This is a genomic window from Micromonospora sp. URMC 107 (genome assembly GCF_051386315.1).
Lineage (GTDB): Bacteria > Actinomycetota > Actinomycetes > Mycobacteriales > Micromonosporaceae > Micromonospora.
In genome coordinates this window covers 1-47,006 of the sequence record NZ_JBPQTK010000035.1, presented here as the reverse complement: position 1 = coordinate 47,006, position 47,006 = coordinate 1, and the positions used below count along the sequence as shown (strand labels likewise).

At 74.7% G+C, this 47,006-nt stretch carries 37 protein-coding genes; 16 read left to right on the top strand and 21 right to left on the bottom strand.

Annotated elements, in window-relative coordinates:
• Positions 1-64: 64 nt before the first annotated feature.
• The 9 genes from ACSNN9_RS11255 to ACSNN9_RS11215 form a co-directional block, all read right to left on the bottom strand.
• Positions 65-1,228, bottom strand: coding sequence for an acyl-CoA dehydrogenase family protein (locus ACSNN9_RS11255; RefSeq protein ID WP_436672965.1), 1,164 nt, complete (start codon positions 1,226-1,228; stop codon positions 65-67).
• 15 nt (positions 1,229-1,243) lie between these two features.
• Entirely contained in the window at positions 1,244-3,301 is a 2,058-nt protein-coding gene (locus ACSNN9_RS11250; protein ID WP_436672964.1) for an acetyl/propionyl/methylcrotonyl-CoA carboxylase subunit alpha, read from the bottom strand.
• A gap of 102 nt (positions 3,302-3,403) precedes the next feature.
• Complete coding sequence (locus tag ACSNN9_RS11245; protein WP_436672963.1) at positions 3,404-5,005, bottom strand: acyl-CoA carboxylase subunit beta; 1,602 nt, start codon at positions 5,003-5,005, stop codon at positions 3,404-3,406.
• A 114-nt stretch (positions 5,006-5,119) separates the two neighbouring features.
• Positions 5,120-6,259, bottom strand: a complete 1,140-nt coding sequence (locus ACSNN9_RS11240; RefSeq protein WP_436672962.1) for an acyl-CoA dehydrogenase family protein — start codon at positions 6,257-6,259, stop codon at positions 5,120-5,122.
• Complete coding sequence (locus ACSNN9_RS11235; protein ID WP_436672961.1) at positions 6,256-7,983, bottom strand: acyclic terpene utilization AtuA family protein; 1,728 nt, start codon at positions 7,981-7,983, stop codon at positions 6,256-6,258. Before ACSNN9_RS11235 ends, ACSNN9_RS11240 begins: the two co-directional genes overlap by 4 nt.
• A complete protein-coding gene (locus ACSNN9_RS11230) occupies positions 7,980-8,792 on the bottom strand; it encodes a TIGR03084 family metal-binding protein (RefSeq protein WP_436672960.1) in 813 nt (270 codons plus the stop codon). The genes ACSNN9_RS11235 and ACSNN9_RS11230 overlap by 4 nt, the downstream gene beginning before the upstream one ends.
• A gap of 26 nt (positions 8,793-8,818) precedes the next feature.
• Positions 8,819-9,421 (bottom strand): TetR/AcrR family transcriptional regulator, encoded by a 603-nt coding sequence (locus ACSNN9_RS11225; protein ID WP_436672959.1) that lies wholly within the window; start codon positions 9,419-9,421, stop codon positions 8,819-8,821.
• Positions 9,422-9,825: 404 nt separating this feature from the next.
• Positions 9,826-10,569, bottom strand: a complete 744-nt coding sequence (locus ACSNN9_RS11220; RefSeq protein WP_436672958.1) for a metallophosphoesterase family protein — start codon at positions 10,567-10,569, stop codon at positions 9,826-9,828.
• 73 nt (positions 10,570-10,642) lie between these two features.
• The gene (locus ACSNN9_RS11215) at positions 10,643-11,320 is read right to left on the bottom strand and encodes a Crp/Fnr family transcriptional regulator (protein WP_089003062.1); all 678 of its coding nucleotides are present in this window, start codon (positions 11,318-11,320) and stop codon (positions 10,643-10,645) included.
• 217 nt (positions 11,321-11,537) lie between these two features.
• On the opposite strand from ACSNN9_RS11215, the gene ACSNN9_RS11210 reads away from it, so the two are divergent.
• The 6 genes from ACSNN9_RS11210 (at position 11,538) to ACSNN9_RS11185 (ending at position 16,966) form a co-directional block, all read left to right on the top strand.
• Positions 11,538-12,200 (top strand): adenosylcobinamide amidohydrolase, encoded by a 663-nt coding sequence (locus ACSNN9_RS11210; protein ID WP_436672957.1) that lies wholly within the window; start codon positions 11,538-11,540, stop codon positions 12,198-12,200.
• A gap of 56 nt (positions 12,201-12,256) precedes the next feature.
• Entirely contained in the window at positions 12,257-13,405 is a 1,149-nt protein-coding gene (locus tag ACSNN9_RS11205) for a CapA family protein (RefSeq protein WP_436672956.1), read from the top strand.
• A 60-nt stretch (positions 13,406-13,465) separates the two neighbouring features.
• Positions 13,466-14,254 (top strand): endonuclease III, encoded by a 789-nt coding sequence (gene nth / locus ACSNN9_RS11200; protein ID WP_436672955.1) that lies wholly within the window; start codon positions 13,466-13,468, stop codon positions 14,252-14,254.
• A 47-nt stretch (positions 14,255-14,301) separates the two neighbouring features.
• Positions 14,302-14,922, top strand: a complete 621-nt coding sequence (locus tag ACSNN9_RS11195) for a TlpA family protein disulfide reductase (RefSeq protein WP_358089548.1) — start codon at positions 14,302-14,304, stop codon at positions 14,920-14,922.
• Positions 14,923-15,031: 109 nt separating this feature from the next.
• Complete coding sequence (locus tag ACSNN9_RS11190) at positions 15,032-15,724, top strand: NUDIX hydrolase (RefSeq protein ID WP_436672954.1); 693 nt, start codon at positions 15,032-15,034, stop codon at positions 15,722-15,724.
• 63 nt (positions 15,725-15,787) lie between these two features.
• Entirely contained in the window at positions 15,788-16,966 is a 1,179-nt protein-coding gene (locus ACSNN9_RS11185) for a MarP family serine protease (RefSeq protein ID WP_436672953.1), read from the top strand.
• 4 nt (positions 16,967-16,970) lie between these two features.
• Here the strand turns inward: ACSNN9_RS11185 and ACSNN9_RS11180 are convergent, their stop codons facing one another.
• The 3 genes from ACSNN9_RS11180 to eccCa form a co-directional block, all read right to left on the bottom strand.
• Positions 16,971-17,741 (bottom strand): phosphatase PAP2 family protein, encoded by a 771-nt coding sequence (locus tag ACSNN9_RS11180; protein ID WP_436672952.1) that lies wholly within the window; start codon positions 17,739-17,741, stop codon positions 16,971-16,973.
• A gap of 131 nt (positions 17,742-17,872) precedes the next feature.
• Complete coding sequence (gene mycP, locus ACSNN9_RS11175) at positions 17,873-19,276, bottom strand: type VII secretion-associated serine protease mycosin (protein ID WP_436672951.1); 1,404 nt, start codon at positions 19,274-19,276, stop codon at positions 17,873-17,875.
• 74 nt (positions 19,277-19,350) lie between these two features.
• Positions 19,351-23,325 (bottom strand): type VII secretion protein EccCa, encoded by a 3,975-nt coding sequence (gene eccCa / locus ACSNN9_RS11170; RefSeq protein ID WP_436672950.1) that lies wholly within the window; start codon positions 23,323-23,325, stop codon positions 19,351-19,353.
• A gap of 101 nt (positions 23,326-23,426) precedes the next feature.
• Between eccCa and eccD the strand changes: the two genes are divergently transcribed.
• Positions 23,427-24,827, top strand: coding sequence for a type VII secretion integral membrane protein EccD (gene eccD, locus ACSNN9_RS11165; RefSeq protein ID WP_436672949.1), 1,401 nt, complete (start codon positions 23,427-23,429; stop codon positions 24,825-24,827).
• Between the two features lie 34 nt (positions 24,828-24,861).
• On the opposite strand, the gene ACSNN9_RS11160 is transcribed toward eccD, so the two are convergent.
• Positions 24,862-25,368 carry an inorganic diphosphatase gene (locus ACSNN9_RS11160; protein ID WP_436672948.1) on the bottom strand — a complete coding sequence of 169 codons (507 nt, stop codon included), beginning with the start codon at positions 25,366-25,368 and terminating at the stop codon, positions 24,862-24,864.
• A 248-nt stretch (positions 25,369-25,616) separates the two neighbouring features.
• On the opposite strand from ACSNN9_RS11160, the gene dacB reads away from it, so the two are divergent.
• From dacB to ACSNN9_RS11140, 4 genes are all read left to right on the top strand, one after another.
• Complete coding sequence (gene dacB / locus ACSNN9_RS11155; protein WP_436672947.1) at positions 25,617-27,311, top strand: D-alanyl-D-alanine carboxypeptidase/D-alanyl-D-alanine endopeptidase; 1,695 nt, start codon at positions 25,617-25,619, stop codon at positions 27,309-27,311.
• A 95-nt stretch (positions 27,312-27,406) separates the two neighbouring features.
• On the top strand, positions 27,407-28,477 hold the full coding sequence (locus ACSNN9_RS11150; RefSeq protein ID WP_436672946.1) for a zinc-dependent metalloprotease: 1,071 nt from the start codon (positions 27,407-27,409) through the stop codon (positions 28,475-28,477).
• A gap of 10 nt (positions 28,478-28,487) precedes the next feature.
• A complete protein-coding gene (gene tilS / locus ACSNN9_RS11145) occupies positions 28,488-29,480 on the top strand; it encodes a tRNA lysidine(34) synthetase TilS (protein ID WP_436672945.1) in 993 nt (330 codons plus the stop codon).
• 69 nt (positions 29,481-29,549) lie between these two features.
• The gene (locus ACSNN9_RS11140) at positions 29,550-31,190 is read left to right on the top strand and encodes a gamma-glutamyltransferase family protein (RefSeq protein ID WP_436672944.1); all 1,641 of its coding nucleotides are present in this window, start codon (positions 29,550-29,552) and stop codon (positions 31,188-31,190) included.
• Between the two features lie 66 nt (positions 31,191-31,256).
• Here ACSNN9_RS11140 and ACSNN9_RS11135 read toward each other — a convergent pair whose 3' ends face one another.
• Positions 31,257-32,216, bottom strand: coding sequence for a GlxA family transcriptional regulator (locus ACSNN9_RS11135; protein ID WP_436672943.1), 960 nt, complete (start codon positions 32,214-32,216; stop codon positions 31,257-31,259).
• A 42-nt stretch (positions 32,217-32,258) separates the two neighbouring features.
• Here ACSNN9_RS11135 and ACSNN9_RS11130 point away from each other — a divergent pair, with 42 nt between their 5' ends.
• From ACSNN9_RS11130 to folE, 4 genes are all read left to right on the top strand, one after another.
• Positions 32,259-32,504: a hypothetical protein gene (locus ACSNN9_RS11130; protein ID WP_436672966.1), complete on the top strand. Its 246-nt coding sequence runs from the start codon at positions 32,259-32,261 to the stop codon at positions 32,502-32,504.
• 101 nt (positions 32,505-32,605) lie between these two features.
• Positions 32,606-33,181, top strand: a complete 576-nt coding sequence (gene hpt / locus ACSNN9_RS11125) for a hypoxanthine phosphoribosyltransferase (RefSeq protein ID WP_089003078.1) — start codon at positions 32,606-32,608, stop codon at positions 33,179-33,181.
• A gap of 505 nt (positions 33,182-33,686) precedes the next feature.
• The gene (gene ftsH / locus ACSNN9_RS11120) at positions 33,687-35,717 is read left to right on the top strand and encodes an ATP-dependent zinc metalloprotease FtsH (protein ID WP_436672942.1); all 2,031 of its coding nucleotides are present in this window, start codon (positions 33,687-33,689) and stop codon (positions 35,715-35,717) included.
• 38 nt (positions 35,718-35,755) lie between these two features.
• A complete protein-coding gene (folE, locus tag ACSNN9_RS11115) occupies positions 35,756-36,421 on the top strand; it encodes a GTP cyclohydrolase I FolE (RefSeq protein ID WP_101413068.1) in 666 nt (221 codons plus the stop codon).
• 184 nt (positions 36,422-36,605) lie between these two features.
• Here folE and ACSNN9_RS11110 read toward each other — a convergent pair whose 3' ends face one another.
• Together ACSNN9_RS11110 and ACSNN9_RS11105 are read right to left on the bottom strand one after the other, a co-directional pair.
• Entirely contained in the window at positions 36,606-37,361 is a 756-nt protein-coding gene (locus tag ACSNN9_RS11110; protein ID WP_436672940.1) for a hypothetical protein, read from the bottom strand.
• Positions 37,358-39,907 (bottom strand): FtsK/SpoIIIE domain-containing protein, encoded by a 2,550-nt coding sequence (locus ACSNN9_RS11105; protein ID WP_436672939.1) that lies wholly within the window; start codon positions 39,905-39,907, stop codon positions 37,358-37,360. Before ACSNN9_RS11105 ends, ACSNN9_RS11110 begins: the two co-directional genes overlap by 4 nt.
• Before the next feature lie 186 nt (positions 39,908-40,093).
• Here ACSNN9_RS11105 and ACSNN9_RS11100 point away from each other — a divergent pair, with 186 nt between their 5' ends.
• The gene (locus ACSNN9_RS11100) at positions 40,094-40,657 is read left to right on the top strand and encodes a hypothetical protein (RefSeq protein WP_436672938.1); all 564 of its coding nucleotides are present in this window, start codon (positions 40,094-40,096) and stop codon (positions 40,655-40,657) included.
• A gap of 4 nt (positions 40,658-40,661) precedes the next feature.
• Here the strand turns inward: ACSNN9_RS11100 and ACSNN9_RS11095 are convergent, their stop codons facing one another.
• The 5 genes from ACSNN9_RS11095 to ACSNN9_RS11075 form a co-directional block, all read right to left on the bottom strand.
• Positions 40,662-41,264: a hypothetical protein gene (locus ACSNN9_RS11095; RefSeq protein WP_436672937.1), complete on the bottom strand. Its 603-nt coding sequence runs from the start codon at positions 41,262-41,264 to the stop codon at positions 40,662-40,664.
• A gap of 13 nt (positions 41,265-41,277) precedes the next feature.
• The gene (locus ACSNN9_RS11090; RefSeq protein ID WP_436672936.1) at positions 41,278-42,447 is read right to left on the bottom strand and encodes a M23 family metallopeptidase; all 1,170 of its coding nucleotides are present in this window, start codon (positions 42,445-42,447) and stop codon (positions 41,278-41,280) included.
• Positions 42,444-43,001: a hypothetical protein gene (locus ACSNN9_RS11085; protein ID WP_436672935.1), complete on the bottom strand. Its 558-nt coding sequence runs from the start codon at positions 42,999-43,001 to the stop codon at positions 42,444-42,446. The genes ACSNN9_RS11090 and ACSNN9_RS11085 overlap by 4 nt, the downstream gene beginning before the upstream one ends.
• Positions 42,998-44,962 (bottom strand): MFS transporter, encoded by a 1,965-nt coding sequence (locus ACSNN9_RS11080; RefSeq protein WP_436672934.1) that lies wholly within the window; start codon positions 44,960-44,962, stop codon positions 42,998-43,000. The genes ACSNN9_RS11085 and ACSNN9_RS11080 overlap by 4 nt, the downstream gene beginning before the upstream one ends.
• A gap of 1 nt (position 44,963) precedes the next feature.
• A partial coding sequence (locus ACSNN9_RS11075; RefSeq protein WP_436672933.1) for an ATP-binding protein occupies positions 44,964-47,006 on the bottom strand: 2,043 nt, incomplete at its 5' end.

Here is a 47,006-nt window from a genome sequence, read left to right as displayed (position 1 = left end):
CCCCGGTGCGCCCTCGACGGTCGGCGCGCCCTTCGCCGCCTCCGCCCGCCGCACCCCGGCCCGCTCAGTAGGACTTGTCCTGGCCGAGGACGTGCTGGGCGACGAAGTTCAGGATCATCTCGCGGCTGACCGGGGCGATCCGGCCGGCGCGCACCGCGCCGAGCAGCGTGGCCACGCCGTACTCGGTGGTCATGCCGGCCCCGCCGAGCACCTGGACGGCGGTGTCGACGGCCAGTGCGGCGGCCTCCCCGGCGGCGTACTTGGCCATGTTGCCGGAGACCCCGGCCTCCAGGTCCCGGCCCGCGTCGTAGAGGGTGGCCGCCTTCTGGATCATGAGGCGGGCCAGCTCGACCTGCACGGCCGCGTGCGCGAGCGGGTGGGACACGCCCTGGTGCGAGCCGATGCTCCGGCCGCCCCAGACCTTGCGGGTGGCGGTGTACTCGCTGGCCCGCTCGATGGCGTACCGGCCGGTGCCCGCGCCCATCGCGGCGACCGTGATCCGCTCCGGGTTGAGCCCGGCGAAGAGCGCCGGCAGGCCGGCGTCCAGCGACTCACCTACCAGCGCGTCGGCGGGCAGCCGCACGTCGTCGAGGTAGAGCAGGAACTGGTTCTCCGGGGAGACGATCTCCATGTCCAGCTTGGAGCGCGTCAGCCCGGGCGCGTCGGTCGGCACCACGAACAGCGCCGGCTTCAGCCTGCCGGAGACCGCGTCCTCGGTCCTCGCCACCACCAGCACGTACGACGCCTCGTCGACGCCCGAGATGTAGCACTTGCGGCCGGAGAGCAGCCAGTCGTCGCCGTCGCGGCGGGCCACCGTGCCGAGCCGGTGGAAGTTCGAGCCGGCCTCCGGTTCGGTGATCGCGAAGACCACCTTCAGCGAGCCGTCGGCGAAGCCGGGCAGGTAGCGCTTGCGCTGTTCCTCGGTGCCGTGCCGGGCGATCACCGTGGCCGCGATGGCCGGGGAGACCACCAGCAGCAGCAGCGGACAGCCGGCCGCTGCCAGCTCCTCGCAGACGATGGCCAGCTCGGTGATCCCGCCCCCGCCGCCGCCGTACTCGGTGGGGATGTTGACCCCGAGGTAGCCCAGCCGGCCGGCCTCGTCCCACAGCTCGGTGGTGTGCTCACCGGCCCTCGCCTTGGTGACGAAGTAGTCGTGGCCGTACCGGCGGCCCAGGGCGCGCACGGCGTCGCGGAGCTGGTCCTGCTCGGGGGTGAGGTCGAAGTTCATCGCGGGCCTCCAGGATCACTCGGGGTCGACCACGGCCAGCACGGCGCCCGTGTCGACCTGTCCGCCGGCCGCGACCGGCAGCTCGGCGACCACGCCGTCGGCCGGGGCGAGCACGGGATGTTCCAGCTTCATCGCTTCCAGGGTCAGCAGCAGGTCGCCGGCCGTCACCCGCTGCCCGACCTCGACGTGCACCCGGGTCACCGCGCCGGGCAGCGGCGCGACCAGCGACCCGGCCGCCAGCTCCACGGTGGGATCGGGGAAGCGCGGCAGCTCGGCCAGGCTCGCCGCCCCGTCCGGGCCGTCCACGAAGACCTCCGAGGACACCCGGTGTACGCGGTACGCGCGCCGCACCCCGTCCACGTCGAGCACCACCCGGTCCGGGGCGGCCCCGACCAGGCGCACCGCCGGCGAGGGTGCGTCCGCCGGGGGCGCCCCGTGCGACGTCGGCCCGTCTGCCGGGACCGCTCCGTCCGGGGCCGGCGCGTCGGCGAGGGCGGCGGAGCCGGCGCCCGGCGAGACCGACCACTCGGCGAGACCGCCCGAGCGGTCCAGCCGGTAGCGGACCTCGATGTCGCCGTCCGGCCCGGTGAAGCGGGTGACCTGCGGGAACGCCGGCACGTTGCGCCAGCCCGAGGGGAGCCCGGCCAGCGCCGTCGCCGAGGCGCGGCGGGCGGCCGCCGAGGCGAGGGCCGCCGCCAACGCGGCCAGGGGGAGCTGATCGTCCGGCAGCAGCGGGGCGAAGACCTCGGGATGCCGTTCGAGGAAGCCGGTGTCGAGGTCGACGGCGGCGAACTCCGGGCTGCGCAGGACGCGCACCAGCAGGTCCCGGTTGGTGGCGACGCCGTGCAGTTCGGCGCGGGCCAGCGCGCCGGCCAGGGCGCGGGCCGCCTCGGCGCGGGTGGACGCCCAGGCGATCACCTTGGCGAGCATCGAGTCGTAGTGGACGGCCACCACCGAGCCGTCGACCACGCCCGAGTCCAGCCGCAGGCCCGGCCCGGTCAGCGGGCCGAACTCGGCCGCCACCCCGGGCAGGGCGAACCGGTGCAGGGTGCCGGTCGCCGGCCGGTAGCCCTGTGCGGGGTCCTCGGCGCAGAGGCGTACCTCGATCGCGTGGCCCTGTGCCGGCGGGGTCGCCGCCACCGGCAGCGGCTCGCCCTCGGCGACGAGCAGTTGCAGCCGGACCAGATCCAGGCCGGTGGTCAGCTCGGTGACCGGGTGCTCGACCTGGAGCCGGGTGTTCATCTCCAGGAAGAAGATCTCCCCGTCGGGCGCGAGCAGGAACTCGACCGTGCCGGCGCCGACGTAGTCGACCGCCCGGCCGGCGGCCACCGCCGCCTCGTGCAGCGCCGCGCGCACCTCGTCCGGGAGGACGCCGGGCGCCTCCTCGACGAGCTTCTGGTGGCGGCGCTGGATCGAGCAGTCCCGCACCCCGAGGGCCGCCACCGTCCCGTGGGTGTCGCCGAAGATCTGCACCTCGACGTGCCGGCCCCGCTCGACGTACCGCTCGATGAAGACCGTGCCGTCGCCGAACGCGCCGGCCGCCTCGCGGCGCGCGGAGGCGACGGCCTCGGCCAGCCCGGCGGCGGCCCGGACGACGCGCATGCCGCGCCCGCCACCCCCGGCGGACGCCTTCACCAGCACCGGGAAGTCGGTGATCTCGTCGGCGTCGGTCCAGGTGGGGAGCATCGGCACGCCCGCCTCGGCGAGCAGCGCCTTGGCCGCCATCTTGTCGCCCATCGCGGCGATCGCCTTCGCGGGCGGGCCCACCCAGGTCAGCCCCGCGTCGCTCACCGCGGCGGCGAACTCGGCGTTCTCGGCGAGGAAGCCGTAGCCGGGGTGGACGGCGTCCGCCCCGGCCCGGCGGGCCGCGTCGAGGATCAGGTCGATCCGCAGGTACGTCTCGGCGGGCGTGTTCCCGGGCAGCCGGACGGCGTGGTCGGCCTCGGCGACGAACGGCGCGTCGGCGTCGGCGTCGGAGTGCACGGCCACCGTCTCGACGCCGAGCGCCCGGCAGGTGGCGAAGATCCGGCGGGCGATCTCGCCCCGGTTCGCCACGAGCAGTTTCCGGATCACTGGTCCCGCCTCTCGATCGCATTCATCGGGCGCATCGCCTCACACACTGAGCCTGCTTCTCGTTCGCGACTGCGGGACTCCGCCGCGCTGCGTTCCTCGCGCTCACATGCGGAAGACGCCGAAGCCGTCGGCGCCCCTGACCGGTGCGTTGTGGATCGCCGACAGGCAGAGCCCGAGGACGGTACGGGTGTCGCGGGGGTCGATCACGCCGTCGTCGTAGAGCCGGCCGGAGAGGAAGAGCGCGCCGGACTGCGACTCGATCTGCTGCTCGACCATCATCCGCATGGCGGCGTCGGAGTCCTCGTCGTAGTCCCGGCCCCGGGCGGCGGCGGCCTGCCGGGCCACGATGGACAGCACGCCCGCGAGCTGCGCCGGCCCCATCACCGCCGACTTGGCGTTCGGCCAGGTGAACAGGAACCTCGGCTCGTACGCCCGCCCGCACATGCCGTAGTTGCCCGCGCCGTAGGAGGCGCCGAGGTTGACCGTCAGGTGCGGCACGGTCGAGTTCGACACCGCGTTGATCATCAGGGCGCCGTGCTTGATGATGCCGCGCTGCTCGTACTCGGTGCCGACCATGTAGCCGGTCGTGTTCTGGAGGAAGACCAGCGGGGTGTCGGCAGCGTTGGCGAGCTGGATGAACTGGGTCGCCTTCTGCGCCTCCTCGCTGAACAGCACGCCCCGCGCGTTGGCCAGCACCCCGACCGGATAGCCGTGCAGCTCGCCCCAGCCGGTGACCAGGGCGGTGCCGTAGGCCGGCTTGAACTCGTCGAACTCGCTGCCGTCGAGCACCCGGGCCAGCACCTCGCGCGGGTCGAACGGCACCTTGAGGTCGGCGCTGGCGATGCCGAGCAGCTCCTCCGGGTCGTACTTCGGCGGGGCCGGGAACGGGTTGCGCGGCGGCGGGCCCTGCTTGCGCCAGTTCAGCCGGCGTACGCACTGCCGGGCCAGCCGGATGCCGTCCCGCTCGTCGGCCGCCAGAAAGTCGGCCAGGCCGGACGTCGTGGCGTGCATGGCGGCCCCGCCGAGGGACTCGTCGTCGGTGACCTCGCCCGTGGCCATCTTCACCAGCGGCGGCCCGGCCAGGTAGACCTGCGACCGGTCCCGGATCATGATCACGTGGTCGGACATGCCCGGCACGTACGCGCCCCCGGCGGTGGCGTTGCCGAAGACCACGCTGACCGTGGGGATCTTCGCGGCCGAGAGCCGGGTCAGGTCCCGGAACACCCGTCCGCCGGGGATGAAGATCTCCGCCTGGGTGGGCAGGTCGGCGCCGGCCGACTCGACCAGGTTCACCATCGGCAGCCGGTTGGCCAGGGCGATCTCGCCGGCCCGGCGGGTCTTGGCGAGCGACCACGGGTTCACCGCGCCCCCGCGTACGGTCGGGTCGTTCGCGACGACCAGGCACTCGACGCCCTCGACGACGCCGATGCCGGTCACCACGCTGGCGCCGACGGGGAAGTCGGTGCCGTACGCCGCCACCGGGGACAGCTCCAGGAACGGGCTGTCCGCATCGAGCAGCAGCTCGATCCGCTCCCGGGGGAGCAGCTTGCCCCGCCCGTGGTGCCGGGCCACGTACTTCTCACCGCCCCCGGCGCGGGCCCGGTCGAGGGCGGCGTCCAGCTCGGCGAGGCGCTCCAGCAGGGCCTCCCGGTTGGCGCGGTGCCCCGGCGAGGACGGGTCGATCGCGCTGCGCAGTGTGGTCACAGGCCCTCCTTCGTTCGTGACTGCGGGGCTCGCAGACCCGGCTCACTCCTCGCACTCACAGGCCCTCCTTCGTTCGTGACTGCGGGGCTCGCAGACCCGGCTCACTCCTCGCACTCACAGGCCCATGCCCTTCGCGATGATCTCGTTCATGATCTCCGTGGTGCCGCCGCCGATGCCGAGGATCCGGGCGTCGCGGTAGTGCCGCTCGACCTCGGCGTCGCGCAGGTAGCCGTAGCCGCCGTGCAGCTGGAGCGACTGGTCGACCACCTCGGCGCAGGCGGCCACCGCGACGTTCTTCGCCATCGCCACCTCGGTCACCACCGGCTCGCCCGCCGCCACCCGCGCCGCCACCTGGTGCACGTACGCCCGGGCCGCCTCGGCGCGGGTGTGCATCTCGGCCAGCCGGTGCCGGACGAGCTGCCGGCTCGCCAGGGGCCGGCCGAACGTGGACCGGTCCCGGCACCAGCGCACCGCCAGCTCCACGGACCGCTGCGCGATGGCGTACGCCTGGGTGGCGAGGGAGAGCCGCTCCGCGGCGAAGTTCTGCATGATCGCCAGGAAGGCGGTGTCCTCCGCGCCGACCCGGTTCGCCACCGGCACCCGGGCGTCGACGAAGGAGAGCTCGGCGGTGTCGGAGCAGTGCCAGCCGAGCTTCTCCAGCCGGCGCCCGACGGTGAAACCGGGCGTGCCCTTCTCGATCACCAGCAGCGTCAGGGCGCCGGTGCCCGGCGGCAGGGTGCAGACCGCGGTGGTCACGAAGTCGGCCCGGACGCCGCTGGTGATGTAGGTCTTCGACCCGTTGACCACGTAGTGGTCGCCGTCCCGTCGCGCGTGGGTGCGGATGCTCGCCACGTCCGAGCCGCCGTCGGGCTCGGTGATCGCCAGCGCGCCGATCGTGGTGCCGGCCAGCGTCGGCCGGACGTACCGGTCGATCAGCTCCGCGTCGCCGGAGGCGACGATGTGCGGCAGCGCGATGCCGTGGGTGAAGAGCGCCGCGACCAGGCCGGACGAGCCGCCGGAGCGGATGACCTCCTCGGTGACGATGATCGAGTCGAGCAGGTCCCCGCCGCTGCCGCCGACCGCCTCCGGGAAGCCGATGCCGAGCAGGCCGAGCTTGGCGGCGGTGGCGTGCAGCTCCCGGGGGACCTCGCCGGCCCGCTCCCAGTCGTCCAGGTGCGGCAGCACCTCCCGGGTGACGAAGGCCCGGGTCAGCTCCCGCAGTTGCCGGCGCTCCGGCGTGTCCACGATGGTCACCGACCCTCCCCGGGCGTCGTGCCGCCGGCCGCGGAGCCCGGGCCGGGCGCGAGCTCCGCCGGCAGGTCGACGACTCGGGAGCGGAGCAGCTCGCCGAGCGCCTTGGCCTGCGGATCGAACCGGGTGGAGGCGGCCACCCCCTGCCCGAGCAGGCCCCGGACGACGAAGTTGACCGCCCGCAGGTTCGGCAGCTCGTACCGCTCGACCGGCAGCGGCGCGGTCTCCGGCAGCAGCTCGCGCAGCCGGTCGATGGTCAGCCAGCCGCGCAGCCACGACCAGGTCGCGTCGGTGCGGGCCCAGACGCCCAGGTTGGCGTCGCCGCCCTTGTCGCCGGAGCGGGCCCCGACCAGCTCGCCGAGCGGCGCGCGCCGGGTGGGCCGGTCGGCCGGCGCGGCCCCCGGCGGGTCGACGGCGGGCGCCGGCGCGTCCGGCGGGCCGGAGGTGCGGGCCGGCGGCGCGACCGCCACCCGCTCGCCGGAGGGGAGCACCGCGACGTGCGGCACCGCGTCCTGCGGCACGGCGTCGGCGGTGAACACCCCGTAGGGCGCAGCGTCGCCGGGGAGCGTGGTCAGCGTGCAGCCGGGGTAGGAGGCCAGGGCCAGCTCCACCGCGGCGGCCGAGAAGGCCCGCCCGGCCCGCGTCTTGTCGCCGTCCCGCAGGTGTACGTGCAGCAGCGCGCTCGCCGCCTCGGTGTCGACCGCGTCGGCGTGGTCGGTGCGGGCCAGGGTGAACTCCAGCCCCTCCGTGCCGACCGCCGCCTCGACCTGGCTGCGGACCAGGGCCGCCTTCGCGGGGATGTCGAGCCCGCACAGGACGAAGGTCATCGAGTTGCGGAAGCCGCCGAGGTTGTTGACGCCCACCTTGAGGGTGCCCGGCGGGGGCGTGCCCCGGACGCCGCTCACCCGTACCCGGTCCGGCCCGTCGGCGTCCAGCTCGACCGTGTCCAGCCGGGTCACCACGTCGGGGCCGAGGTAGGCCGGGCCGTCGACCTCGTAGAGCAGCTGGGCGGTGACCGTCTCCACGGTGACCGCGCCGCCGGTGCCCGGGTGCTTGGTGACCACACAGGAGCCGTCGGGGTGCAGCTCGGCGACCGGGAAGCCGGGGCGTCGCCCGCCGTCGGGCAGCTCGGTGAAGAAGCTGAAGTTGCCCCCGGTGACCTGTGCCCCGCATTCGAGCAGGTGGCCGGCGACGGTCGCCCCGGCCAGCGCGTCCAGGTCGTCGCGGCCCCAGCCGAAGCGGGCGACCGCCGGCCCCACCACCAGGGACGCGTCGGTCACCCGGCCGGTGACCACCACGTCCGCCCCGGCGTCCAGGCAGGCGGCGATGCCGTACGCCCCCAGGTAGGCGTTCGCCGTCAGCGCGTCCGGCCGGGCGAGGGCGTCGCCCTCGACGTACCCGACCCGGACGGTCAGGCCGAGCCGGTCGGCGAGCGACCCGATCGCGGCGGCCAGGCCGGCCGGGTTCAGCCCGCCGGCGTTGGTCACGATCCGCACGCCCCGCTCCAGCGCGGTGCCGAGGCAGCCCTCCAGTTGGCGGAGGAAGGTCTTCGCGTAGCCGAGGGCGGGGTCGCGCAGCCGGTCGCGGCCGAGGATGAGCATGGTCAGCTCGGCCAGGTAGTCGCCGGTCAGCACGTCCAGCTCGCCGCCGTCGAGCATCTCCCGCCACGCCGTGGACCGGTCGCCGTAGAAGCCGGAGGCATTGCCCACGCGCAGCACGTCGCTCACGCCGCCACCCCGCCCGCGACGTCGGTTCCGGCGGCGCCCGGCGGGCGGCCGGGGCCGGGTGGGCCGGCGAAGGCCTGGGCGACGTCCAGCCACGCGTCGGCGACCGGCCCGGTCGCCGACAGCGCCAGGTCCGCGCGGTGCCTGCGCTGGGTGACCAGCAGGCAGAAGTCGAGGGCGGGGCCGGCGACCCGGTCGGCGGCGTCGGCCGGGCCGTACGTCCAGGTGTCGCCCTCCGGCGCCGCCAGCTCGACCCGCACCGGCGCCGTCGGCACCGGCCGGCCGTGGGCGGCGAAGCTGTGGCCGAGGGTACGGAAGCCGAGGTGCGCGACGTGCCGCAACCGGGCCGTGCCGGGGCGCGTCACCCCGAGCGCGTCGGCGACGTCCGTGCCGTGCGCCCAGGTCTCCATGATCCGGGCGGTGGCCATCGAGGCGGCCGACATCCGGGTGCCGAACCAGGGCAGCTTCCCGCCGGCCGGCACGCGCGCCAGCGCGTCGGCGAGCGCCGCCCGGCCGGCGCGCCAGCGGGGGAGCAGCTCGCCCGGCGGGGCGAGGAACTCCTCGGCGGCGGCGTCGACGAGCCGGGCGGGGTCGGGGGCGGCGACCACGGTGGCGAGGAACGCCTCGGCGTCGGTGGCGGCGAGCAGGGCCACGTGGTCGGTCCAGGAGAGGTGGGCGATCTGGTGCCCGACGCTCCAGCCCGGCGACGGCGTGGCGCGTCCCCAGTCGACCGGCGGCGGGCCGGCCACCAGGTCGTCGAGCTGCGCGGACTCGTCGGCCAGGTCCGCGAGCAGGTCCTTGAGGTCGACCATGGTGCCTCCGGGGCTGGGCGGGCCGGTCAGGGGGTGAGCAGGGTGGCGAGCTGGCGCTTCCAGGTGTGCAGCAGGGCGGCGCGGCGGGACGAGTCGTCGGTGAGCAGGTTGGCCACGCCCAGCCCGCGGAGCAGGTCGAGGGTCGCCTGCACCGCCTCGCGTACGCCCGGGCGGCGCTCGTCCACGTCGAGCAGCGCGACGGTGAGCCGGTGCATCTCGCGGCCGACCTGGGCCTCCAGCGGCACCAGGGCCTCGCGCAGCTCCCGGTCGGTGCGGGCGGCGACCCAGAGTTCGAGGGCGGCGACGAAGAGCGGGCCGGTGAAGGCCGCGCCGAGCAGGTCGATCACCCGGTCGAGCCGCTGGGGGCCGGGCGGCAGCGCCTCGGCCTCGCTGCGCAGCTCCGCCGCCCGCCGCTCGGCGAGGTGGGCGACGGCGGCCGTGACCAGCGCGGCCCTGGTGGGGTAGTGGTGCAGCTGGGCGCCGCGTGAGACGCCGGCCCGGGCCGCGACGACGGTGGTGGTGGTGCCGGACCAGCCGTGCTCGACCAGGCACTCGACGGTCGCCTCCAGCAGCCGGGCCTGGGTGGCGCGGCTGCGTTCCTGCTGAGGGACGCGGGTCGATGCGGGCACGGGGACAGCATGCCGCCGTTGAAACAAACAGTCAAGATTGACTTTTTCTGGCCGGCACCGGACCGTCGCGTGCTGACCGAGGTTGGTGACCATGTGGTCGGGCGCTGTCGAGCTGCCCCACGGATGGGGTAGAGGCCTGCGGGGCCACAGGCTCGCCCGGACAGCCCCGCCCGCTGCCGGACGGCGACGGGGCCTCCAGCCCGATCCGGGCTCAAGCGCAATCCAAGCTGGGCCCAGCCCTGGGCTGGGGTCTTGATCTCGAAGCTGGGCTCGGTCGCGGCTGGGCTCACGTTCGCCTGAGCTCGCGTCGGTATGGGAAGCCGGCCGGTCCTATGGACGGGGCAGCTCGACAGGGCGCGACGGGTGTCGTCCCACCCGGGCGGGAGTCATCCGTCGGTCACTGCTCAGCGGCCGTCGCGCGGGGCGAACACCGCGAGGGCGGTGGCGTCGCTGTGTCGGGAGCGCAGGTACTCGTCCGCCCACTCGGCGGCGTCGGGGAAACCCGACTCGGCGGCCACCCGGGCGCAGGCGGAGTCCACGTCGAAGGGGGTGCGCCGCAGGTGCACCCCGGGCCCGAGGAGCGCCCAGAAGGCGCCGGGGCCGCCGTAGGGCATCCCGACGCTGCCCGGGTTGACGATCAGCCGCCGGTCGGCCAGGCGGGTGAACGGCATGTGGGTGTGCCCGCAGACCACCGTCCCCACCTCGGCCGGGACGTCGGCGAGCACCTCCGCCCAGCGTTCCATCCGGGAGTCGACGAGCACGACCTCCTCGTCGTCGCGGGGGGTGGCGTGGCAGAACAGCACCGGACCGAGACCGGTGACCTCCAGGGTGACCGTCAGCGGCAGCGCCGCCAACCGGGCCACCTGGTCGTCGCGGAGCTGCCCCGCCGCCCAGTTGGAGACGTCGATCGGGGAAGGGCGGCCGGCCCGCGCCTCCACCAGCTCGCGGTCCGCGTTGCCCCGTACCCAGCAGACCCGGTCGCCGAGGCCGGCGAGCACGTCCAGCACCTCGACCGGCTGCGGGCCGGCCGCGATGTCGCCGGTGAGCACGATCAGGTCGGCGGCGGCGACGTCCGGCTCGGCCAGGACGGCCTCCAGCGCCGGCAGCGCGCCGTGGATGTCGGAGAGAACGGCGACCCGGTCCAGCATCGCTCCACCGTGCCCGCCGGACCGGCCGGTGTCCAGCGATTCTGCCCGGGGCAGATCCGGCGGGTCGGACGCGTCAGACGCGGGCGCGGCGGGCCAGGCGCTCCGGGTCGAGGATGATGATGCTCTTGCCGTCCAGGCGCAGCCACCCGCGGGAGGCGAAGTCGGCCAGCGCCTTGTTGACGGTCTCCCGGGAGGCGCCGACGAGCTGGGCGATCTCCTCCTGGGTGAGGTCGTGGGTCACCCGCAGCACGCCGCCGTCGCGGGTGCCGAAGCGGCCGGCCATCTGGAGCAGGTTCTTGGCGACGCGGCCGGGCACGTCGGTGAAGATCAGGTCGGCGAGCGAGTCGTTCGTCCGCCGCAGCCGGCGGGCGAGCACCCGGAGCAACTGCTCCGCGATCTCCGGCCGGTTGTTCAGCCACGGGCGCAGGGCCTGCTTGCGCAGCCGCACCAGCCGGGTGTCGGTGACCGCGGTGGCGGTCGCCGTGCGCGGGCCGGGGTCGAAGAGCGACAGCTCGCCCACCATGTCCGACGGGCCCATGACCGCGATCAGGTTCTGCCGGCCGTCGGCAGCCCGCCGACCGACCTTGATCTTGCCGGACAGCAGGATGTAGAGACTGTCGCCGGGCTCGCCCTCGTTGAAGACGATCTCGCCCTTGCGGACCTCCAGCGTCTCCATCTCCTTGGCGAGCGCCTCGGCAGCCTCCGGGTCGACGCCCTGGAAGATCCCGCTGCGAGCCAGTACCTCGTCCATCGCGCACCTCCGCCTGCGCGTGCCGTCCGTCGGCCGGGTCCGCCGTCCGCTGATCCCTCGCGCGTCGCCAGTCTAGGCGCACGTGAGCAGCAATCAGAGGTGCACCCCTGGAATCTTGATCGTTGGGCGTAACCTGCCGGCCCTGATCAAGCAGTAGGATCGCGCGCCCGCCCGGACGCTCCGACCGGCCCCGACACGCGGGCCGTAGGGTCACCACGTGCTGAGTGAACCCGTGCTGACCGCCCGCCAGGAGGACGGTCGGGACGTCCCGCTGCTGGTCTGGCGCGCCGACCGCCCGCTGCGCGCGGTCAGCTCCGCGCCGCTGGGCGGCGGGATCGGCGTCCGGCACTGGGTGGTCAACGCGACCGTACCCATGTCGTACGACCGGGACGACCCCGCCGACCACCTGACCGAACTCGCCGACCGGCTCGACCTCGACGGGCCCGGGATCGGCCTGCTGACCGGGGTGGACGTCGCGGAGGTGGTGGCCCGGACGGACACCGGCGTGCGGGTCTGGGCGACGGTCGGCCTGGGCACCCCGGTCCGGGCGGCGGAGCCCGCCCCGGCGGTGCTGGCCCAGCGGGTCGGCACCGTCAACATCGTGGCGTACGTCCCCGCCCGGCTCGGCGACGCCGCCCTGGTCAACGTCGTGGCCACGGCCACCGAGGCGAAGGCGCAGGCGATCGCGGAGCTGGGCGTGCCGGGCACCGGCACCCCGACGGACGCGGTCACCGTGCTCTGCCCGGTCGACGGCCCCGAGTCGGCGTACGGCGGCCCCCGCTCCACCTGGGGCGCCCCGCTGGCCCGGGCCGTGCACGCCGCCGTGACGGCCGGCGGGGCGGGCACCGTGGTCCCGTGGTCGGACCGACCGGCCGGCTGAGACTCCGTCCGATCGGCCCTCGTCTCGGCGTTGCACACCCGATAAGGTCGCGCTCGATGTACGCTGCCGCCTCTCCCCGCCGCCGGGCCGCACTCGCCCTCGGCGCGCTGCTCGCCGTCCTGCTCGCCGCCGGCTGCGGGGGGCCCGGTTCCGGGGCCGACCCGGTCTGGCGGTCCGGCGCGGGCGGTGGCACCCCTGCCCCGGCCCGCTCGGGCGCTCCCGCCCAGTCCGCGGAGCAGGCGATCTCGCTCTCGGCGACCGGCGACATCATCATGGGCAACGCGCCGAACCGGCTGCCCCCCGACGGCGGGAAGGGCTTCTTCGACTCCGTCGAGAAGGCGCTCGCCGCCGACCTGGTGATGGGCAACCTGGAGGAGCCGCTCACCGTCGACACCGGCACCGGCAAGTGCGGGCCGAACTCGACCCGCTGCTTCCAGTTCCGGGCCCCGCCCGAGTACGCCGCGCACCTGCGCGACGCCGGCTTCGACCTGCTCAACCAGGCCAACAACCACGGCTACGACTTCGGCCCGAAGGGCTACGAGAACACCCAGAAGGCGCTGGAGAAGTACGAGCTCGCGCACACCGGGGCGCCCGACCAGATCACCGTGGTCGACGTCAAGGGGGTCAAGGTCGCGGTCGCCGGCTTCTCGTCGTACGTCTGGTCCAACAGCCTCACCGACATCGCCGCGGCGAAGAAGGTGATCACCAAGGCGGCCGGCATGGCCGACGTGGTCGTGGTGCAGGTGCACATGGGCGGCGAGGGGGCCGACAAGACGCGGGTCCGGCCGGGCACCGAGATGTTCCTCGGCGAGAACCGGGGTGACCCGGTCAAGTTCTCCAAGGCGATGATCGACGCCGGGGCGGACCTGATCGTCGGGCACGGCCCGCACGTGCTGCGCGGCATGGAGTTCTACAAGGGCCGGCTGATCGCGTACAGCCTGGGCAACTTCGCCGGCGGGGGCAACTCGCTCAGCAACGTCGGCCGGCTCGGCTGGGGCGGGGTGCTCAAGGTGTCGCTGAAGCCGGACGGCAGCTGGGCCGGTGGTTCGTTCGTGTCGACGTACATGAACTCCATCGGCAAGCCGACCATGGACCGCGACGACCGCGGCCTGGGCCTGGTGCGGCAGCTGACCAAGAGCGACTTCCCGGAGACCGGCGCCCGGTTCGACGACGCCGGCGCGATCAGCGCGCCGCAGGGCGGCTGACCGGGCGGCGCGGCGCGTGGACCCGGCCGACCGTCGGCCGGGCGACGTAGGCTGGCCGGCGTGACCACGAGTTCCTCCGGCTTCACCGAGACCGACCTCGGGCGCACCCGTCGCGCCCGACGGATCGGCCGGGCGCTGACCGACACCCACCCCGACGCGCACTGTGAACTGGACCACTCCAATCCCCTGGAGCTGGCCGTCGCGACGATCCTCTCCGCGCAGTGCACGGACAAGAAGGTCAACGAGGTCACCCCGAAGCTCTTCGCCCGCTACCCGAGCGCCGCCGACTACGCGGGGGCCGATCGGGCGGAGCTGGAGGAGCTGATCCGGCCCACCGGCTTCTACCGCAACAAGACCGACTCGCTGATCAAGCTCGGCCAGGCCCTCGTGGAGCGGTACGACGGCCGGGTCCCCGGCAGGCTCGTCGACCTGGTGACGCTGCCCGGCATCGGCCGCAAGACCGCCAACGTCATTCTCGGCAACGCCTTCGACGTGCCCGGCATCACCGTCGACACCCACTTCCAGCGGCTGGTCCAGCGCTGGCGGCTCACCGCCGAGACCGACCCGGTCAAGATCGAGCACGCGATCGGGGCGCTCTTCCCCCGGCGCGACTGGACCATGCTGTCGCACCGCATCATCTTCCACGGCCGGCGGGTCTGCCACGCCCGCAAGCCGGCCTGCGGCGCGTGCACGCTGGCGAAGCTCTGCCCGTCCTACGGCACCGGCCCGACCGAGCCGGCGGCAGCCGCGAAGCTGCTCAAGGGCCCCCGGGCCCGTGACCTGGCCGTGGCGGCCGGCGTCGACCCGGAGCTGGTGCCGGTCCAGGCCGTCGTGGCGGAGGTGCCGTGAGCGCGAGGAGTGCGTCGGTGTCGCGGGCCCCGCAGTCGCGAACCACGATGAACCGCCGGCTCGCCGCCCTGCTCGTACCCGTGCTGCTCGCCGTCGCCGGGTGCACCGCCGGCACCGAGGAGAAGGATCCGGGCCCGTCCGACCGGCAGAAGGCCGCCGCGAACCGGCCGTCGCCCTTCCAGGACTGCTCCGCCCTCGGTACTCCGCCCGCGTCCGCCCCGGCGTCCCCGTCCGGGGGCGGGGGGCAGGCGCTGCCCGAGCTGACCCTGAACTGCTTCACCGGCGGCGCTCCGGTCGCCCTCCGGGACCTGCGCGGGCCGGCGGTGGTCAACGTCTGGGCCTCCTGGTGCCCGCCCTGCCGCCAGGAGCTGCCCGCCTTCCAGCGGCTCAGTGAGCGCGCCGCCGGCCAGCTCCAGGTGATCGGGGTCAACAACCAGGACGGCCGGGAGGCGGCCCAGGCCATCGGGGAGGACTTCGGCATCCGCTTCCCGGTGTTGGTCGACCAGGGCGAGCGGCTGAAGCGGGAGCTGAACCGCAAGGCCATCCCCCTGACCGTCTTCGTCGACGGGCAGGGCCGCGTCCGGCACGTCGACTCCACCGGCGCCCTCGACGACGCCCGCCTGGCCGAACTGGTCCGCCAGCACCTCGGCGTGACGGTGCCGGCATGAGCGGCCCGCGACCGGCGGGGTGGGACGGTGCCGGCGTGAGCTGCCGGGCGCGGGCGGCGGGGCTTGACGGTGCCGGCGTGAGCCGCCGGCGGGGCGCGGGGGTGCGGGCGTGAGCCGGCGGCCCCCGGACTGGTTCGAACCGTTGCTGACCCGGCTCGGCAGCGCCCGCAGCGAGGACTTCACCCGGCTGGTCACCCCGGAGAGCGGGGGACGGGAGAGCGCGGTGCTGGTGCTGCTCGGCGAGGAGCCCGGCGCCGGCCCGGACGTGCTGGTCCTCCAGCGGGCGGCCACCCTGCGCAACCACGCCGGCCAGCCCGCCTTCCCCGGCGGCGCGGCCGACCCGGAGGACGCCGACGCCCGGGCGACCGCGCTGCGCGAGGCGAACGAGGAGGTCGACCTCGATCCGGCCAGCGTCACCGTCCTGGCCGAGCTGCCGAAGCTCTGGATCCCGGTCAGCGACTTCGTGGTCACCCCCGTGCTCGCCTGGTGGCACGCCCCGCACCCGGTGCACCCACGGGAGCCGGCCGAGGTGGCGCACGTGGCCCGGCTGCCGATCACCGAGCTGGTCGACCCGGCGAACCGGATGCGGGTCCGCCACCCGAGCGGCTGGATCGGTCCGGCCTTCTCGGCGCGCGGGATGCTGGTCTGGGGCTTCACCGCCGGGGTGCTGTCCGCCCTGCTGGAGATGGGCGGCTGGGCCCGGCCGTGGCCCCGCGACCGGGTCGTGGACCTGCCGCCGACCGGGGCCACCCCGGCGCCCTCGGCCGGCACCGACGCGGTCGACGAGACCCCGGTGCGCTGACCGGACGGTCACCTTCCGCAAGCGATGGTCATCTCGCGGGCCCGGTGCCCGTACGCTTGACGCGTGTCCGCCGTGGATCTCGTACTGCTGCTGCTCATGCTCGTGTTCGCGATCAGCGGATACCGCCAGGGCTTCGTCATCGGGGTGCTGTCGTTCTCCGGCTTCTTCCTGGGCGCGCTGGTGGGCCTCCAGCTGGGGCCGCTGCTGGCCCAGCAGTTCGTCGACAGCGGCACCCGGGTGCTGATCTCCCTGGTGGCGATCTTCGGGCTGGCGGTGGTCGGCCAGGCGCTCGCCGGCTGGCTCGGCTCCCACCTGCGCAAGACGATCACCAGCGATGTCGCCAAGCGGGTCGACGACGTCGGCGGGGCGTTCGTCTCGCTCTTCGCCGTGCTGCTGGTCGCCTGGCTCGTCGCGGTGCCGCTCGGCTCGTCGTCCCTGCCCTGGCTGGCCTCCTCGGTGCGCAACAGCGCGCTGCTGACCGTGGTCGACCGGGTCCTGCCCGACCAGGCGCAGAAGCTCTCCACGGCGCTGCGGGACACCGTCGACACCAACGGCTTCCCCGACGTCTTCGGCGACCTGGCCCCCACCCGGGCCCGGCAGGTCTCCCCGCCCGACCCGGCGCTCGCCGGCTCCCAGGTGGTGGTCAACAGCCAGCGCTCGGTGGTCAAGGTGCTCGGCTCCGCCCCGAGCTGTTCGCGCCGGATCGAGGGCTCCGGCTTCGTCTACGCCGACGACCGGGTGATGACCAACGCCCACGTCGTCGCCGGCACCCGTTCCACCGTCGTCGAGCTCAACGGCGACCGGTACGACAGCAAGGTGGTCGTCTACGACCCCGACCGGGACCTGGCCGTGCTGCACGTGCCGGGGCTGCCCGGCCCGTCGATGCGGTTCGCCGCCGGCAACGCGGGCAGCGGTGCGGACGCGATCGTGCTGGGCTTCCCGCTCGACGGGCCGTACAACGCCCAGTCGGCGCGGATCCGGGACGTCGACCGGATCACCGGGCCGGACATCTACTCCGGCGGCAACGTGACCCGGGAGGTCTACACGATCCGGGCGCTCGTGCAGAGCGGCAACTCCGGCGGCCCGCTGGTCTCCTCGAACGGGCTGGTCCTCGGGGTGATCTTCGCGGCGGCGGCCGACGACCCGAACACCGGCTTCGCGGTGACCGCGGCCGAGGCCCGCCCGGTCGCCCTGGCCGGCGCCGAACGCACCCGCGCCGTCGGCACCGGCGACTGCACCTGACGGGTCAGCTTCCCGCACCCGCCGGTCCGTGGCCCGCCGGCGGCGTCGGCCGGCCGGGCGGGGCGGCCCGCCAGACGGTGAGGGCGGCGGCGGTCGCGGCCACCACGGCCACGCCGAGCAGCCAGCCGGCCAGCACGTCGCTGGTCCAGTGCACGCCGAGGGCCACCCGGCTGAACCCGGTCACCAGGGCGAGCAGCAGGGCGGCCGTCCACACCACCCGGCGCGCGACCGGCCGGGCGTGCGGGAGGAACACCACCAGCAGCACCCCGGCGGCGAGGGCGGCGTTGAGTGCGTGCCCGGACGGGAAGGCCAGGCCGGGCGCCTCGGCCACCGGCTCGGGCAGGTCCGGCCGGGGCCGACCGACGAGCAGCTTGAGCAGCGGGCTGAGCAGGCCGCCGACCGCCATGGTGACGGCCACCCACACCGCCAGCTGCCGGGCACCCCGGTGAACCAGCCAGAGGACCAGGAGCAGGGCCCCGACGCGCAGCGGCATCGGGGCGAACACGTCGGTCCAGAGGGTCATCAGGCGTACCCACGCCGGGTGGTCGGCGGCGTAGCCGACCAGCGCGTCGGTGACCGCCGTGTCCAGCCGGCGCAGCGGTGCCCACTCTCCCAGGACCAGGACCGCCAGCAGCGTGAACGGCACCGCCACCAGGAACGCGGCGGCCGCGGCGAGGGTCAGCCGCAGGCCCCGGGCGTGGTCCGGGTGCAGGCGGCGGCCACGCCACGAGGGGCGCGGCGGGGCGGCGAGGGTACGCGGGCCGGAGGAACTCATGACACCCGTTGTACCCGCCACGCGGCCCGGACAGACCCGGTCCGGGGTCTTCCGCCCGGTCCGGGCCGGCCGCCCGGGCCGGTCTCCCGTCGCGGGGCGGTGACGGTTCCCTCCGGGAGGGCGCCGGCGGCTCAGTGTGCCGGGGGGCGACGCCACGTTCCGGCGGCGCGCCGGGGCGAGGCCAGCGGGGTCCACCGGCGGAACCGGCGCACCATCAGCGCCGCCCCGGCCAGCAGGGCGACGAGGAACGCGGCCCCGGTCCAGAGCTGCTCCGGCGTGGTGTCCTCGTGCGCGCCCGCCGGCTGCGCCGCCCACCGGGACTGCTGGCGCGGCACGGTGAAGCCGCGCGGGTCGCCGCCGACCCCCGCGACGTCGGGCTGCGCCGACCCGGGCGCCGGGCCGAACCCGACCACGCCGGGCGAGGACTGGTCGTCCAGCGGGTTGCGGCCCACCGGGCCGACCTCGGCGTCCAGCGCGGCGACCGGGTCGACCATCCCGTAGCCGAAGCGGTCGTCCCGGCCGGTCGGACCGATGTCGCGGGCGGTGGTGAGCAGCCGGTTGACGACGTCGCCGGCGGACATCTCCGGGTAGCGGGCCCGCACCAGCGCGGCGGTGGCGGCGACCAGCGGCGCCGCGAAGCTGGTGCCCTGCACCCGCCAGTAGCCGCCCGGCCGGGCCCCGACCAGGCCGGTCGCGGGGGCGGTGAGCACGGTGGCCCGCCCGGTGATCGAACCGGACCAGAGGTTGTCGCTGTCGCGCTCCGACCCGGCGACCGCGATGACGCCCGGCTCACGGGCCGGGTACCAGACCTTCGTGTTGGACGAGTTGCCCACGTTGCCGGTGCAGGCGACCACGACGACGTCCCGGACGAAGGCGTAGTCGAGCGCCGCCGCCAGGGCGGGGCTGTCGCCGCTGCCGCCGAGGGACAGGTTGATCACGCGGGCGCCGTTGTCGACGGCCCAGCGCACACCCTTGGCGACGATCAGCGCGTCGTCGTAGCGGTTCTCGGCGTCGAGGACGCGGACCGGGAGGATCCGCGCGTCCGGCGCCAGGCCGACGGCCCCCCGCGCGTCGTCGTTGCGGCCGGCGATCAGCCCGGCGACGGTGGTGCCGTGGCCGACCGGATCGGGGTCGCCGGCCGCGCCCCGGGCAGCGACCAGGTCGAGGCCGGGCAGCACCTGGCCGGCCAGGTCGGGATGGGCGGCGTCCACACCGGAGTCGATCACCGCGACGGTGACCCCCCGCCCGGTCGAGCTGCGCCACGCGGTCTTCGCCCGCAACACGTCGAGCTGCCACTGCTCGTCGCGGACCTGGTCGGGGCGGTTCTTGCCGTCGGGTGCCGCGAGCGCCACCGGGACGACGGCGGCCGGCTGGTGGAGGGCCGGCCGGGCGGGCTGCCGGGGGGCGGCGTCGGCCGCCGTGACCGGTCCCGCGACCGACACGACGACGGCCGTCACACCGAGCAACGTACGTCCGGCGAGCCGCCGAGCCGCTGGCGGACAGCTGTGCCGCACGGTCGTCACTCCCTCAGACATTCATCGCGACGCAAACATGACGATCGGAGATTACCGGTTCCCCGCCGCCTTGCGGGGCGTTCCGGGGACACCGGTCACGGCGGGGGCAGATGGGCCAGCTGGACCAGGCGTACGCCCTCGCGGCGGGTGACCAGCCGGCCGCGTCCCGGGGGCAGCGGGCCGGGCCTGACCGGGCCGACCAGCGCCCCCTCCTCCGGGCTGCCCGCCATCACCAGCCCCGCCGTGGAGAGCTCGCGCAGGCGCTGCACGAGCGGCTCGTACTGGGCCCGGCCGGCTCCGCCCGAGCGGCGGGCGAGCACCAGGTGCAGCCCGACGTCCCGGGCGTGCGGCAGGTGCTCCTCCAGGGCGCGCAGCGGGTTGGACGGCCCGCTGGCCACCAGGTCGTAGTCGTCGACGAGCACGAACAGCTCCGGCCCGGACCACCACGTCCGCTGCCGCAGCTGCGCGGGCGTCACGTCGGGGCCGGGCACCCGGGCCGCCATGTAGCCGGCGGCGGACTCGATCAGGTCGGTGGTGTGCGCCGCGGCGGAGCCGTACCCGATCAGGTGCGGCGACGCCGACTCGGTCAGGTCCGCCAGGCTGCGGCGGTAGTCGACCAGGATCACCCGGGCCTGCTCGGGGGTGAACCGGGTCATGATCGAGGTGGCCAGCGCGCGCAGGAACGACGACTTGCCGCACTCGGCGTCGCCGAAGACCACGAAGTGCGGCTCGGTGGCGAAGTCCAGCACCACCGGGCGCAGGTCGGCCTCGGCGATCCCCACCGGGATCCGCAGGCCGGTGGTCGTGGCCAGGTCCAACTCGGCGTACGGGAGCACCGGCGGGAGCAGCCGCACCGGCGGCGCGACCGGGCCGGCCCAGCCCTCGGCGGCCTGCTTGATGAGGTCCGTCGTGTCCCCGCCGGCGGCGGCCAGCTGCGGCAGCGCGGTGAGGAAGTGCAGGCTCTCCGCCGTGACGCCCCGGCCGGGGGTCTTCTCCGGCACGTTCGCCGCCGCCCGGCGGGCCACCAACGAGTCGGCCGGGTCGCCCAGGCGCAGCTCCAGCCGGGAACCGAAGAGGTCCCGGATCGCCGGCCGGAAGTCCAGCCAACGCACCGCCGTCGCCACCACGTGCACCCCGTACGACAGGCCGCGGGTGGCCAGGTCGGTGATGAGCGGCTCCAGGTCGTCGTACTCGCCGCGCAGGGTGGCCCAGCCGTCCACCACCAGGAACACGTCGCCGAACGGGTCGGTCCCGGGCTGGCCGGTGTGCGCCAGCGCGGCCCGGCGCTGCCGCCAGGCGGCCATCGACTCCACGCCCAGCTCGGCGAAGCGCTGTTCCCGGTCGACCAGCAGGGTGGCGATCTCGCCGACCGTACGCCGGACGGCCGTCGGGTCGGCGCGGCCGGTGACCCCGCCGACGTGCGGCAGGTCGCGCAGCGCGGCCAGCCCGCCGCCGCCGAAGTCGAGGCAGTAGACCTGCACCTCGGCCGGAGTGTGGGTGAGCGCCAGGGCGCAGACCAGCGTGCGCAGCGCGGTCGACTTGCCGCTCTGCGGGCCGCCGACCACCGCGAGGTGGCCGGCGGCGCCGTCCAGCGCCAGCCAGAGCAGGTCGCGGCGCTGCTCGAAGGGCTTGTCGACCACCGCGACCGGCACCTGGAGCGCGCCGTGCAGCTCCGGGTTGCCGAAGGCGAGACCGCGCGCCGGGTCGACGCCGACCGGCCCGAGCAGCTCGTCCAGCGCCGGCGCCCGGCCGAGCGGGGGGAGCCAGACCTGGTGGGCGGGCGGCCCCTGCCCGGCCAGCCGGTCGACCATCAGCTCCAGCAGGCTCTCCGTGCCGCCCTCGTCGGCCGTGGCGGCCAGGGCGGGCGGCCCGACCGGCTCCGGCTTGGGCACGAGGTGGGTGGAGAAGGAGAGCAGGCGCGGGGCCCCGGCGCCGCCCGCGCCCGGGGCCGCACCGCGCCGGCGCAGCGCCCCCGAGACGTACGCGGCCTTGAACCGCACCAACGGCTCGGTGCCGAAGCGCAGGTAGCCGTGGCCCGGGGAGCGGGGCAGCTCGTGCGCGTCGGGCACCCCGAGCACCGTGCGGGACTCCAGCGCCGAGAAGGTCCGCAGCCCGATCCGGTACGACAGGTGGGTGTCCAGCCCGCGCAGCCGACCCTCCTCCAGCCGCTGCGAGGCCAGCAGCAGGTGTACGCCGAGTGACCGGCCCAGCCGGCCGATCTGCACGAACAGGTCGATGAAGTCGGGCTTGGCCGACAGCAGCTCGGAGAACTCGTCGCAGATCAGCAGCAGCGACGGCAGCGGGGCGAGCGGCGTGCCGGCGGCGCGGGCCCGCTCGTAGTCGCGCAGGCTGGCGAAGTTGCCGGCCCGGCGCAGCAGCTCCTGGCGGCGGACCAGCTCGCCGTTGATGGCGTCGACCATCCGGTCGACCAGCGGCAGCGCGTCGGCCAGGTTGGTGATCACCGCGGCGGTGTGCGGCAGCCGGTCGAAGGAGGCGAAGGTCGCGCCGCCCTTGAAGTCGATCAGCACGAAGTTGAGCTGCTCCGAGCTGTGCGTGGCGGCCAGCCCGAGCACCAGCGTGCGCAGCAGCTCGGACTTGCCGGAGCCGGTCGCGCCGATCAGCAGGCCGTGCGGCCCCATCCCGTCCTGCGCCGACTCCTTCAGGTCCAGTTCGATGGCGCCGCCGTCGGTGCCCACCCCGATCGGCACCCGCAGCCGCTCCCGGGCGGACCGGGGCGCCCACCCCTGCTCGGCGGTGAAGCTCTCCGGGTCGCCGAGACCGAGCAGCTCGGGCAGGCCCAGCTCGGCGCCCGGCGGGGCGTCCGGGCCGCGGGCCGCCGTGGCCAGCCGCAGCGGGGCCAGCCGCCGGGCGACGGCCTCCGCGTCGACGAGGTCCAGCCGGTCCGCCGTACCCACCTCGGCGTGCCCCTGAGCCGAGTGGGAGTGCAGCCGGCCGCCGCGTAGCTCGAGCAGCAGCGCGAACCGGTCCAGCAGGCGCGGTGGCGGGGTCTCCAGGTCGATGATCGTGACGGCGTCGATGCCGCCGTCGCCGGTCAGGTCGGTGGCCCCGGTCAGGTCACCCCCGTCGAGCACCACCACCACGTGCGGGCCGTCGGTGGCCGGGCCGGCGGGGCTGAATCGGGACCGGCTGGCGAGCACCTCGTCCAGCAGCCCCTCCAGCTCGGCCCCCGCGCTGGTGACCAGCCGGACCGGGCCGAGCGCGTCGGTGCGGGTGGGGTGGTGGGCGTGCGGGAGCCACTTGACCCACTCCCAGGCGGCCCGTCGTTCCGGCCCGGCGCAGACGGCGACGAGCAGCTCGTCCGGGGCGTGGAAGACCGCGAGCTGGGCGAGCATCGCCCGGGCCAACGCCTGGGCGGCGGGTCCGTCGCCGTCGTGGGCCGGGCCGGCGGTGGCGTCCCGCACGAAGACCCGGGCGAAGCTGCGCAGCGAGAGCGCCACCGGCAGGTCGGGCACCACGGAGTACGCGTCCAGGAAGCGGCGCAGCGCGCCGGCGGTCATCGGTTCCAGCTCCTCCAGCGGGCGGGTGACCGGGGGGACCAGCGGCGTGGCGAGGGTCTGCGGGCCGACGGCGACCCGGACCACCGCGAAGTCCGGGTCGGTGGGGCGGCGTTCCCAGACCCGGTGGCTGTCCACCGTCGACCAGAGCCGGCCGGGATCCGGGTGCCGGTAGTAGAGCCCGGCGCGCTGCTGTCCGGCGGTCTGCCGGACCCGGCGCCGCAGCACGGTCAGGTGTCGCAGGTAGTCCCGCCGCGCGGCCATCATCTCCGACTTCTTCGGGGTGCCGGAGGCGCTGCCCCACGAGGTCACCAGCATGGCCAGCGAGGAGAGCCCGAACATCCCGCCGACCACGTAGGAGTACGCGCCCCCGCCGCGGCCGAACATCATCGCCATCGCCACGGTGCCGCCGAGCATGGGCAGCACCATGAGCAGTTGCTGCCAGCGCCCGCCGGCGACGGCGGGGATCTCCGGTGGCGCGTCCACCGGCAGCTCACCCACCGGGATCTCCGGCGCCGGTCGGCGGGGTGGCCGCTTGATGACGACAGTGGACACTCGACCTCCTGACAGCGCTCGGTAACCCGAGCCTGGCTCATGGTAGGTAAAGTCCTGTCGTCCGCGCAGCCACCGACCCCGCCGGAGATGGAGATCAGTCGATGACGATCGGGCTGGCCCGGGTGACCATCAGCGCCCCCCAGCGGCGGGTGGACGTCGCACTGCCCGAGCAGGTGCCCCTGGCCGAGCTGCTGCCCGAGGTGCTGCGGCACGCCGGCGAGGGGCTCGCCGACGACGGCGAACGGCACGGCGGCTGGGTGCTGCGGCGCACCGACGGGGCGGTGCTGGCCACCGCCCAGGCGCTGCTGCCCCAGGGGGTCCGCGACGGCGAGGTGCTGCACCTCGTGCCGGCCCGCGCACAGTGGCCCGAGCTGGAGTACGACGACGTGGCCGAGGCGATCGCCGACGGCGCCCGGCGGCGCGGCGGGGCGTGGTCACCCGCCGCCACCCGGGCCGCCGCCCTGGCCGGGGCCGCCGTGCCGCTGGCCGTCGGGCTGCTCGCCGTGACGGCCGGTGGGCCGGCGCACGAGGCGGCCTGGCCGGCCGCCGCCGTGGTGGCGCTCCTGCTCACCCTCGCCGGAGTGGTGGCGTCCCGCGCCCACGCCGACGGGCCGGCCGGCGCGACCCTGGGCGGCTACGCCCTGCCGTACGCGGCGGCGGCGGGCGCGCTCGCGGTCAGCTCCGGCGACCCGGTCGGGCCGGTACCGGGGCTGCGCTGGATCGGCGCGCCCGAGCTGCTGGCCGGGTCGGTGGCGCTGCTGCTGGTGTCGGTGCTCGGGCTGGTCGGCGTCGCCACCCGGCTCCGGGTATTCGTGGCGGGCGCCACCGCCGGGTTCGCCGGCGCGCTGGCCGCCCTGGGCGGGCTGCTGCTCAGCCCGGCCGGCACGGCGGCGGTCCTGCTCTGCCTGCTGGTCTTCGCCGTGGGGGCGATCCCGCTGCTGGCCATCCGGCTCGGCAAGGTGCCGCTGCCCCCGATCACCCTGCCCACCGACGAACCGGGCGGCGCCGACCGGGCCCGCGACCTGCCCGACCGGGACCGGGTCTACGCGGCGGTGGCGCGTACCGAGGAGATGCTCACCGGGATGCTGCTCGGGCACGCCGTGCTGGCGGTCGCCGCCGCGGTGGTGCTGGGCCTCTCCGGCGGGACGGCCGGCCGGCTGCTGGTGGCGGTCGCGGCGGCGGTGCTGCTGCTCCGCTCCCGGCTGTTCGTGTCCCTGCGCCACCGGGTGCCGACCGTCGCCGCCGGCCTCGCCGGGTACGCCGTGCTCGGCGCGGTGCTCGTCGACCGGTCCGGCCCGACCGGCCGCCTCGCGCTGGTCGTCGGCGGGCTGGCGCTGGCCCTCGTGGCGGTCTCAGCCGGCACCACGTACGCCCGCCGGCCGGTCTCCCCGTACGTCGGCCGGATCGCGGACCTGACCGACACCGCCCTGGTGGTGTCGCTGGTGCCCGTCGCCTGCGCGGTGCTCGACCTGTACGAACGGGCCCGGGGGCTGCTCGGCTGAGCGGCCCCCGGGCCCGTCGGTGGTCTGTGCCGGGTCAGTGCGCGGACTCGCCGCGCGCCTCGGCCTCCTTGGCGCGCCGGTACGACGCCACGATCTCCGCCTCGGCCTCGATGCGCCCCACCCACGTGGCGCCCTCGACCGACTTGCCGGGCTCCAGGTCCTTGTAGACCTCGAAGAAGTGCTGGATCTCCAGCCGGTCGAACTCGCCGAGGTGGTGGATGTCGCGCAGGTGCTCCTGGCGCGGGTCCTCGTAGGGCACGCAGAGGACCTTGTCGTCGCCGCCCTTCTCGTCCGTCATCCGGAACATGCCGATGGTGCGGCACCGGATCAGGCAGCCCGGGAAGGTGGGCTCGGGGACCAGCACGAGCGCGTCCAGCGGGTCGCCGTCCTCGCCCAGCGTCCCCTCGATGAAGCCGTAGTCGGCCGGGTACTGCGTGGAGGTGAAGAGGGTGCGGTCCAGCCGGATCCGGCCGGTCGCGTGGTCGACCTCGTACTTGTTGCGGTGACCCTTGGGGATCTCAACCGTCACGTCGAAATCCATCTGCACGCTCCCTCGTTTGCCCACGCTGGCCAACGGAAACCAGCGGCACGCCGCTCCGCACGGGTGAATGCCCACCCGCGGGCTCCGGCCGCCGCATAGTGTTCGGACCGAAGTAGTGTCACCCAAGCAGATTTTCGCGGGGCGAGGAGGGGGCCGTGGGGAGGGAAGATTCACACTACCGCCCGGATGCCGGTGCTGGACGGGGTACCGGGGGATCTGCTTCCGGCGGGGCGACCGGGCGGTTCCCGGTGCCCGACGCCCACGTTCCGCGCCCGCCCGCGTCCCCGGGCGACCGTGACCTGACACCCGGCCCGCCCCCGGTCAGCGGCGTCCCGGCGGGCAGCGGCGTCCCGGCCGGTGCCGGCGTCCCGGCGGGCAGCGGCGGCCAGGTTGGTTCGGCCGGCCAGGACCCCCGGCTGCCGGCGACCGACCTCTGGGCCGCCGCCGCGACCCGGCCCGCCGGTGGGCCGGGCGCCCCGGGCCCCGTCGGGTCGCCCGCGCCGGCTCCCCGCCGCCGCCGGACCCTGCCCGTCGTGCTGGCTGCGGTGCTCGTGCTGGTGCTGGCGGCCGTCGGGATCGCCGTGGTCCGCCCGGGACCGGTGGCGGACTGGCTGGGCGACGAGCCCGCCGGCCGGGGGACCGCCGCGACGGCGGCGGAACCGGCGCCCGCGGCGGTCCTGGCCGGCGCGGACGCGAACGCGCCGATGCCCACCCCCGAGGGCGTACGCGCCGCGCTCGCCCCGCTCGTCGGCGTGCCCGCCCTCGGCGACCGGGTGCACGTGTCGGTGGCCGACGTGGCCACCGGCCAGCCGCTCTTCGGCCGGGGCGAGGACGACGGCACGGTGCCCGCCTCGGTGACCAAGCTGGTCACCGGGGTCACGGTGCTCGCCGCGCGCGGTCCGGCGTACCGCATCCCGACCCGGGCGGTGGCCGGCGCGACCCCGGGCGAGGTGGTGATCGTCGGCGGTGGCGACCCCACGCTGGCCGTCGACAAGAAGGGCTTCTACCCGGGCGCGGCCCGCCTGGACGACCTCGCCGCCCAGGTGCGCGCGGCCCTCGGCGGCACGAAGCCGACGAAGGTGACCGTCGACTCGTCGCTCTACTCCGGCCCGGTCTTCGAGCCGGGTTGGGACGACGACATCCCCACCGGCGGCTACGGCGGCGCGATCACGGCGCTGATGACCGACGGGGCCCGCAGCGACGTGACGCGCGCGAAGAAGGACGAGGCGGCCGGCAACCACTGGGCCGAGCGGGTACCCCAACCGGATCTCGCGGCCGGCCGGGCCTTCGCCCGGCTGCTCGGTGTGCCGGCCGGCGCGGTCGCGCGCGGCACCGCCCCCGCCGCTGGTGCCGCCACCCCGGGGCCCGGCGCCGAGCTGGGCAGGGTCGAGTCGCTGCCGATGGTCCGGCTGGTCGACATCATGATCAGTGACAGCGACAACATCGTCGCCGAGGCGCTGGCCCGGCAGGTCGCGCTGGCCCGCGACCAGCCCGCCTCGTTCGTCGGGGCCGGCGCGGCGATGGACGCGGTGGCCGGGGAGCTCGGCCTGCCGGCCGACGAACTCACCCTCGCCGATGGCAGCGGCCTGTCGCGCAGCAACCGGATCAGCCCCTCGCTGCTCACCGACCTGATCGCGCTCGCCGGCGACGGCAGCCGCCCCGAGCTGGCCGCGATCTTCGGCGGTCTGCCCGTCGCCGACTGGTCCGGCACCCTCGCCGACCGTTACGAGACGGCGGCGACGAAGGCCGGCGCCGGGGTGGTCCGGGCCAAGACCGGAACGTTGACCAAGGTGCACGCCGTCGCCGGCGTGGTCAGCACGGCCGACGGGCGGCTGCTCACCTTCGCGGTGCTCACCGACGCGGTGCCTCCGGACGGGCTGACGGCCGCCCGGGGCGCGCTGGACCGGATCGGCGCCGCGCTGGCCGGCTGCGGCTGCCGCTGACCGGCGCCTCGCGGGACGGGCGTCGGGCGGGACGGGCGTCGATCGCCCGGCGCGAGCCCGGGCCGGGGTGTCGCGGCGCGGGTACGGTGGGGTGCATGGCGCAGTTCGTGGACTGGGATCTGGCCGCCGCGACCGCGGGGGCGCTGAGCAAGTCGGGCCCCCGGGTGTCGTACACCGAGGCCACCGACGTGGTCGGTGACCTGCGGCGGTTGACCGACGAGGCGGCGGGGCACGTGGCGGACTACACGGGTCTCCGCTCGCAGGTGTCCCACCCGCCCGTGCGGGTGGTCGACCGGCGGGACTGGGCGGCGACCAACATCGCCGGGCTGCGCGAGGTGATCACCCCGCTGGTCGGCCGGCTCACCAAGGACAAGCAGCCGAGTGCGCTGACCGAGGCGATCGGCTCCCGGGTCACCGGCGTGCAGGCCGGCACCGTGCTGGCCTACCTCTCCGGTCGGGTCCTCGGCCAGTACGAGGTCTTCTCCGCCGACCCGGGGCAGCTGCTGCTGGTCGCGCCGAACATCGTCGAGGTGGAGCGCAAGCTGGGGGCCGACCCGCGGGACTTCCGGCTCTGGGTCTGCCTGCACGAGGTGACCCACCGCACCCAGTTCACCGCCGTGCCGTGGATGCGGGCGTACTTCCTCAGCGAGGTGCAGGCCTTCGTGGACGCGTCGTCCGGCGGCGGCGAGCACCTGCTGGAGCGGCTGCGCAGGGGCGTGGCCACCCTCTCGGACGCGGTGAAGGACCCGGAGAGCCGCACCAGCGTGCTGGACATCGTCCAGACCCCGGCGCAGCGGGCCGTGCTGGACCGGCTCACCGCGCTGATGACCCTGCTCGAGGGACACGCCGAGTTCGTCATGGACGGCGTCGGACCGCAGGTGGTCCCGAGCGTCGACCGGATCCGGGCGGCGTTCAACCGGCGCCGGGAGGCCGGCAACCCGCTGGAGAAGGCGATCCGCCGGCTGCTCGGCATCGAGGTCAAGATGCGCCAGTACGCCGAGGGCCGCAAGTTCGTGCACGGCGTGGTCGACCGGGTCGGCATGGAGGGCTTCAACAAGATCTTCGGCTCGCCGCTCACCCTGCCCCGGCTGGAGGAGCTCGGCGACCCGGACGCCTGGGTGGCGCGGGTGCACGGGCCGGTCGGCCCGGCCCCGACCGCCGGCTGACCGCACGCCCGTGGCCGCGCTCGCCCCGCCGGTGGCCGCGATCCGGGTGGCGGTCCGCCGCGCGCTGGCCGACCTGCCGCCCGGGGGGCCGGTGCTGGTCGCCTGCTCGGGCGGCGCGGACTCGCTCGCGCTGGCCGCCGCCACCGCGTTCGTGGCGCCCCGGCTGGGCCGCGCCGCCGGCCTGGTGACCGTCGACCACGGCCTCCAGGAGGGGTCGGCGCAGCGGGCGGCGGCGGTGGTGGCGTGGGCCCGCGGGATCGGCCTGGCGCCGGTCGAGTCGGTGCGGGTCGAGGTGGCCGGGCGACCGGGCGGGCCCGAGGCGGCCGCCCGCGAGGCCCGCTACCGGGCGCTCGCCGACGTGGCCGACCGGCTCGGGGCGGCGGCCCTGCTCACCGGGCACACCCGCGACGACCAGGCGGAGACCGTGCTGCTCGCGCTCGCCCGGGGCGCCGGCCCGCGCGGCCTGGCCGGGATGCCCGCCCGGCGGGACCTCGACGGGGTGCCGCTGCTGCGCCCGCTGCTGGAGGTCGGCCGGGAGCAGACCCGCACGGCGTGCGCGGTGCTCGGGCTGAGCCCCTGGGAGGACCCACACAACGCCGACCCGTCGTACGCCCGGTCCCGGGTCCGCGCCGACCTGCTGCCCGCCCTGGTCCGCGCGCTCGGGCCGGGGGTGCTGGACAACCTGGCCCGGACCGCCCGGCTGGTGGCGGCGGACAACGCCGTCCTCGACGAGCTGGCCGCCGCCGCGCTGGCCGACGTCCGCCACCCCGACGGCGGGCTCGCGGTGCGAGGGCTCGCCGATCTCGCGCCCGCGGTGCGTGGCCGGGTGCTGCACGCCTGGGCCCGGGAGTTGGGCGTTCCGCCCGCCGCCCTGTCGCACCGGCACGTGACCGCCCTGGACACGCTGGTCACCGGCTGGCGGGGGCAGGGGGCGGCGCACCTGCCGGGCGGGTTGCGGGTGCTGCGCCGCGACGGCCGGCTCGCCGCCATCGACCCCCGCTGATCCACCCGCCGGGAAACGGGGGCCCGTTCCGGGGCCGCGGGATCCGCCGGGAGGCGGTAGACATGGCGCATGGCGTACCCCCGACAGCCGCTCTTCGCGCCGCACGGCGCGGTGGCGACGAGCCAGCCGCTGGCCGCGGCGGCCGGCCTGGCCGTGCTGCGACGCGGCGGCAACGCCGTCGACGCGGCCCTGGCCACCGCGATCACCCTGACCGTGGTGCAGCCCCCCTCCAACGACATCGGCGGCGACCTCTTCGCGATCGTCTGGGACGGCGAGCGGCTGCACGGCCTCAACGCCTCCGGCCGGTCCCCGGCGGCCCTGACCCGCGAGCTGGTGCTCGCCGCGACCGGGGGGAGCGGCGCGGCTCCGGTCGACGCCCTGGGCGGCGCGCAGCGGGCGGGGGCGGCGATGCCCGCCCGGGGCTGGCTGCCGGTGACCGTGCCCGGCGCGCCGGCCGGCTGGCGCGACCTGCACGACCGGTTCGGCTCGCTGCCCTTCGCGGATCTCTTCGCCGACGCGATCGGCTACGCCGAGCACGGTCACCCGGTCTCCCCGGGCGTGGCGGGGATCTGGTCCCGGGCGCTCGCCGCGCCCGGCCCGACCGGCGCGGAGTTCGCCGAGTTCGACCGGCTGTTCGCGTCCGGCGGCCGGGCGCCCCGGGCCGGGGAGCGGTGGCGCAACCCCGACGCGGCGAAGACCCTGCGGCTGATCGCCGACACCGGGGCGGAGGACTTCTACCGGGGCTCGATCGCGGCGGCGCTGGCCGCGTACGCGGCCCGCACCGGCGGCCTCCTCACCGGCGACGACCTGGCCCGGCACACCTCGACCTGGGTGACTCCGGTGGCCGCCCCCTACCGGGGCCACGAGGTCTGGGAGCTGCCGCCCAACGGGCAGGGCCTGGCGGCGCTGCTGGCGCTGCACATCCTGGACGGGGCGGACCTCGCCGGGCTGCCGCTCGCCGAGCGGCTGCACCGGCAGATCGAGGCGATGAAGCTCGGCTTCGCCGACGCGCACGCCCACGTCGCCGACCCGGAGCGGGTGCCGGTGCCGACGGAGGCGCTGCTCTCGCCGGAGTACGCGGCGGCCCGCCGCGCGCTGATCACCGAGCGGGCCGGGGAGCCGACCGCCGGCGACCCCGAGCGCGGCGGCACGGTCTACCTCTGCACCGCCGACGCCGACGGCATGATGGTCAGCCTGATCCAGTCGACCTACCTGGCCTTCGGCTCCCGCGTGGTGCTGCCCGGGCACGGCTTCGCCCTGCAGAACCGAGGGCTCGGGTTCCGCCTCGACCCCGCCCATCCCAACGCGGTGGGGCCGGGAAAGCGGCCCTACCACACCATCATTCCCGGCTTCCTCACCCGCGACGGGCGGCCCGTGGGCCCGTTCGGGGTGATGGGCGGGCACATGCAGCCGCAGGGGCACGTGCAGCTGATCTCGGCGACCCTGGACGGCGGGCTCGACCCGCAGGCGGCGCTGGACGCGCCGCGTTGGTACTGGCACGCCGGCCGGTCGGTGCTGGTCGAGCCGGAGCTGGTCGCCACCGCCGAGGGGCGGGCCGCGGTCGCCGAGCTTCGGGCCCGGGGCCACGAGATCGCCATCGCGGAGGAGCCGGCGGTCTTCGGGCACGGGCAGGCGATCTGGCGGCTGCCGGACGGCGGTTACGTCGTCGGCTCGGAGCCCCGGGTGGGCGGTGGCATGGGCGGCTGGTGACCGGGGCACCGGCCCGGCCGAGTGCCACACCCCCGGCGATGCGGGCGGTCGTCGTCGGCCCGGTCCTCAGGCCTCCACCCGGTCGCGGAAGGTGCTCCGGTAGGCGTGCGGGGTGGCGCCGACCCGGCGGGCGAAGTGGTGCCGCAGGGCCGCCGAGTCGCCGAAGCCGGCCCGGTCGGCGACGGCCTCGACGCTGAGCCCGGTCTCCTCCAGCAGCCGTCGGGCCAGCAGCACCCGCTGGTTGGTCAGCCAGTCGTGCGGGGTGGTGCCGGTCTCGGCGCGGAACCGCCGGGCGAACGTGCGCGGGGACATCTCCGCCCGGGCGGCCAGCTCGTCGACGGTGACCGGGCGGTCCAGGTGCCCGATCAGCCACTCCAGCACCGGCTCCAGGGTCGGCGCCTCGGGGGTCTTGGGGATTGGCGCCTCCACGTACTGCGCCTGCCCGCCGTCGCGGTGCGGGGGGACGACCATCCGGCGGGCCAGCCGGGTGGCCGTCGCCGAGCCGTGCTCCTGGCGGATCAGGTGCAGGCAGGCGTCGATGCCGGCCGCCGTGCCGGCGCTGGTGAGCAGCCTGTCGTCCTGCACGTAGAGCGAGTTGCACCGGACCCTGGCGGTCGGATGGCGGCGTTGCAGCTCGTCGACGTACCGCCAGTGGGTGGTGCAGTCCCGGCCGTCGAGCAGGCCGGCCTCGCCCAGCACGAACGCGCCGGAGCAGACGCTGAACACGTACGCCCCACGGTCGGCGGCCCGGCGCAGCGCGGCGAGCACCGTGGCCGGCACGACGGTGCCGTGGTGGTGGGCCGGGACGGCGACCAGGTCGGCCTCCTCGAGCGGGCCGAGGTCGGTGTGCGGGGTCAGGTGGAAGCCCGACGAGGTGCGGACCGGGGCCCCGTCGGGGCTGCACACGTGGAAGCGGTAGTCGGGGAACCCGTCGGCGGTGCGGTCGGTACCGAAGACCTCGGCGAGGACCCCGAGTTCGAACGTGGCGACCTGGTCCAGAGCGAGGACGGCGACCGATCTGAGCATGTGACGAGGGTAACCGCGCGGGTGGCAGGAAATCGAGGGGGCGTGGCATTCCTGCCACTGTCCGAGTGGTGGCGTTCGACGGAAACTGGTTCCAGTCCGGTGCGCACCGGCGGCGAAAACGACAGCAACCATGCGAAAGCGAGCGCCGCCATGGAGATCCTGCTCTTCCTTTTCTTCTTCGTCGTCCTCGCCCTGGCCTCGGCCGTCGGCCTCACCGCCGACACCCGGGACTCGGCCGACTGGAAGCCGTCCGACGACGGTCGCCGCTGGCGGTCGCGTGTCTGCTGAGGTGGATCGCGGCCTTCGTGCCCTTCGTCCGGGGTGGGACCGCGCCCAAAAGGGGCGGCCCCGCCGACGGAGGCCATCCGGCGTACGGCAGGCTAGGAGCCATGGCTGACGGCTCCTGGTACGACGCCGACATCGACCACGTGATCATCTCCGAGGCGCAGATCCGCGAGAAGACCGCGGAACTCGCCAAGCAGGTCTCGGCGGACTACGCCGACGTCGATGACGGGCTCCTGCTGGTCTGCGTCCTCAAGGGCGCGGTGATGTTCATGGCCGACTTCGCCCGGGCGCTGGGTCGCAGCGGGCCGCCCGCCGAGCTGGAGTTCATGGCCGTCTCCTCCTACGGCCAGGGCACCACCTCCTCCGGGGTGGTCCGCATCCTCAAGGACCTGGACCGGGACATCGCCGGACGGCACGTGGTCGTGGTCGAGGACATCGTCGACTCCGGCCTGACCCTCTCCTGGCTGCTGCGCTACCTGGAGTCCCGCTCGGCCGCGAGCGTCGAGGTGGTCGCGCTGTTCCGCAAGCCCGACGCGGTCAAGGTGCCGGTCCCGGTGAAGTACGTCGGCTTCGACATCCCGACCGAGTTCGTCGTCGGCTACGGCCTCGACTTCGGCGAGCGCTACCGCGAGCTGCCCTACGTCGGCGTGCTCAAGCCCGAGGTGTACGCCCGGACCTGAGCCGCCTCGCCCCTGGCCTGAGCCCTTCTCGCATCGGCGCCCATCGAGCGGACGTTCAGCGGGTTCTCAGCGAACCGGACTACGGTGGAGGCCGGTGGCGTGGAGGCACCCTCCATGCCCGACCCCCTCGAACCGCGGAAACCGGCGGTCGGGAGGGCGGGCGCGGAGCTCCCGTCACGTCGGTTGGACCCGGTTCGCCCTACGCGTAATTTGTTGGCTCGCAGGCGGTTCCGCGCACGCGCGATGTTCGGATCGTGCGCGATCGCGGGGCTCGCAAGCTCGCTCGCTGCGCGCACAGCTGTTCTCCTTGTGCGCGACTGCGGGGCTCGCAAGCTCACTCCTCGCGTGCACGGTGTACCGTCGAATGACCGCGGCGCGGCAGTTTCGCGCCTCGGGGTCGAGCCGGCCCGCACGGCGGCTCGAGCCGCCGCCGCAGGCGGCGACACCATCAGACGGTCAGGACGTCGATCAGGAGGATGCGGGCGCCTCGGCGCTCGACAACAGCATGGAACGTACGCGTTTCTTCCGCCGACCGGTGGTCTGGATCATCCTGGTCATCCTCGGCGCCGTTGTGCTCAGTCAACTTTTCACCGCTGGTCCCAGCTACCACCGGGTGGACACTTCCGTTGCGCTCGACCAGCTCAACACCGGCCAGCCCAAGATCGACAAGGTCGTCTTCCAGGACAAGGAACAGACGATCCAGCTCGACCTGGCCGAGAAGGTCAAGTTCGGCGACACCACCACCGACCGGATCGAGGCGCAGTTCCCCTACGAGGTCGGCAACGAGGTCTGGAACGAGGTCCTCGAGGCCAAGGCCAACAACCGGGTCACCGGTCCGGCCGACGCCAAGGTGTCGTCCGACAGCATCTGGGTGAGCCTGCTGGTCAACCTGCTCCCGATCGCCCTGCTGGTGCTCCTGCTGCTCTTCTTCATGTCGCAGATGCAGGGCGGCGGCTCCCGGGTGCTCAACTTCGGCAAGTCCAAGGCGAAGATGATCACCAAGGACACGCCGAAGACCACGTTCGCGGACGTGGCCGGCGCCGAGGAGGCCGTCGAGGAGCTGCACGAGATCAAGGACTTCCTGCAGAACCCGGCGAAGTACCAGGCTCTGGGCGCCAAGATCCCGAAGGGCGTGCTGCTCTTCGGCCCGCCCGGCACCGGTAAGACGCTGCTGGCCCGCGCCGTCGCCGGCGAGGCCGGGGTGCCCTTCTACTCGATCTCCGGCTCGGACTTCGTGGAGATGTTCGTCGGCGTCGGCGCCAGCCGGGTCCGCGACCTCTTCGAGCAGGCCAAGGCGAACGCCCCGGCCATCGTCTTCGTCGACGAGATCGACGCCGTCGGCCGCCACCGCGGCGCCGGCATGGGCGGCGGCCACGACGAGCGCGAGCAGACGCTCAACCAGCTGCTCGTCGAGATGGACGGCTTCGACACCAAGGGCGGGGTCATCCTGATCGCCGCCACGAACCGGCCGGACATCCTCGACCCGGCGCTGCTGCGCCCGGGCCGCTTCGACCGGCAGATCCCGGTGGACGCCCCCGACATGGAGGGCCGCAAGGCGATCCTGCGGGTGCACGCCAAGGGCAAGCCGTTCACCCCCGACGTCGACCTCGACTCGGTGGCCCGGCGCACCCCGGGCTTCAGCGGTGCCGACCTGGCCAACGTGATCAACGAGTCCGCGCTGCTCACCGCCCGCAAGGACCAGCGGGCGATCACCAACGACTCCCTGGAGGAGTCGATCGACCGGGTGATCGCCGGTCCGCAGCGCCGGACCCGCGTGATGAGCGACCAGGAGAAGAAGATCACCGCGTACCACGAGGGTGGGCACGCGCTGGTCGCCTGGGCGCTGCCGCACGCCGCGCCGGTGCACAAGGTGACGATCCTGTCCCGCGGTCGGTCGCTCGGCCACACCCTGGTCCTCCCCACCGAGGACAAGTACACCCAGACCCGCGCCGAGATGATCGACACCCTGGCGTACGCGCTGGGTGGCCGGGCCGCCGAGGAGTTGGTCTTCCACGAGCCGACCACCGGCGCCGGCAACGACATCGAGAAGGCCACCCAGTTGGCCCGCGCGATGATCACGCAGTACGGCATGAGCTCCAAGCTCGGCGCGATCAAGTACGGCACCAGCGGCGACGAGCCGTTCCTCGGCCGCAACATGGGCCACGAGCGGGACTACTCCGACGTCGTCGCCGCCGAGATCGACGGCGAGATGCGGGCGCTGATCGAGCTGGCCCACGACGAGGCCTGGGAGATCCTGGTGGAATACCGGGACGTCCTGGACAACATTGTGCTGGAGCTGATGGAGAAGGAGACCCTCTCCACCGCCGACATGGCCCGGATCTGCGCCCGGGTGGCCAAGCGGCCGCCGATGGCGCCGTACAACGGCTTCGGCAAGCGTCAGCCCTCCACGGAGCCGCCGGTGCTCACGCCGGCGGAGAAGGACGCGCTCAAGGTGCAGGCCCAGGCCGACGGCGCTCAGGCGACGGTGGGCGGCGGCACCTCGAACAACTCCAACAACTCGGACGGTACGCACTGAGCACCGACCCGACGGCCAGTTCCCGGGAGCACCGGGAGCTGGCCGTCTCCGCGACCGAGCCCGACGGCGACGACACCCTCGACTACGTCGCCGCGCGTCTGATCAGCGGCAGGCTCACCGGTCGGCCCATTGAGGAGACCATGGACCTCGGGCGGATCGAGAAGGCCGTGCGCGAGATCCTGATCGCCGTCGGGGAGGACCCGGACCGCGACGGGCTCCAGCAGACCCCGGCCCGGGTCGCCCGCGCGTACGCCGAACTCTTCGCCGGCCTCCGGGTCGACCCGGCCCAGGTGCTCAGCACCACCTTCGAGGCCAACCACGAGGAGCTGGTGCTCGTCCGGGACATCGACGTGATGAGCCTCTGCGAGCACCACCTGCTGCCGTTCCGGGGCAGCGCCCACATCGGCTACATCCCCGGTCCGGACGGCCGGATCACCGGCCTGTCCAAGCTGGCCCGGCTGGTCGAGGTCTTCGCCCGCCGGCCGCAGGTGCAGGAGCGGCTCACCTCGCAGATCGCCGACCTGCTGATGGAGCGGCTCGCGCCGCGCGGCGTGGTGGTGGTGCTCGAATGCGAGCACATGTGCATGGCGATGCGCGGCATCCAGAAGTCGGGCGCCAAGACCATCACCTCGGCCGTGCGGGGCACCCTCCAGCGTGACGCCAAGTCGCGCGCCGAGGCGATGGCGCTGATCATCCCCCGCTGACCGCGACAGACCGGCCGGCCGCCCCGCACCCGGGTCGGCCGGCCGTCGCGCGTCCGCGCCGGGGATCGCCACCGGGATCCGGACGGCGGCGTCGAGCCGACCGTCGTGCGTCGGCGCGGGCGAGGCGCAACCGCGACCCGGACGGCGGCGTCGAGCCGGCCGACGTGGGCCGGCGCGGCGAGGCTCAGCCGGCCAGCATCGCGAGCAACAGCCCCGCGCTGACCAGCACCGCCGGGACCAGGCACACCAGCGCGCCGAGCCGGGTCGTGCGCCGCGCCCGGCCGCCCTCCGGCGGCGGGAAGAGCCGCCCGACGCCGATCCAGCCCGCCGCGAACGCCACCGCCGGCATCGGCAGCCCGCAGACCAGCGCGGCCACGCTCGCCGCCCCGGTGCCGGTCGCCACGAACAACGCCAGCTGGATCACCGGCACCAGCAGCGCCAGCGGCGCGTACACCAGCAGGTTCCGCAGGTGCGGCGGCCAGCCGGCCAGGCGGGGCAGCCCACGCGCGGAGAGCGTCGCGTCCGCGGCGTCCGCCCGGCCCCGGGCGGCGCGCAGGGCGGCCAGTACCGCCGCCGGCCCGCCCGCCATCGACCGGGCCGCCTCGGTCACCTCCGGCGGCGTCGGGACCAGCGAGATCGGCGGTACGCCCCGCTCGCGCAGCCGGGCCTCCTGCGACGCCAGCCGGGTGCGTATGGCGGTCAGCTCCTCGCGGGCGGCCTGCACCGACCGGGCCTGCTCGCCGGCGGCGGTGGCCGCGTCACGGCGTATCCCGTCGAGCTGGCGGGCGGCGGCGAGGTACTCGGTCCACGCCGCGGACACCGCGTCGACGGCTCCCGCCTGCCCGGCCCCGTCGGTGCGCTCCGATGTCGGGTCGGCGCCGGAACGCTGCCGCCCCGGCGCGGCGTGCCCCGCCGTGGCCCGTGCCCCGCCGCGGGTCATACCGCCTCCCCCTCCTCGGCGAACGGGACCAGCACCGTGCCCTGCTCGCCAGGGCCGTCCCAGAGCACCGCCCGGCCGGGGCGGGGCCGCCACTGCACCTGCCGGCCGAAGACCGACGCGAGCTGTGCGCCCGGCAGGTCCACCACGGCCACGGCGGCGAGCTTGTCCACCTCGCCCTCCGGTTCCAGCAGCGCCGCGAACGACGGCACCGTCCGCCAGCGGCCCAGCAGGTGCCGGCCGGCGGGCGGTCCCTCCCGCAGCAGCGCGCGCAGCCGCTCCGGGGGCAGTTGCTCCGGCGTCGGCACGTCCAGCCCGAAGACCACGAGGTAGGCCGGCACGGGATCGTCCACGGCGGCGAGCAGGCCGGCGAGGTCCACGGTGTCCACCGGGTGCCGCCCGGCCAGCTCGGCCGCCAACGCCTCGACCACCGGCTGGCAGTCCTCGTCCGGCGCGGCGAGCACGAAGCGGGCCGTCCCCGGCTCGTGGTGCGCGGCGGTGCTGCGCGCGGCGGTGGCCAGCAGCCGGACCGCCTCCGGCCCAGGGCCGAGCACGGCCAGGTTTCGCCCCGGGGCCGGCCCGAGCGGTACCGCCACGGTCGTCCGGGGCACGTCCACCGCCCGGCCCAGCAGGGCGGCGGGGCCGGGTGCCTGCCCGGCCAGCGCGGCCCGGTGCCGGGGATCGTTGCGCAGCAGCGGGCGGGCGTAACCGGCGAAGACCACCGGTGGGGTGGACCCCTCCGGGCGGGCCGACCACAGCCGGTGCCGTAGCTCCTCCACCGTGTCGGGATGGTCCTGCGGGTCCGGGAACCGGACCATCCGCTCGTGCCCCCGGATCGCGCCCCGGGGCCCGCCGAGCCCGCCAGCGGTGTTCACCACCGCGCTGCCCACCGGCAGCCCGGCGGCCGAGTCGTTGGTCGGCTCCAGCACGGCACCTCCGCCGGGCAGCGCCACGCGCACCGGGAACTGCCCCAGCACCGAGTCCCGGTCTGTACGCGAGCCCAACCCCAGGTCGCCCTCGCCGGCCAGCACCAGGTGCACCCCGTACGCGCGCCCGGTGCGGGCCAGCGCGTCCAGCCGGGCGGCGGCGTCGGCGGCGAGCCGGTCCCGTTCGGCGAAGAGCAGCGGGAGGTTGTCGAGCACGCAGACGATCCGGGGCATGGCGCGGTGCTCCCGCAGCTCGGCGAAGCGCTGCCCGCCGGCCCGGCCGCCCGCCTCCTCGCGCCGCCGCACCTCCGCCACCAGCTCGTCGAGCAGGCTCAGCACGTACTCCCGGTCGGCGGCCATCGCGGCGGCCCGGACCTGCGGGATCCACGACCGGTCCCGCTCGGTCTGGAGGAACTCCACGAAGGACTCGGCGTCGGCGAGGTCCGCCAGGTAGAGAGCCAGCTCGTCGGGGCCGTACCGGGCGGCCAGACCGAGCAGCGCGGTGGTGAGGAAGGTGGACCGGCCCGCGCCCGACCGACCACTGACCAGCCAGTGCGGTGTCAGCTCCGTGAAACCGAGCGACACCGGGCGGCCCCCGGCGTCCCCGACGGTCGTGGTCAGCCCGCCCACCGCGCTCGCCGTCCACAGCTCCTCGCCGGCCGCCGGCAGCAGATCGGTCAGCGCCAGCCGGGAGCCCGCCTCCACCTGCGCGGCCAGTCGGCGGCACACCGCGTCGACGAGTTCGGCGGGCGGATCCGCCTCGATGAAGACCGGCGAGTTCAGCCCGCCCGGAGGATCGGCGCCCGGGCCGGCGAACGACCCGCCGGGCGGGTCGCCCAGCAGCGCGTACGCGGTGCGGACCGCCAGCGTCGTCGCCCGCGGCAGCGGCTCCCGGCCGCCCGCCGAGGGCCAGCCCGCGACGACGAGGTGCAGGCCGGCGGACCGGCCCGGCTCGGCCAGGGCCTCGATCCGGGCCAGGTCGGTCGGTCCGGCCGACTCGGGCAGAGCGGCGATCACCAGCAGCAGCGTCCGGTCGTGCCGGCGCCGCCCGCTCGTTCCCGGGGCCACCCACTGCTCGGCCTCGGTGAGCACGGCCCGCAGGCCCGCCACGTCCATCGCCGGGGGCGGCAGCAGGCCCGCGTCCGCGAGCGGCGCGAACGGCGCGAGGGCCGTGCCGGTCGCGTCCACCGCGCGGACCAGCAACGCCCCGGCCGGGGTCGCCGCGAGCAGCCGCAGGAGTACGCCCCGCAGCAGCCCCGCCACCCGGGGATCCCGGGCGTCGACGTCCACCGAGAGGTGCCCCGTGCCGAGCAGCGGCACCAACGCGGGGAACCGGGCGTCGTCCAGCGGTGCCGCCGTCCCGACCCGGACGAAGGGCGGCGGCCCCTCACCGGCCGGTGTGGTCGGTGCCGTCGTCTCCAGGGGAGCGCCCGCCCAGCCGGGGGCCAGCACCGCCGCCGCGGACCGGAGGCGGTCGGCCAGTTCGTACTGGCGACGCTGGTCGGCGGGGGCGGGCCGGGTGTCGTCGAGGACGCTGGCGGCGGCGGTCGTGGTGGCGGCGGCCCGCCTGTGCAGTGCGGCGGCGCGGTTGGTGCGTGCCTTCGGACCGGCCACCGTGTCCACCCCCTCTGCCCGAGGCTGGCAACCCCTCCCCGCGCAGAGACCGTAACCCAGTCGGGCCGACTCGTCCGGGATGCGCGGCGGCACTGCGCCGGGGATGTCGTGGATCTCACCGATGGGGAGGGGTCCGTCACGATCCGCTGGATCTGGGGCATTGGGTCTACCGCGCCCAGCCGCTAGCCTCAGGGGGTGGAATCAGTGCAGCCCCCCGCCGGTTCCCAGGTCTCCCGCGTACCGGCGCAACGGCCCCCCTCCGACCACCTGGCGCCGCCCTCGCCGGCCCCGGTGCCGGAGCGGCCACGGCGGCGGCTGCGCACCGTGCTCACCGTGGTCACCAGCGTCGTCGTGGCACTCTGCCTGGGCGGGGTGGCCGCCGGATACGTGCTCTACAACCGGGCTGCAAGCCCGGATCGTGGTTCTCCGGATGTTGCGGTCGTCAACTACCTGCAGGCCGCGCTTGTCTCGCGTGATCAGAACCGAGCGCTGCTTTTCACGTGTGATGGTCCGCTGCAGTCGATTGAGGACCTGCGAGCCCAGATTGAGCGACGCGAGCGAGAACTGGGTACGAGCTTTTCGATCAATGTCGAAAATATCGTGGTGGTCATGAACGGGGCATCGACGGCCACAGTCACGGCGATCATCCGTCGTAGTGCTTCCGTTGACGGGGTGCAACAAAGCCTCACTGACCCGTGGCGTTTCGAGGCACGGGACACAGACGGTTGGCGGGTCTGCGCCGGAGCACCAGCGAGCTGAGTCGTCATTCAATCCAGAGGAGATGCACCGGAACCTCCATCGTGGTCGGCGACTGGCCCCGCCAGGCCCAGCGGTACCAGTCCACCTCCGGTGTCACCCGGACGCAGATGTCGCCTTCCGCGCCGGAGTAGGTCTCGGTGACGGCCCGCAGGTCCCGGTGCTCGACGGAGTCCACGACGTGCACCACCCGGCGACCTGTGACGGCGTCCGACTCGAAGACCGGGGTCGGCATGCGGTGCGCCGGGGCGTCCAGGGAGACCAGGCGGACGCCCGCCTCGCGGTCCACCGACGCGTCCGGCCGCCGGGCCCCCACCGTCTCCACCCAGACCCGCTCGACCGGCACCAGCGGCGCGAAGACCTCCACCTGGTCGAATTCCGCGCGGTACCACTCGTGCTCGGGGATGACCGGCACGTAGGTCCGGCTGTTCTGCACCACCCGGTCGTCGGCGCGAAGGTCACCGCGCCAGCCGAGCCCGGGCAGGCCGACCAGCACGCGCCGCCCACGGAGCTCGACGCGGCCGGTGGCCGGCACGATCTCGATCGGTCGGGGCGGCTGGGGCGCCCAGTCCGGATGGTCGGCGAACGGGTCGGGAAACGGCTCGTTCATGACGGCGAGCGTCTCATCCCACGCCCTTGAGCGGCGCGCCGCGTGACCGCATGAACGGCACCGGATCGATGGCGCCGCGGCTGCTCCGGTCCTCGTCCTCGTGTACCTCGAAGTGCAGGTGCGGGCCGGAGGAGTTGCCGCTGCTGCCCACTTCTCCGATGACCGTGCCGGCCTCGACGAGCTGGCCGACCTTGACCCGTGGCTTGCTCACCATGTGGCAGTAGCGGGTGATGAAGCCGCCGGCGTGCAGGACGTCGACGAACCAGCCGCAGCCCCCCTTGTTCGGCCAGCCGTCGACGTTGCACGTGAGCCGGTTCCGATTGTCCGGGTCGCAGCGGGACACCAGGACGCGTCCGGTGGCGGCGACCCGGATGTCGGTGCCCTTCGGGGCGGCGATGTCGACCCCGTTGTGCCCGGGTCGGCTCGCGGTGCGGAAGCCCGAGCCGACGCCGCCGGGAATGGGAGCCGTCCAGCCCGAGGCCGCGATCTGCCCGGCGGCGGCCCGGTCGCACGCCTTCTTTCCGTCGACCAGCGCGATCCGGGCGGCCCCGCCGGCCAGCGCGTTGACGATCCGGGCGGCCATGTCCTCGTGCTTGGCGTACGCGTCCGGAAAGGCGCTGATCTGCACGGCCTGAGCGGCCCGGGTCAGCGGCATCGTCTCCCATCCGGGCACCTTGACCAGCTTTTCGTAGAACTTCCGGGCGGCGTACTCCGGCCGCATCCGCTGCGACACGCTGCCCCAGCCGGCTCGCTGCTGGAAGAGACCGACGGAGTCGTGGTCAGCGCCGATGCCTTCATTGGGTATGTTCTCGGACTCAGCGACCGTTCGGTTCGCCAGATTGAGCAGTCTCGACTCCTGCATGGCCGTCGCCACAGCAATCACCCATCCGCGGGGCGGCACCTTCATCTCCTGCCCCACCTTGATGATCCTCGCGGCGTTACGGAGCTGACGTTCGCCGTACTGAGATATCCGAGGCATGTCGCCCACCACGTTTACCTGGGAATCCTCCTTGCAATCCTGGCTGGCCAACGTCATACCGGTGCCGGAATCGCCGCCCAGTTCCGTGAGGAAGAAGGCACCGGCGCCGCCGGTGCAGCAGAGCAGGGCGAGCGTCGCCGTCAACGCGGCGGCCAGCGCGCCGAGCCGGAGCTGCCGACGGCGGGGTCGGGTCTCGTCGCTCATTCCTGCTCCCAGTCCACCGCGTCCACCAGCCACCGCCCGTCGGGCGCCACCAGTTCGAGGCGGAGTCGTCCCGTGTCGAGCGGGACCAGCACCTCGACGAAGTTCTCGGCCCGGGGCCGGAGCGTGACGTCGCCGTCCACCTGCCCGGTCGGTACCCCGGACGGATCGGCGCCGGCCAGCTTGCCGGTCAGCGCCGGGGTCGACAGGGGCCGTAAACCCTCCTGCCACCGCTCCGCCGTGATGCCCGGCTTGCCGAGCCAGGCGGCGACGAAGCGTTCGGCGGTCTGCTCCGGCGTGAGGTCGCCGGGGCGGGTGACCGGGGAGGGAGGAGCGCCCGTCGAGAACGCCCCGTCGTCACCGGCGGTCGGGGCGACCGTGGTGATCGGCTGGCTCGGGCGGTTGCTGAGCCCGGAGGTGGGATCGCCGGGACCGGACACCAGCCGCGCCGCTCCGATGACCCCGAACACGAGCACGGCGATGCCGACCGCGATGCCGATCCGGGATCGGAGCACCCGGGTGACCAGGAATTCGACCGCCCGTCGCACCGCACTCACCGAGCCTCGGTGCGGATCCGCGGAGTGGGCCGGTCAGGCTCGCGTTCCACCGACCCGGGCCGGTAGATGACGAACGACGGGTTCTCGTCCGGCACGTCCGGCTCCGTCCAGGTGGCCGGCTGCCGTCGCCGGGGTTGGGGCGCGACCGGGCGGGAGGTGCCCCGGCCTCCGGTCGGCGTCGCCTCCTCGGTGGCCTGCTCGCGGCCGTCGGGCCGCTGCCGTTCCTCCCCGCCGGTGGTGGCGGCCTGCCGTCCCTGCTGACCCGAACGCGCGTGCGCCGGATCCTCCCGCCTGGCCTCGGGCCGCAGGGTGGTCTGCTCCGCCACGACGCCACGACGCCGGCCCATCGCCGGCTCTGCCGTGCCGCCGGGTTCCGCGACGTCGAGTCGGGCGGCCGTGCGCATGTCCCGGAAGAAGCGCCGGTGCCACGATCCGGCCGAGCTGACCGCCTCGCTGCTGTCCTTGCCGCCGAGCTGGGTGATCCGTCGGTAGGGGCGCAGCAGCAGCCAGCCGACCACGCCGCAGAGCCAGACCAGCACCACCTGGAGCCAGCCGGGCAGGGTCGGCGTGCTCATGATGAGGTCGACCGCGAAGAGATAGATGGCGGCACCGGTGCCGAAGATGGCGATGTTGAAGACGGCGGCGACCACCGCGTTCGCCAACCGCCGCAGCCCCGCGCTGGCCGGGCGCATCAGGCCCACCGTGCCGAGGATCGGCGCGGCGATCACCGCCCAGCGGAAGATCAGGAAGCCCAGCAGCACCAGCAGCGAGGCGGTCAGGTCGAACATCGCGAAGAGCAGGGCGGCCAGCACCGCGATGAACCCGGCGCCCACCCGATCCATGTCCCGGACGCCCTGGAGGTACTCGTACGCCTCCGGGTCCTCTTCTTTGATCTGCTCAGCCACCTTCATCCACTGCTGCTGCTTCGCCTCGATCGTGGCCTGACGCGTCGCCGGATTGGCGCGCATCGACTGAGCCTCTCCCCAGGTCAACGACCGCGCGTCGTACAGAGCCGGGCCGTACTTTTTGGCGGTCTCGCTGTCCGCCGAACCAAGGACCCCCCGCAGCCAGTTCCGGTACAGCATGGAATCGGTAGCGGTGTCGCTGGCTCGGACGGCGGGTGGACGGTTGTCCTTACAGCGTTCCGGATTAGGGTCGATGCACCGACCTGGCGCAGGTTCCTTCACCTGTGGCCCGACCGCGTCGTGCACCACGCCCAGGGTGGTGACGAGGGTGCCGTCGGCGATGTTGGCCGACTTGACCGGCCAGGCGGCCAGGGCGGTCACTGCCACCATCACCAGCAGCGCCCAGCCCGCCGTGGTCATCGCGTTGCTCATGTCGGACTGGCGGGAGCGCCAGAGCAGGTACAGGCCGACCACGCAGAGCGTGACGATGCCGAAGACGCTGAACACCTTTTGGTAGACGGCCTTGGTCGCCTGGTCCACCAACGGGTCAGCCCAACCCCACATCGAGCGCGGGTCCCAGGCACGTTCCCGCAGCGCGTTGGAAGCGCCGATCACCGCAGTGGCGATCATGAACTCGCCGTTGGCGACAGTGGTGGTGAACTTGTAGTCCGGGTGGAGCACGGTTGAGGCGCAACCGATGTCGTATGTCGTGTAGCTGTACCCGGCGTATCCGTAGAGGCTGTATCTGCCGGTGATGCCCGTGGAGGATTCCGGTGGAGAGCTGGCGAACCAGCCGGCCAGACCGGCATCAGGCGCTCCCGGCGTTGGTGGCTCAAGGCATTCCGCCCGGGCCGCCGATACTTCCTTGAGCTTGCCGACGCAGGTGCGGAAGTCGGCCTGCCACTCCGGGGTGGTGCAGAGGTCGGCCCTCGCCTGGGCCGTCAGCGGCGCGGGGGCGGCCGCCGTGGCGCCCACGGCCGGCCAGCCGATCGTGGCGCCGGCGAGTACGCCGAGTGCGAGCAGGAACGCCGCCAACCGTGCCCGGGCCCGCGCCATGTCACGCCTCCATGTTCGGCAGGATGGCCGGCAGCACCCCGGCCGCAGCGGCGATCGCGGCGGGGGTGGTGTCGAGGTGGTCCAGCAGCCCGTCGACGTACGAGACGTCGACCCGGACCTTCTGCACCCGGCCGTCGACGTCCCGCATGACGAACTCCCGGAAGCCGAGCCGGGTCGCGCTGGTGGCGTCGGCGGTGGAGAGGGAGGCGAGGGTGGCCTCGTAGCCGTCGTTGACCGGCACCCGCAGCAGGCGAAGCGCTTCGGAGGCGATCTCCGCGTCCTCGGCGATCCGGCCGACGAAGACGGTCGAGACCAGGTTCTGCACGTCGAGGCCGAGGATGTCGCGCGGGTTCTGCGAGGCCACCAGCGCGGCGAGGTTCCACTTGCGGGAGTCGCGCGCGAGCCGGACCAGGAACGACCGCCCGGAGCGCCACCCCTCCATGAAGTGCGCCTCGTCCAGACCGACCAGCTTCCGCGACGACATCGAGCCGCCGTAGCAGCGGCGTACGGCGAGCCGGTGCGCGGTGTGCAGCATCGGCAGGGCCAGCGCCTCCTCGGCGGACCAGTATTCGCGCTCGATCTTCAGGTCGGGCAGTCGCAGCCCGGCCATGGTGATCACGGTGAGCGCGGCGTCGGCGCCGAGCAGTCCCTCCGGCGGCCGGCCGAAGAAGAGCATGGCCAGCGGCATCTCGGCGGTGTCCAGCAGCAGGTTGGCCAGTTCCTTGCCGGCGTCGTCGTCGAGCTGGCTGAGGCAGGCGACCACGTCGTCCAGGGTGGAGGTCTCCTCGGCCGGCACCTGGCGTACGGCGTGCCGGAAGAGGGTGGCGGTGGACGCCTCCCGGGCGACCTGCGGGGGCACCAGCATCATGCAGATGTCCTGCACCAGCATCCGCCGCTCGGCGCGCGCGTTGGAGACCGCGATCTCGAACTCCCGGTCACCCGAGGCCCCGGTGCCGAACTCGCTGCGCAGCGGCGTCGGAATGAGCGAGTACGGGGCCAGGGTGCCGTGCTCGGAGCCGGTCAGGTTCAGCACCCGCGCGTACGGCCGCAGTTCCGGCATGGCGCAGAGCCGGGCGAGCGGGCCGGACGGGTCGAGCAGCGTCACCTGGACCCCGCGTCGGGCCGCGAGGTAGCCGAGCGCGCCGAGCAGGGTGGACTTGCCGCCGCCCGGCTCGGCGACGAAGACGGCGAGCCCGGAGCGTTCGCGTACCTCCATCGGGAAGTGCAGGTCGAGAAAGACCGGCCGGCGGCAGGTGCCGGCGGTGCGCCCGATGAGGTCGCCGCGCCGGTCGCCGACGGTGGAGGCGGCCTGGGGGAGCGCGGCGGCGAGCAGGTTGACCGGCATCCGCCGGACGTAGCCGGTGTTGGCGATCGGCTCGCCGGGGATGAACTCGCGGGCCAGCCAGTCCTGGTTCTTCGGGTGTTGCAGCGAGATCCGCAGCTCGCGGGAGTAGAGCTGGATCAGCCGGCGGGCCCGCTCCAGGCACTCCTCGCGGTTGCGGCCACCGACGGCGATCCGGTGCCAGCCGTGCGCGCGGGCGGAGTCGACCGGGAGCCCGGTGGTCATCTCGTCGCCGATCACCAGGGCCCGCTTGGCCAGCCGCTCCAGCTCGGGCGGGGCGTCGATGCCGTGTTCCGCGTAGTCGAGCTGCTGTGAGCGGATCATCCGCAGCCGGTGCTCCAGGTTACGGAAGGAGTCGCCCGAGCCGAGGATGTCGACGCGGGTGGAGAGCTCCATCGGCCACGGCAGCCGCTCGTGGAAGTGCAGCCAGGGCTCGTGCCGCTCGGGGATCTCCAGCGGCTCCATCCGGCCGACCGCCAGCACGGCGACGTGCCGTTCCTCGCCCGTCATCCGGTTGACCAGCTTGACGGTGGAGCCGTACGGGGTGCGGTAACGCTCGACCTGCTCGGTGAGGGCGAGCAGGTCGCCGCGTTCCCACTTGCCGTCGGTGAGCGGGGAGAGCTGCCCGGGCGGCGCCATGCAGAGCGCCACCGAGCGGTAGAGCAGCCACTCCAGTTCCTGCGCGGTGACCCGCCGGCCACG

Bases quoted from the DNA above. Each gene is read 5' to 3' on its own strand.
- ACSNN9_RS11195 (WP_358089548.1), top strand. From the start codon at position 14,302: ATGAACCGCCGGCTCGCCGCCCTGCTCGTACCCGTGCTGCTCGCCGTC.
- ACSNN9_RS11090 (WP_436672936.1), bottom strand. From the start codon at position 42,447: ATGAGCGACGAGACCCGACCCCGCCGTCGGCAGCTCCGGCTCGGCGCG.
- ACSNN9_RS11110 (WP_436672940.1), bottom strand. From the start codon at position 37,361: ATGACCCGCGGCGGGGCACGGGCCACGGCGGGGCACGCCGCGCCGGGG.
- eccD (WP_436672949.1), top strand. From the start codon at position 23,427: ATGACGATCGGGCTGGCCCGGGTGACCATCAGCGCCCCCCAGCGGCGG.
- ACSNN9_RS11255 (WP_436672965.1), bottom strand. From the start codon at position 1,228: ATGAACTTCGACCTCACCCCCGAGCAGGACCAGCTCCGCGACGCCGTG.
- ACSNN9_RS11135 (WP_436672943.1), bottom strand. From the start codon at position 32,216: ATGCTCAGATCGGTCGCCGTCCTCGCTCTGGACCAGGTCGCCACGTTC.
- ACSNN9_RS11230 (WP_436672960.1), bottom strand. From the start codon at position 8,792: ATGGTCGACCTCAAGGACCTGCTCGCGGACCTGGCCGACGAGTCCGCG.
- ACSNN9_RS11215 (WP_089003062.1), bottom strand. From the start codon at position 11,320: ATGGACGAGGTACTGGCTCGCAGCGGGATCTTCCAGGGCGTCGACCCG.
- ACSNN9_RS11205 (WP_436672956.1), top strand. From the start codon at position 12,257: ATGTACGCTGCCGCCTCTCCCCGCCGCCGGGCCGCACTCGCCCTCGGC.
- ACSNN9_RS11150 (WP_436672946.1), top strand. From the start codon at position 27,407: ATGGCGCAGTTCGTGGACTGGGATCTGGCCGCCGCGACCGCGGGGGCG.
- ACSNN9_RS11160 (WP_436672948.1), bottom strand. From the start codon at position 25,368: ATGGATTTCGACGTGACGGTTGAGATCCCCAAGGGTCACCGCAACAAG.
- hpt (WP_089003078.1), top strand. From the start codon at position 32,606: ATGGCTGACGGCTCCTGGTACGACGCCGACATCGACCACGTGATCATC.
- ACSNN9_RS11095 (WP_436672937.1), bottom strand. From the start codon at position 41,264: ATGAACGAGCCGTTTCCCGACCCGTTCGCCGACCATCCGGACTGGGCG.
- ftsH (WP_436672942.1), top strand. From the start codon at position 33,687: ATGGAACGTACGCGTTTCTTCCGCCGACCGGTGGTCTGGATCATCCTG.
- ACSNN9_RS11080 (WP_436672934.1), bottom strand. From the start codon at position 44,962: ATGGCGCGGGCCCGGGCACGGTTGGCGGCGTTCCTGCTCGCACTCGGC.
- ACSNN9_RS11180 (WP_436672952.1), bottom strand. From the start codon at position 17,741: ATGAGTTCCTCCGGCCCGCGTACCCTCGCCGCCCCGCCGCGCCCCTCG.
- mycP (WP_436672951.1), bottom strand. From the start codon at position 19,276: ATGTCTGAGGGAGTGACGACCGTGCGGCACAGCTGTCCGCCAGCGGCT.
- ACSNN9_RS11220 (WP_436672958.1), bottom strand. From the start codon at position 10,569: ATGCTGGACCGGGTCGCCGTTCTCTCCGACATCCACGGCGCGCTGCCG.
- ACSNN9_RS11140 (WP_436672944.1), top strand. From the start codon at position 29,550: ATGGCGTACCCCCGACAGCCGCTCTTCGCGCCGCACGGCGCGGTGGCG.